We start from the raw sequence: 53,260 nt of genomic DNA on the forward strand, positions 1-53,260 counted from the left end.
CAGCTGCGCCGCCATCACGTAGAGCGCCTGGATCGCCACGATCGGGTCGAGGTCCGGCGTGGCGGCCACCGGCAGCGTGAGGTCGCGCCCACCCACGTCGCCCGGCGCGGCCAGCAGCACGCGCGCGCCGCGGCCGCGCATGTCGTCGGCCAGGGCCAGCAGGCCGGCCTGTGTCGGGCCGCGCGTGGCGAAGATCAGCAGCGGATAGCCTTCCTCGATCAGCGCCATCGGGCCATGCTTGATCTCGGCCCCGGAGAATGCCTCGGCCTGCAGCGCCGAGGTTTCCTTGAACTTCAGCGACGCTTCCAGCGCGACGGGGAAGCTGATGCCGCGGCCCACGACCATGATGTTGCGGGCCGGCGCCAGCACGTCCACCGCCTGCTGCCAGTCGGCCTGCGCGGCCACCCGCAGCGCTTCCGGCAGCGCCGCCAGGCCATCCTTCAGCTCGGGGTCGTTCTGCCAGTTCGCCACCAGCCGCGCGCCGGCCACCAGCGAGGTGATGAAGCTCTTCGTGGCCGCCACGCTCTGCTCCTTGCCGGCGCGCAGCGGCATCGCCCACTCGGCGGCCTGCGCCAGCGGCGAATCGATGTCGTTGACCAGTGCCACCGTGGTGGCGCCGCCGTCGCGGAAGTAGCGGATCGGCTCGACCACGTCCGGGCTCTGGCCCGATTGCGAGACGGCGATCGTCAGCGTGTCGCGCGTGGTCAAAGGCGACTTGTGCAGCGTGATGAGCGACATCGGCAGCGAGGCCACCACGTGGCCCAGGCGCGCCATGATCAGGTAGGCGATGTAGTTCGACGCGTGGTCCGAGCTGCCGCGCGCCACGGTGAGCGCGGTGGAGAACGGCGTGCCGGCGAGCCGGCGGCCCAGTTCCCCATAGCGGTCGGTATCGTGCGCCAGCTGCCCGGCCACGCAGTCGGCCGCGGAAAGGGCTTCCTTAAGCATCATTGAGGTCAACGCATTCTCCTTCGATATAGACGGCTTTCAGTTTCAGGTCGCGGTCGAGTACCACGATGTCGGCCCAGGCGCCGGCAGCCAGGCGGCCGCGCTCTTCCAGGCCCAGGTAATCGGCGGCGTGCGTCGACACGCGGGCCGACGCGTCGGCCAGGTCGAGGCCCAGGCCGACCAGGTTGCGCAGCGCCTGGTCCAGCGTCAGCGTGCTGCCGGCCAGCGTGCCGTCCGGCAGCCGCACGCCGCCCATGCACTTGTGCACGGTATGCCGGCCCAGCATGTATTCGCCGTCCGGCATGCCGGTGGCGGAGGTCGAATCGGTCACGCAGTACAGCCGCGGAATCGCGCGCAGCGCGGTCTTGATGGCGCCCGGATGCACGTGCAGCAGGTCGGGAATCAGCTCGGCGAACTGCGCATGCGCCAGCGCGGCGCCGACCATGCCGGGCTCGCGGTGGTGCAGGGGGCTCATGGCATTGAACAGGTGCGTGAAGCCGGCCGCGCCGTGCTCGAGGGCGGCCACGCCGTCTTCATAGGAACCCAGCGTGTGGCCGATCTGCACGCGCATGCCTTCGTCGGCCAGTTCGCGCACCAGCGCCAGGTGGCCGGCGATTTCCGGCGCCACCGTGATCACGCGCAGCGGCGCCAGCGTTTCCAGCCGCTGGACTTCGGCCAGCGTGGCGGCGCGCGCGAAGTTCGGCTGCGCGCCCAGCTTGCCGGAATTGATGTACGGGCCTTCCAGGTGCGCGCCCAGCACGCGCGCCTCGCCCTTGCCGCGCTGGCGCACCGCCTTGCCGATCGCGGCCAGTGCCAAGTCGATGTCTTCCGGCGGCGCCGTCATCGTCGTGGCCAGGATGCTGGTGGTGCCGTGGCGGGCGTGCATGGCGGCGATCGTGTGCACGGCGTCGCCGCCTTCCATCACGTCGCGGCCAGCGCCGCCGTGCACATGCAGGTCGATGAAGCCGGGCAGGATGTAGTCGTCGCCGTTCAGCGCCGGATCGGCGGCGGCGCCGTCGATGCCGGCCACCCGGTCGGTGAAGGAAATGGTGCCGGCGATCCAGCCGCCGGCGCTCAAGATATTGCCGTTGATACTGTTTGGTTTATTGGCATCGTTCATCGACGCGACTCCGCAACGAATTCGTAATAATCACTGCGGCACCACGAGTGGGTCAGTTCCACCGCGGCGCCGCTTTCCAGGTAGCTCACGCGCGTGATGTGCAGCATGGCCGTGCCAGGCGCGATATCGGCCAGTCGCGCCTGTTCGGCATTGGCGTTGATCGCGCGGATGTGCTGCAGCGCCCGCATCGGCACCGTGCCATGCGCTTCCAGGTAGCCGTACAGCGAATCGGTGACGTGCTGCGGATCGGGAATGAAGGCGGCGGGAATGGTCGACGTCTCGATCGCCATGACCACGTCATCGGCGGTGCGCAGCCGTTTCAGGCGCGCCACGGGCACATTGGGGGAGAGGCCGAGCGACAGCACCTCGAGCGGTGCGGCGATGCCGATCTCGCGCTGCAGCCAGCGCGAACCGGCCGTGAAACCGCGCTGGCGCAATTCTTCCGAGAAGCTCGTCAGGCGCGACAGCGGCTGTTCGAGCTTCGGCGTGATGTAGGTGCCGGAGCCGCGCCGGCGCGTCAGCATGCCGCGGTCGCACAGCAGGTCGATCGCCTTGCGCGCCGTGACCCGTGAAATGCTCAGCGCGTCGGACAGCACGCGCTCGGAGGGCAGCGCCTCGTTGGCGCGCCAGTCGCCGCCGGCGATGCCGTCGGACAGGCGGTTGGCCACCTGCATGTACAGCGGTGTATCGCTGGCGGCGTCGGGATGGAAATCGCGCAGTCGGGCCGGCATGGTTCACTCCTTCGCGGGGGAAATGGCGAGTTGTCGCCGGATCAGTTGCAATGCGCCGGCGGCCGAATCGCCGTTGGCCGGCACGATGCGCGCCAGCAGTTCGCCCGGCAGGAACTCGCGCATCGCTTCGGCCAGGCCGCCGCACAGCGCGATCGGCAGCTTGCCGGCGGTATCGAGCGCGCCGGCGATCAATCCCACCTGGTTGCCCGCTTCGATCATGATCGCGCGCGCCGTGTCGTCCCCGGCCGCGTGTTCCAGCACGATGCGGGCAAGTTGCGCGTAGCGTGTCTGCGTCGCGCTGGCGAGCCACGCCTGGATCGCATCCCTGGCGCCGCCGCAGGCCGCAGCGACGGCATCGGCGAACGGGCTGCTGGCGGCGCGGCCGTCGATCACGTGCTGGACGTGATTCACGGCGCGCATGCCGATCCAGGCGCCGCCCGCTTCGTCGCCGGACGGGAAGCCCCAGCCGCCCACTTCGCGCCGCGAGCCGTCCTCGCACAGGGCTTCGCCGACACTGCCGGTGCCGAGGGCGATGATGGCCCCGGGCCGGCCTTCATGGGCGCCGAGCACCGTGGTGTAGGCATCGGTTTCCAGCGCCACCGCCGCGTAGCCGGGATTGGCGCCGATGAAGTCCGCCGCCCAGCCCTTGTTATGGACGCCGGCCAGCCCGAGCCCGATGGCAATGCGCTCGCGTTCGGGAGTGCCGGTGCCGGCTGCCGCAAAGGCCGCGGCGGCTGCCTGCTCGACCGCGTTCCAGGCATTGGGGATGCCGTGCAGCAGGGCCGACGGGCCGCTGGCCCCTTCGCCCAGTAACGTGCCGTCGGGCAGTGCGAGGCGCACCCGGGTGCCGGTGCCGCCGCCGTCGACGCCGATCAGATAATCGATCATAGGAGGTGGTGTGTGAAGAGTCGGAGGTGACTATAGGGTGGGCTATCCGGCTTGTCAACAGGTATTTAACTGGTATTGTCTTGTTGCGTTATCGCGCCCGTTCCAGCCTCCGATATTTCCATGCAATGCCTTGTTTTTAAACGATAAAACGGTATTTAAGAATGGTATGGTATTTGGTATGTGAGGATACCGGTCCGGCTAATACCAAAAGCAAAAACCCGGCACGCGGCCGGGTTTGCCCGGCGTGGCCGGGAATGGTTCGGGAAGAAGGTCAGCGCGCTTCGTGCGTACCCTCGCGGTCGATCGTCACCAGGCGGTCCGTGCCGTTCCTGCCATGCGTCTCGACCTTGCCGCGCACGTTGATGACGGCATTGCCGGGGCCGCGCACGGAGACCTGGGCCTGGTCGGCCTGCAAGTCCCTGCCATCGATGCTGCCGGAGCCGGAAAGCTGGGCGGACAGCCGCGCGGTGCGGCCCTGCAGGTGAGCGCCGCCGGGACCGGCCAGCGTCAGGCGCACGCTTTTCGCATCCATCGCGGAGCGCAGTTCGCCCGAGCCGCGCAGCTCGGCATCCAGCGAGTCGGTCACGCGTTGCAAGGCGATGTCGCCGGGGCCATTGCCGCGCACCACGGCGCGGCCCACGCTCAGCGCTTCGCCGTCGAAGTCGCCCGAGCCGCTGACCGATGCTTCGAGCGTGCCGGTGGTGCCGCTCAGCTTCATGTTGCCGGGACCGTCCAGTTCCACGCGCAGGCTTTGCGTTTGCAGGCCGCGCGCCTCCAGGTCGCCGGAACCGCGTACCCGCGCTTCCATCTTGCGGATGGTGCCGGCAACGCAGGCGCTGCCCGGGCCCGACAGGTTCGTGCTGGCGCTTTCCACCGCCAGCGAGCACGCATCCAGATCACCCGAGCCGGCCAGGGTGGCGTGGATTTCGCGGCTGCGGCCCCGCAGCGCGACCGACCCTGGGCCCGTCAGCGTGGTGCTGACCTTGTCCGCGGCGATGTCGTCGACGTCCAGGTCGCCCGAGCCGGTCACGTCGGCCGCCAGTTCGCGCGAGATGCCGGCCGCCTCCACGTCGCCGGGGCCGCTCATCTTCAGCCGCAGCGTGGCGGCGCGCAGGCTGCGCAGGTCGATGTCGCCGCTGCCGCTGCCGGCGACGGACAGTTCGCGCACGCTGCCGTTCGCGTGCAGGTCGCCGGGGCCGGTGACAGCCAGCTGCAGCGTGTCGCCGCGCGCGCGGTCGAGCCGCACGTCGCCGCTGCCGCCGCTGCGCAGGCTTTTCAGTTGCGGCGCGCCGATCGTCACCATCACCGGTTCGCTGCGCTTGCCAAAGCTGAAGTGCCAGCCGTTGCGGTTCTTGCGGCGTACCACGAGCGTATCGCGCTCGACGAACGTCTCGATCTGCGCAAGTTCGTCGGCAGGGCCGGACAGGCGCAGCGCGCGCGGCGCTTCGGCATCCACCTGCACGTCGAACGGTCCGGAGAGATCGATCGCGCTGAACGCGCCGATGTTGCGGGTTTCAGTGGCCCGGGCCTGGCTGGGGCTGTCCGCCGCGGCCGCCGTGCCCATAGGTACGTGGACGGCCAGGATGAGGAAAGCAAGCGAAGGGAAATGTCGGATCATGATGTCGGCCTCATTTTTGGAAGCATGACGATATGCCAACGGCAGGCCCGCCGCGAGCGCGACGGGATGGACTGGTGAAAACGCGGTGCCGGCCGCAGAATGGGACGATGGGCGGTTCCGGAAGTTCAGCCGAAATGCTCTTCCCTGCGGCTGATGCGCAGGAAGATCAGCAGCAATCCGACCAGCAGCATCGGCGCCATGCGCGGTTCGGGAATGGTGGGCGGCACATCGACCCGGGCCGGCACGATGGGCGCGGCGGCCATGGTGGCCATGGTGGGCATGGTGGGCGCGGTGGGCACAACGGGCGTGACGGGGGCGCCGGTGATGGCGAACGACGCCGTGACCGGCACGGTATCGGCGTGCTGCACCAGCGGGCGGTCGACCGCCCAGGGCACACCGTCGCGGTACTGTCCGGACAGCGCTTCGCCCGTGAAATACCACGCTTGCGTCACATCTTGCAGGTCCGCCATGTGCCAGGTAGCGAAAACAGTTACGGGTTCGGGCGCCGCGTGGACGGTGGCGGTGCCGAGTGCGGCAACGGCTGAGAAAGCGATCGCACAAAGGATTTTCATTATGGTTCCGTCCAGCTTGAGCCACGCTATTAAAGCACAGCCAGGGACCCGCCGGCGACATTCGTAGCGAAATGATAACGATTCCCTGAAACCATGCGGTGTGAATACCGGGCATTGCGAGGAGGTGTCATAATGCATGTCGGAGGATTTTCGCAAAATGATCAAGTATCTGGGCACCAAAAAAACCGATCAGGGCGGGACGGTCTATGTCTTCCTCATCAATGGCCAGGAAAAGCATGTGAACGAAGGCGCGCTGAAGCAGTACCCGGGTTGCTACGAAGCGCTGCCGGAATCGGCCAAGGCCAGGATCGCCGCCAACCGCAAATGGCTGCAGAGTTTGTAGGCACCAGGGGCGGGGCTGCCGCTGTGCCTGCCCTGAGTCTGGCCCTGGCTTTGCTGGTTGCGCCACCGCTGCAGGCAAAGGTGCCCAGCCATTTCGGCGTGGTCATGGGCAATGGCCTGCTGTGCCGCGACCAGACTTCGAACCGTTACTATTTCGACTACATGGTGCGCTGGTTCGGCCAGCCATACAAGCGCGAGGGTGGCGCCTACTGGTTTCGCACGCCCGAGGCCCGGCTGTGGGGCTTTCCGGTGCGGGAAGTGATCGTCAGCGACGAAACCTTCCCCTATCGCTTCATCGGCGCAGTGGCCGATACCACGCCGGAAAAGCTGGCCGCGGCGATCACGCAGCGCGATGGCCTGCGCTATGCGAAAATCGCGGGCACCGCGACACCGGTGCGGGAAACCTCCACCGGCGGGCGCATTGCCTACGCGGACCGCCGCAGCAAGATCTATTGCGCCAAGTTCAAACCGCTGCCGCCCGCGCTGCGCTGACCGATCATTCATGTACACGCGATTCTTCAACCTGACCCGCAGCCCGTTTTCCATCGCACCCGATCCGCGCTACCTGTACATGAGCGAGCGCCATCGCGAGGCGCTGGCGCATCTGCTGTATGGCGTCGGCAGCGGCGGCGGATTCGTGCTGCTGACGGGCGAGATCGGCGCCGGCAAGACTACCGTGTGCCGCTGTTTCATCGAACAGGTGCCGGCCGATTGCCAGCTGGCCTACATCTTCAACCCGAAGCTGTCGGTCGAGGAACTGCTGCAGTCGGTATGCGACGAATTCCGCATCGTGCTGCCGGCAGGCGCCGCCACCGTCAAGCATTATGTGGATGCGATCAACCGGCATCTGCTGGACAGCCACGCGCGCGGCGCCAACAATGTGCTCGTCATCGACGAGGCGCAGAACCTGTCGGCCGCCGTGCTGGAGCAGTTGCGGCTGCTGACGAACCTCGAGACGAGCGAACGCAAGCTGCTGCAGATCATCCTGATCGGCCAGCCCGAGCTGCGCGCGATGCTGGCGCGGCCGGAACTGGAGCAGCTGGCGCAGCGCGTGATCGCGCGCTATCACCTGGGTTCCCTGAGTGCCGCCGAGACGGGGCAATATATCGCCCACCGGCTGGCGGTGGCGGGGCAGGCCGGGCCATCGCCATTCCCGGCCGATACGATGGCTCTGATCCACGCGCTGACACATGGCGTGCCGCGGCGCATCAACCTGCTGTGCGACCGCGCGCTGCTCGGCGCCTATGTCGAAAACAGGGCGCAGGTCACGCGCACGATCGTGCGCCGCGCCGCGCGGGAGGTGTTCGGCGCGGCCTTGCCACGCCAGCGCCAGCGCTGGCCGCTGGTGGCCGGCGGCGTGCTGGCAGGCGCGGTACTGACCGCCGCCGCCGCATGGCAGCTGGTGCCGCGCCACGCCGCGCCAGCCATGCCGGCGGCCACCCAGGCGCCTGCGCCGGCGGCTGCGCAGGCAGGCACCGTGCGCGATGCAGGCAGCGAGGCGACACTGCGCCGCCTGGCTGCGCTGTGGGGCGTGGCATTGAAGGAAGGCGCCGGCGACGTCTGCACCGAAGCGCCGCGCCACAACCTGCGCTGCCTGGCCACGCGCGGCGGTCTGGACGACCTGCGCCTGCTGGACCGCCCGGCGATGCTGGCGTTGAACGACGATCCGGTCACGCCGACATACGCCTTGCTGGTCGCGCTCGGAGAGAGCGGCGCCACGCTCGATATCGGCGGCCGGCGCCAGGCCGTCACGCGGGCGGCCCTGGATAACCGCTACGACGGTGCCTTCACCACGTTCTGGCGCGCGCCATCGGGCTGGCGCGAACAGGTGGCGGCCGGCGACCGCGGCCCCGAGGTGGACTGGCTGGCGCGGCGGCTGGCCCAGCAGGCCGGGGCCACGCGGCCGGAGGACGGTGCGCCGCTCGATGGGGAAACCCTGCGCCGGCTGCGCGCCTTCCAGGCTGCCCAGCAACTGAAGGCGGACGGCGTGGCCGGCCCGAAAACATTCATCAGGCTGAGCGCGATCAGCGATGCCAGCATACCGAACCCGGAACCCCGGCTGGCCCTGGCGGCCGGGGGAAAGTGACATGTCCTATATTCTCGAAGCGTTGAAGAAGGCACAGGCCGAGCGGCAACTGGGGGAAACACCGGGCATCCATGCGCCGGTGCCCGAGACGCCGGCCCGTACGGGGGCGCCGCTGCGCAAGCCGTTCGTCGCGGTCGTGGCGGCGATGGCGGCCGTCATCGCCGGGCTGGCGGTCGTGGTGTGGCGGCAGGCGGCAACGCCGGTGCAGGCCGTGCCGGTGGCGCAAGCGCAGGTGCGTGCGCCTGCTCCCGCGGTTGCCCCTGCAGTCGCCCCTGCGGTTGCCCCTGAGGCCGGCATCCCGGCACCGGCCATGCCTGCCGCGACGCAGCCGGCGCCCGCGGTGGTCAATCGAAGCGCTCCGGAGCCTGCCGCGCAGGCTGCAAAGGAGCCGCCTTCGGTGCCGGCCATGCAGTCGGTACAAAAAACGCCACCGGCGCCGGCCCCTGTCATGCACGACAAGGCGCCGCCGATGGCCGCCGCCGTACCGAAGTCCGACGAAGCGCCCCGCGAGGAGGCGGTGCAGGCCCTGCGCGACCTGCCCGAGCCGATCCGCCGCGCGATTCCGCCGGTGGCGATGAGCGGCTACATGTATTCGCCGAATCCGGCCGACCGGCTGGTGCTGATCGACAAGGTGTTGCGCCGCGAAGGCGACGAAGTGGCACCCGGCCTGGTACTGGAACGGCTGGAACCGAAGGGGGCCGTGTTCGCGTACCGGGGCTATCGCTACCGCATCCCGTACTGAGGCGATCGAAACCGGGCTGGATGAAGCGAGCACCGTTGCACTGGGGGGCGCACGATTGGTTCCGTCATCGTGCCGTCATCTTGGATTGCCATACTTGCCTTATCGACAACTCCACGGGATGACCCATGAAGCTTTCCATTCTGCATGCATTGCCCCTGCTGGCTGCCGCCGCCCCGGTGCGTGCGGCTTACCTCCCTGACAGTGCCGCCGCCGAACCAGGCGTGCTTGTCGTCGTGCTGGCCTGCGTCGGGCTGCTTTGCCTGATGAGCAAGGGCGGCGGCGACGGCCCGTTCCGGCCCGACCAGTAATAGCCGGCACGCCGGCCGCGCGGATTGGTCGTCCATGCCGGCCGCGCGGATTGCTCCTCCATGCCGGCCGCATGGGGCGCTTCTATATAATGCATCCATTCTTACAGGAGCAGGAATGGAGCATCCACCAGCCGCCGCGGCACCGGTGATCGGCATCGTCGGCCGGTCGGGCAGCGGCAAGACCACCTTGCTGGAATACCTCGTCGGCCGGTTGGCCGAGAGTGGCCGCAAGGTCAACATCATCAAGCACAGCCATCACGACCTCGAGCTGGAACCGCCCGGCAAGGACAGCGCCCGGCTGCGGCGCGCGGGCGCGGCCGAAGTCATGGTAGCGTCGCCCTACCGTTTCGCGATCGTGCGCGAATTGCGCGGCGCACCCGAACCGGGCCTGGACGAACAGCTTGCCCGGCTGGCGCCGGCCGACCTGACGCTGGTGGAAGGCTTCAAGTCCTTCCCGATCGACAAGCTGGAAATCCACCGGGGCATTGGCGACAAGGGGCCGCTGTATCCGGACGACACGCACATCGTCGCCGTGGCATCCACGCTGCCACGGCCAGCCGACCTGGCGCAGCACATCGACTGGCTCGACCTGGACGATCGCGAAGCCGTCCTGGCATGGCTGTTGAAAAGAATGGTGCAGTGACGCAATAAGCCTCGGCCACGGCCTCAAGTTCGTCGCAACTCTTCCGTAAACAAGGGATATGCGGAAAAGTTCAGCCTCACCGCGAGGCGGCACAGTGGAGGAAACATGGACGCGATGAGCATTGCCCGGTTGTCGACGACAATCGCCGAGACCGGTATCAAGCAGGACGTCAGCATGGCGGTATTGAAAAAGGCCATGGATGTGCAGGCTTCGTCCGCGGCTGCGCTGATCGGTGCGCTGCCGGCGGCGCCGAGCGCGCCCAATCTTCCGCCCCACCTGGGCAACCGGATCAATACCACGGCTTGAGCGCGCCCCCGAGCGCGCTGACCCGCTGCTCGTCGTGGGCAGCGGGTTTTTTTATTGCCAAAAAACGGGGTCAGACCCCAGTTTTTGGAAACTTTTCGTTAGAATCGGCGGATTCGACTGATTGGAGACACGATGAACAAGGCAGCAATGATTGCCGCGGCACTGGCGGCCACGTGCGCGGCGGGCGCCGCGCAGGCACAGATGGGCGGTGGGGCGGACAAGGAGAAGTGCTACGGCGTGGCGAAAGCCGGCCAGAACGATTGCGCGTCGTCCGACGGTGCGCACGGCTGCGCCTCGATGGCGCGTACCGACAACGCGCCCACCGAATGGAAGTGGGTGGCCAAGGGCAGCTGCGAAAAACTGGGCGGCAAGACCACGCCGCCAGACCCGGCCAAGTAAGCCGATGGCCGCGCCGGCCGCTCTCGCCGGCCTTGGGCTGCGCACGCCGCACTACCGGGATTTCCTCGAAGGCCAGCCGCGCGCCGGCTGGCTCGAGGTGCATACCGAAAATTACCTGGGCGAAGGCGGGCGTGACATACAGGTACTGCAGCGCCTGCGGCGCGACTACCCCGTCAGCCTGCATGGCGTGGGCCTCGGCCTGGGCTCGGCCCACGGCTGCGATCCTGGCCACCTGGAACGCATCCGCGCGCTGGCCGGGCGCATCGAACCATTCCTTGTTTCCGAACACCTGAGCTGGGGCGCGGTGCCCGGCCGGCACCTGCACGACCTGCTGCCGCTGGCGCTGGACGATGCCACGCTCGATTTGGTGGCGGCCCGCGTGGCGCGCATGCAGGATGTGCTGAAGCGGCAGATCCTCATCGAGAACGTCTCGGCCTACGTGCGGTTCTCCGCCGATACGATGAGCGAGGCGCAGTTCCTGGCCGCGCTGGCGCGCCGCACCGGTTGCGGGCTGCTGCTCGACATCAATAATTTCTACGTCAACCAGTGCAACCACGGCGAGGACGCGCTGGCCGCGCTGGCCGCCATCGCACCGGGGCTGGTCGGCGAGTTTCACCTGGGCGGCCACCTGGTGACACCGGATGTCGTCATCGATCACCATGGCGCGGCGATCGCCGAACCCGTGTGGCGCCTGTACGAGGCGGCGCTGGCCCGTTTCGGTGCCGTACCCACGCTGGTGGAATGGGATGCCGACGTGCCGCCGCTGGAGGTGCTGCTGGCCGAAGCGGACAAGGCTTCGGCGCTGCTGGCGAAGGCCGCGGCACCCTCCGCGGCCGTGCAGTTCCAGCCGCCGCCGGCCCGGGAAGCAGGGACAGCGGCCGATGGCGCACCGCTCCATATCATGCAGCAGCGCTTTGCCGCCGCACTGTTATCAAACGAAGGGGAGGGCGCACTGGCAGGCGCATTGCGGCCGGCGCCGCTCGCGTCCCGGCTGGCGGTCTATCGCGGCAACCTGGCCGGCAGCTGGACCCGCGCGCTGGCGGGAGCGTTTCCCGTCATCGCGCAACTGGTCGGCGACGCGTTCCTGGCCGCCCTGGCGCGCGAGTACGGCACCGGTCACGGAGCGGCGAGCGCCGACCTGAACGAGTTCGGTGCCGGCTTTGGCGCCTTCCTCGACGGTTTCCCGCACGTGGCCGAGCTGCCTTACCTGCCCGACATGGCGCGCCTGGAATGGCTGCTGCACCGGGCATACTACGCGGCCGATGCCGAAGCGCTGGCGCCGGCCGCGCTGGCGCAGTTGTCGCCGGCGGCATTCGAGCAGTCACGGTTCGTGCCGCATCCGGCCGCCGCGGTCTTCGCATCGCGCTGGGCCGTGGTGCCGCTATGGCAAGCTCATCAGCCGAACAGCGCCGTGCCGTTCCCGGATGACATCGCACAGCCTTCGTGGGCACTGGTGCACCGGCCCGGCTGGAAGCCGGACGTGCTGGCGCTGGACGAGGGCGCGTATCGCGTGCTGGCCGCGCTGGAACAGGGCGCGCCGGTTGGCGTGGCGCTCGATGCGGCCCTGGCGGCGGATGCGGATTTCACGCTGGCGCCCCGGTTGGGGCAATGGATGGCGCATGCCGCTTTCGCGGCACTGCGCACGGAGACTGCGGGCTATCAGTGAAACGCGCGGAACAGCCGGGCTTCGCCGGTGTTGTCGTTGTGGCGGATGCTGGCTTCGTGCGTGGCGGCGATCATGCGTTCGAGCTGGGCATCTTCGATACGCTGCAACTCGTCGTTCGCGGTGGCCAGCGCCTGGACCAGTTTTTCGCGCGCCGCCCGGTAAGCGCCGTCACGCGCGCTGTCTGTGCAGTTCAGCAAATCTTCGGCGTTGTCGATCACTTGCCGCAGATCGCCGACGAGGCGATGCTGGATCGATGGCGGCGAGGCATCCGGCTGTGAATCAGGCTGTGATTCCGGCTGGACGCCCGATGGTGGATCGCGCTGCGGGTCGAACTGCGGGTTAGACTGCAGGCTCGGCCGCAAATTGGACTGCGGCGGTTCAGGGTGACGGGTGGGATCGGGATGGTCCATGCGCGCTCCGGATAGGTGGATTTCCTGCCCTAAATCCTGTCCACTATAGCCGCCGGGGTGGCACAGGGTTTGCGACAGATTAAGCCCCGCCGGAACCCGCCTGACTCCGAACGGCGATGCGCACGTCGCCGACAGTGACCACCTGGCCGGTACGGATCTTGGCGGTCTTGCGCAATTCCTGCTTGCCATCCACCCGCACGTCGCCGCTGGCCACGATCTGCTTGCCGGCGCCGCCGCTGTCGCACAAGCCGACAACCTTCAGCAGCTGGTTCAGTTCGATGAATTCCGACGTTAATTCAAAATCTACTTTTTGCATTTTATCCTCATCTTATTAGACCGGCAATTAATTATCGACTTATTAAGTTCGCCGATAAAACAATGTCCGGTCCCTGCAGCCGGGTCAGCCCCTGGCACCCGGCCGTGTCATCGCCAGCGGCACGATCCACGCTTCGAACTGTTCAGCCGTCACGAAGCCAAGCGCCAGTGCCGCTTCCTTCAGCGTGGTGCCTTCGTGCTGCGCTTTCTTGGCGATCTGGGCGGCGCGATCATACCCGATGTGGGGCGCCAGCGCCGTCACCAGCATCAGCGAGCGTTCCATTAGCTCGCCGATCCGGGCACGGTCCGGCTCGATGCCGCGGGCACAGTGTTCGTCGAAACTGCGCATGCCGTCCGCCAGCAGCCGCGCGCTTTGCAGGAAGTTGTGGGCGATCAGCGGCTTGTAGACGTTCAGCTCGAAGTTGCCGGAGGCGCCGCCGATGCCGATCGCCACATCGTTGCCGAGCACTTGCGCGCACAGCATCGTCACGGCTTCGCACTGCGTGGGATTGACCTTGCCCGGCATGATCGAGCTGCCCGGTTCGTTTTCCGGGATCGTGATTTCGCCGAGGCCCGAACGGGGACCGGAAGCCATCCAGCGCACGTCGTTGGCGATCTTGAACAGGCTCGTCGCCAGCGTCTTCAATGCACCGTGCGCCGCCACCAGCGCTTCGTGGCCGGCCAGCGCCGCGAACTTGTTATCGGCGCTCTGGAACGGCAGTTGCAAGCGCTGGGCCAGCTCGGCGGCAATGCGCGTCGCGTACTCCGGATGCGCGTTCAATCCGGTGCCGACGGCGGTACCGCCGGCGGCCAGTTGCAGCACGGCCGGCAGCGCGTGCTCCAGTGCGCGTTCGGCGTAATCGAGCTGCGCCACGTAGCCGGAGAATTCCTGGCCCAGCGTCAGCGGCGTGGCATCCTGGAGGTGGGTGCGGCCGATCTTGACGATGTCGGCGAACGCCTGGGCCTTGCCGGCCAGCGTGGCGCGCAACTGGTGCAGCGCCGGCACCACATCGCGCGCCAGGGCCACTGCGGCCGCCACGTGCATCGCGGTGGGAAAGATGTCGTTCGACGACTGGCCCTTGTTGACGTCGTCGTTCGGATGCAGCTTGCGCTCTTCGCCGCGCACGCCGCCCAGCAGTTCGGAGCCGCGATTGGCCAGTACCTCGTTCATGTTCATGTTCGACTGGGTGCCGGAGCCGGTTTGCCAGACGGACAAGGGGAATTCACCGGCATGCTTGCCTTCCAGCACCTCATCGGCGGCGCGCACGATCGCATCGGCCTTGGCGGCATCGAGCACGCCGAGGTCGACATTGACGCGGGCCGCGGCCCGTTTCACGTTGGCCAGCGCCGCGATCAGCTCGGGCGCCATTTTTTCGGTGGAGATATGGAAATGATGCAGCGAGCGCTGCGTTTGCGCCCCCCACAGCTGGTTTGCCGGCACCTCGATCGGGCCAAAACTGTCGCGTTCGGTTCTGCTGTCCATGGCGTCCTCGGGAAAAGTGATGCATCGAGTGTAACCCAGGGACGAAATTCGGTTTGAGCACTCAAAAAGTGGAAATTTCCGCCGTTAAACACTTACGTTACGGAAATTTTTGCTATCGAGATCCAATATGTCGCTCCTGCTCCGTTCTTCCCGGCTGGCCGTGCTCGCGCTGGCCGCCACCGCCGGTGCCCATGCCGCCGAGCTTGGCGATGCGTCGGTGCGTTCGCACAGTGGCCAGCCGCTGTCGGCCGACATCGAACTGACCGACCTGACAGCGCAGGAGCTTGTCGATCTGCAGGTGCGCCTGGCCCGGCCCGACGTGTTCCAGGGCGCTAACGTGAAGATGAACCCGGCGCTGGCGGGCGCGCAGATTACCGTCGCGCGGCGCGACAGCCGCCGCGTGCTGCAGGTAAGCACCAGCGCGCCGGTACAGGCGGAAATCCTGCATTTGTACTTCCAGTTCGTGTCCGGCGGAAAAGAGCGCGTGCGCAGCGTGACACTGTGGTTGTCGCCCGCGCCCCCATCCGCGCCGGCGGCCGTTGCCGCCGCGCCGATGTCACCCGCAGTACCCGCAGCACCCGCCACCGCGGCGGTTACCGCCGTGACCGCTGCCGAGCGCCCGGCCAGGTCCGCTGCGCGGCTGGTCGCCACCGTTTCGCCCGGCAAGGAAGCCACCGCGGGCGAGCGCCAGCTGCTCGGCGCCGTCGAGCGCGCGTTCGCCTCGCGCGGCGGGAAGATCGAAACGGCCGCACCTGTAAAGTCCGGGCCGGTGCCCGCCGAGCGGGATGTCCGCAAGGAAGCCTTGAAATACGCTTCCACCGCCGACGACTTCAAGCGCCAGGCAAAGCCGGCGAGGGCCGCGGTGGCGGAACGGGAGGTGGAGCCGGAGGTGGAGCCGAAAGCGGACCGCAACGCGGAAGCGCAGAAAAAAGCGCCGCAGCGCTCGTTCCTGCCGTCGAAGGCCGAACTGGCCGAAGCTGCGCGGGCGACCAGGGCCAGCGTGGAGGCCGGTTCGCGGCCAGCAGCGCCGCCGCAGATTGCAAAGGCCGTGGAAGCGCCACCCGCCGGCAACGCCGTCAAGCCTGCCGGCGGGGACGACCCGGCAATGCTGAGCAAACTCGCCGAACTGGAAGGCAAGCTGAAGTCACTGCAGGCCCAGCTGGCAATGACGAACCAGGCCGGCGCCGCACGCGTGACCGTGCCGGTGGCGGGCAATGCGGAGGCCGCGCCCGCGGCGCAGTCCGCGCAGTCCGCCGCGCAGCCTGCCGCCGCAACGGCCAGAACAGCGGATGCCGTGACGATGGCGGCAGCGGCCGCTCACCCGCCACCCGCCGCTGCACCTGTCCCGACACCGGCGCCCGCGCCGGCCTCGCCGCCGCCGGTTGCCGTCGGCACCGCGCCGCCTGTGGAACCGGGTAACGACATGGCGGCTGCCCCGGTCGAAAAACCGCAAGCCGCGCCGGAAGAAAAGAAGGAAGCCGCGCCGCCGCCGCCGGAACCCAAGAAGGAAATCAAGATCTCGCGGCCGAAACTGCTGACGTTCCTGTTCGCGGGCAGCCTGGTGCTGCTGATGATCTTTGGCGTGATCGTGCACTTCGTGCGCAAGGCCAAGTTGAAACGCAGCCCGATCGTGCGGCAGAGCTGGAGCCGCGAAGAGGACGACATCCCGGCGCGCGTCGAGCCGGGAACCACCCCTCCAGCCCAGCAGGAAAGCAAGGCGGCGTGATGTGGCAGCGCGATGCGGCAGCATGATGCGGGCCGGTGCGCTGCTCGACAATTGCCTGTAAAACAGGGTCCGTCCCGGATTCTGGCATTGCCTGAAGCGCAGGGCGACGGGGCGCCGGACTGCCATGCTTCAGGCAACAAAAAAGCGCCCCGCGGGGCGCTTTTCATTCGGGAAGGTGTTCGCCTCAGCCGTTCAGGCGGCCCATCCACGGTTCGGTCACGTCGCGGATCGCGCGGTCGTTGGCCATGATCTGTTTCAGCAGGTCGATCTTGCGCTGGCGAGCGCTGCCTTCCAGTGCCGGCATGCCGCCCAGTGCGCCCACCGATTGCACGGCGCATTGATTCTCGAGACGATCCAGCGTAGTCCAGTCGCTGACCTGGGCCGCCACGACCATTTTGCCGGTCAGGCCGGCAATGTTTTCATACATCGAGAGAACTTCGGTCGAGGTCATGGCGCGCCCACTTATGAATTCGTAATCGTGATCGGAGTACTGCTTGTCAGGATTTACGTCAGGGGCGGACGGAACTTTAGGCTTTTTTGAAAAAAAATCTGAAAATAGTTTTTGGCATTATCGATGAGGCAAGATCGCTACTTCATCATCTCGTCCAGGCCCGCGGTCAGTTCCTCGAGCGGCGGCATCTCATCCATGATGTCGGCGTCCAGGCCGAGAACATCGGCCACTTCCTGCGGGAAGCGTTCAGCCAGGCCAGCGTCTTCCAGTGCGCGGACGCGCCAGGCTGCCAAGTGGACGATGGCCGCCAGCCGGTCGACGTCGCCGCGCTCGAGCGGGGCGGGGAAGGCCGCGATGGCATCGGAGAACACGGCGGGAAATTGCCAGCGCCGGGCCAGCTCGGCACCCACGTCGGCGTACGTGAAACCCAGCGCTTCGCGTTCGACGGCCAGGCGGCGCTCGTCGAGCGGCGGCGCAATGGCATCCAGCGCCAGGGCCTTGTCCGGCATGGCCGAGTGGATCACCAGCTGCCCGATCGCGTGCATCATGCCGATCGTGAACGCCAGCTCGCCATTGTCGCGCGTTTTTTTCGCGATCCATTTGGCGGTCACGGCCGTTCCCATGCTGTGGCGCCAGAAGGCACCCAGGTCGAGCCCGGTAACGGACTTGAAGCCGTTGACGAGTCCGGAGCTGATGACGAGCGTGCGCACCGCCACGAAACCCAGCATCAGCACCGCATCCTCGACGGTACCAATGCTGCGCGACAGGTTGTAATAGGCCGAGTTTGCCAAACGCAGCAGCTTGGCGCTCAGCACCGGATCGAGCGAGACCTTGCGCGCGATGTCCTCGGTCGACGCGGAAGCCTTGTCGAAGCTGGCAACCAGTTCCTGGACGACCCTGGGCGCCGTCGGCAGCGCGGCGGGTTGGTCGAACAATTCCTCGAGTGTCATCGTATGGCCTCCAAATATGTTGCTGTAAGTGAACTATAGCGGATTTTCACTTCGCCGAGCGCTTTCTGCAAGCTACGGTTCCCAGACTTCAGCAGGCTAGCCGCGATTTCCGCAGTCTGTCGCACAATGCTCGCCCCGGAAAGCCTGCATCGCTACAGTGCAGGCTGGCGTACCACGCCAAAAAATTCGTTCACAACAGACAAGACAAGGGACTTTATGCAAGCCTTCCAAGTACTGCGCCGCCCGCCGCGGACGAGCACCCTCGCCGTGGCGCTGTGCGCCGCACTGGCCTTGACGAGCGCCCATGCGCAGCAGGCAGCACTGGCGAATGCCCAGCACGGCGAACAGAAAACCGCCGCGGTGCTGCCCGGCGACGATTTCTATACATTCGCCAACGGCCAGTGGCTGGCCGCCACCGAGATACCCGCCGATCGCAGCGGCTGGAGCGCCGCCCAGGCACTGGTGGAGGAAACCAACCAGCGTATCCTGCAACTGATCGAGGCTGCGGGGCGCCAGGCGGGGGCGGGCGATGCGAAAAAGGTCGCCGCGTATTACGGGGCGCTGATGGACGAAGCCGGCATCGAGGCACGCGGCGCGGCACCGCTGCAGCCGGTTTTGGCGCGGATCGCCGCGATCCGCGACAAGAGCGGGCTCACGCAGGCACTGGGCGCCAGCCTGCGTGCCGACGTCGATCCGCTGAATGCCACCGACTTCGCCACCGAGAACCTGTTCGGCGTGTGGATCGCCCAGGGCTTTACCGACCCGGACAATTACGTGCCCTATCTGCTGCAGGGCGGCCTCGGCATGCCGGATCGCGCGTTCTACCTGGAAGAGAACGAGCGGATGAGCCGTCTGCGCACCGCCTACCAGGCGCACATCGCAGCCATGCTGAAACTGGCAGGCTTCACGGAACCGGAAGCACGCGCCGCCCGCGTGTTCGAACTGGAGCGCAAACTGGCCCAGGTGCACGGCCTGCGTGAAGAGTCTTCGGATGTCCAGAAGGCGAACAATGCATGGACCGACAAGGACTTCGCTGCCAGGTCGCCCGGTCTCGACTGGACGGCATTCTTCCAGGCCGCCGGCCTCGGCAAGCAAAAGAAATTCATCGTGTACCACCCGCAGGCGATCGCGGGCGCCGCCGCGCTGGTGGCGGAAATGCCGCTGCAGACCTGGCAGGACTGGCTGGCGTTCCACACGGTCAACCAGCATGCCGGCGTGTTGCCGAAGGCCTTCGTCGACCAGCGCTTCGAGTTCTACGGCCGCACGCTGAGCGGTACGCCGCAACTGTCGCCGCGCTGGAAACGCAGCCTGGCGGCGCTCAACGAGGCAATGCCGGAAGCGGTGGGCAAGATGTACGTCGACACGTATTTCCCGCCAGCGGCAAAGGCCAGGGTGCAGCAGATGGTGACGAACATCGTCGACGCCTTCCACCAGCGCATCGACCGGCTCGACTGGATGGCGCCGGCCACGAAGCGCGAAGCACATGCCAAGCTGAACGTGCTGTACGTGGGCGTGGGCTATCCGGAAAAATGGACGACATACGGCGGCCTCGAGGTCAAGCCGGACGACGCCTTCGGCAATGCGTATCGTGCCGCCCAGTTCCACTACAAGCTCGAGCTCGCCAAGCTGGGCACGAAAGTCGATCCAAAGGAATGGTCGATGCCGCCCCAGCTCGTCAATGCCGTCAACATGCCGATGCAGAACGCGCTGAACTTCCCGGCCGCGATCCTGCAGCCGCCGTTCTTCGATCCGAACGGCAGCGATGCCGTCAACTACGGCGCCATCGGTTCCGTGATCGGCCACGAGATCAGCCACAGTTTCGACAATATCGGCGCGGAATTCGATTCAAAGGGCCGCTTGCGCGACTGGTGGACCAAGGCCGACCGCGAGCACTTCGCCAAGGTGTCGCAGGCGCTGGTGGCACAGTACTCGGCCTATGAGGCCTTCCCCGACCTGAAGCTCAACGGGCAGTTGACGCTGGCCGAGAACCTGGCCGATCTGGCCGGGCTGGCCGCCGCGCTGGATGCTTACCATGCTTCGCTGGGCGGCAAGGCCGGTCCGGAAGCGGATCGCCAGTTCTTCCTGGGCTACGCGCAGGCGTGGCGCACGAAGCCGCGCGAGGCATCGCTGCGCAACCAGGTCACCACCGACGAGCATGCCCCGGCACAGTGGCGCACCTACACCGTGCGCAACCTGGACGACTGGTACAAGGCATTCGACGTGCAGCCCGGCCAGAAGCTGTACCTGGCGCCGGACGCCCGCGTGCGGGTGTGGTAAGCGCGTCCTGTCGAGTGTGACGCTTAGGCGAAACTTAACCTTGACGGCTGGTAGCTGATTCTTTTTGCAATGTTAGGGAACGTACGGAGGGAAATAATGACTAATCGTATGATTTCCCTAACCACACGCACTACAGCGTGTGTTCAAAGGCAGCGGACCATCGTGGTGCGCAAGCCGCAACGCATAGAGGAGCTCGATCATGAACAGCGATCAAATCAAAGGCAAGGCAAAGGAAGTCGGCGGCAAGATTCAGGAAGAAGCCGGTGAACTGGTCGGCAGCTCGAAACAGCAGGCCAAGGGCCTGAAAAACCAGGCCGAAGGCAAGATCCAGAAGAAAGTGGGCGACGCCCGTGAAGCCGTCGAGGACGCGCTGGACGACGACGTCACCATCAACCGCGGCAACCGCCAGGGCCTGTAAGCACAGGTATCGGCCCAGTGCCGATGAAGAAGCAGCCGCCCTCGGGCGGCTGTTTTGCGTTTTGGACTTACTGAACCGTCTCCGGCTTCAGGTGCTTGCGGAAGAACGCATCGATGCCTACCTGCACATGCTTGCGCTGCTTGCGGTCCGATACGCCGTGCTTGGCGCCCGGGTAGGTCATCAGGTCGAACTGCACGCCGCGGTTGACGAGGGCGTCGATCATCTTCGTGGTGTTGGTGAACAGCACATTGTCGTCGGCCATGCCGTGGATCAGCAGGAGGTTCGATTTCAGCCCGTCGACGTGCGCGAACACGGTGCTGTCGGCATAGCCTTCCTTGTTTTCCGACGGCTTGTCCATGAAGCGTTCGGTGTAGTGCGTGTCGTACAGCGCCCAGTCGGTGACGGGCGCGCCGGACACGCCGGCGGCGATCCTGTCCGAGCCCTGGGACAGCAGGCGCAGTGCCATGAAGCCGCCGTAGCTCCAGCCGTACACGCCGATCCGCTTCGGGTCGACGAAGCTCTGCTTGCCGAGGAAGTCGATGCCGGCCAGCTGGTCTTCCACTTCCACCTTGCCCAGGTTGCGGTAGATCGCGTCCGTGAAGGCGCGCTCGCGGCGACCCGAGCCGCGGTTATCGAGGCGGAACACCACGTAGCCCTGCTGGGCCATGTACATGTCGAACGGATCGCCCCACTTGCGCGACACGTATTGCGGGCCCGGGCCGCCGTAGGTGGACAGGTACACCGGATACTTCTTCGCCGCATCGAAGCGGTAGGGCTTGATCATCGACCAGTACAGCGTCTGGCCGTCGCTGGCCTGCAGCGTGCCGTATTCCACCGGCAGGTGATCGGACTTGTACTGGTAGTACGGGTGCGACGCGTTGACCTCGTTCTTCTCCAGCCACGTCAGGATCGCGCCATCCGGTTTGCGGATCGATACCTGCGGCGGGTTGGCCGGATCGGACCAGGTGTCGACGAACAGCTGGCCATTGCGCGCGAACGTCGTGTCGTGCCAGCCGTCCGCCTGGGTCACGCGCTTTGGCTTGGCGGCATCGCGGCCGTCCAGCGAAACGGCGTAGGTCTGCTTGTCGATGATCGCGTCCTTGTTGGACGAGAAGTACACCTTGCCGGCCTGTTCATCGACGGCCAGCAGGTTGTCGATGCCCCAGTCGCCCTTGGTCAGCGCGTGCCTGACGTTGCCGTCCATGTCGAACAGATACAGGTGGTTGCGGCCGGTGCGGTGCGACGACCAGACGAAACCTTTGCCGCCGGACAGGAAGCGCAGGTCGTCGTTGATGTCGGTCCATGTCTTCGCCGTTTCGGTGACGAGCACCTTCTGCGCCAGCGTGGCGGTATCGACGGTGATCAGCTCCAGCTTCTTCTGGTCGCGCGCCTGGCGCTGGAACAGCAGTTTCTTGCTGTCCGCGGAAAAATCGGCGCGCACCAGGTAGATATCCTTCTCCGCGCCCAGGTCTACTTCCTTCGTGGCACCCGTGGCCGGATCGACGATGCGCAGTTCCACGATCGCGTTCTTGTCGCCGGCGGCCGGGTAGCGCTGCTCGATCACGTCGGTGCGGTCGGCATAGATCTCGAACCGGCGCGCCACCGGCACCTGCGCTTCGTCGTAGCGGCGGTAGGCGATGGCGGAATCGTCCGGCGCCCAGTAGTAGCCGGTGTACTGGTGCATTTCCTCCTGCGCCACGAACTCCGCTTCGCCGTTGTGCAGCGTGCCCTTGCCATCCGTCGTCAGCGCTTTTTCCTGGCCGGTGGCCAGGTCGATGACGTACAGGTTCTGGTCGCGTACGAACGACACGTACTTGCCCTTCGGCGAAATCTTCGCATCGGTCACGTTGCCCGACGCAACCAGGCGTGCCGCATCGGGCTTGGCCACCTCGATCAGGTACAGGTTGCCGGCGATCGGCACCAGCAGCCGCTTGCCGTCCGGCGACCAGCTATAGCTGATGATGCCCTTCAGCGCGGCGGTGCGCTCGCGCTCGCGGCGCGCCTTCTCGGCGTCCGACAGCTTCTCCTCGGCGACCAGCACCTTCGAGTCGACCAGCCGGCGCGTCGACTTGTCCTTCAGGTTGAACTCCCACAGGTCCATCTGGAACTGGTTGTCCGGACGGCCGCGCAGGAACGTCACCCGGGCGCCATCCGGCGATACTTTCAGCGCGCGCACGCCGTTGCCGGCAAGGGCGGGATCGCTGTGCAGGCGGTCGAGGGTAAGGCGGTCGGCGGATGCCGTGCCGGCGGCCAGCAGGGCCAGGATACTGAGAGCGGTGCGCATGAAGGTCCCGAAATGAACGATTTGTTATTGGAGAGAAATCGCAAAACGATACCAGACTCAGCGGCCTCTGGCGAGGCGCGAAAGTTCGGAATCAGCGCGCAAGCGCCGTTTTTCCTTCGGCCGCTGTCCGCCGCTGCCGGCCACCTCCGGCCGTCAGCCTGGCGCCAGCACGCGCTGGCGCGACAGCCGCTGCAGGTAGGCCGTCAGCAGCACCGCGGCGATCGTCAGGCCCAGCACCAGGCCGATCCAGAAGCCGGTGGCGGACATCGGTTCGCCCGGCGCGAAAGGCAGCCACCGCGGCGCCAGCCCCAGCACGCAGCCGACCGGCAGCGCCACGCCCCAGAACGCGATCAGCTGGATCACCATCGGCCCGCGCGTGACCTTGTAGCCGCGGATCGCGCACGATGCCGCCACCTGCGCCGCGTCGGAGAGCTGGAACAGCGCGGCGAACAGCAGCAGGTGCGCGCACATTTCCTGCACCGCCACGTCGGATGTGTAGGCGGCCGCGATCTGGTGGCGGAACAGCGCGATGAACAGCGCCGACAGCACCGCGAAGCCGGTCGACATCCACAGCCCGACGAACGAGGCGAAGCGGGCGCGCTGCGGATTGCCTTCACCCAGTGCCTGGCCGACGCGGGCGATCATGCCGATGCCGAACGACAGCGGCACCATGAAGGTGAGCGACGAAAAATTCAGCGCGATCTGGTGCGCCGACACCGTGACGACGCCGAAGCGCGCCACCAGCAGGCTGACGGCGCCGAACACGCTGACTTCGGCGAAATACGTGACGCCGATCGGCACGCCGAGCTTGAGCATGTTCCACACCTCGGGCCAGTGCGGCCATTCCCATCGGTCGAACGGGTACGAGGCGCGGTAGGCGGGGGCGATCCTGATCCACAGCACGATCGCCAGCAGGTCGAGCCAGACGACGGCGCCGGTGGCCACCGCGCAGCCCAGCGCGCCCATCTTCGGGAAGCCCAGGTTGCCGAATACCAGCAGCCAGTTGACGACGATGTTGACCGCCAGGCCGATCAGCGCGATCACCATCACTGGCTTGGTCTGGTTGATGCTGGCGCTGTAGCCGTACAGCGCGCGGTAGGCGGCGAACGGCAGCAGGCCGATGCTGATGATGTGCACGAACATCGACGCGCGCGCGTTCACTTCCGGTTCGAGCTGCAGGTGGTCGAACAGCAGCGTGGCAAGGTTGGCCGCCAGCGCGGCCACGATGCCGACACCGACCGCCTTCCACAATGCCTGCCGCACCGAGTGCGGAATCCTGTCGAACGCGCCGGCGCCCACCTGGTGCGCCACCACGGTGTTCACCGCCATCATCGTGCCGTTGACGGTGACGAGGATGATCGACCATACCGATGCGCCGAGCGACACGGCGGCCAGTTCGGCGGCGCTGGTGTGGCCCGTCATCGCCACGTCCGCCACCCCCATGCCCACCGTGGCCAGCTGGCCGATCAGGACCGGCCAGGCCAGTTGCCACAGCGCGGCGGCTTCTTTGCGGATATTGGGCAGCGTGAACGAATAGGGCATCGGTACGGTAAGAATAGGGAGGAACTTGCCATTCTACCCACAGATGGGAGAGCCATGCACTGCCCTGGTGCGTGAAGGTGGCGGCAGTGGTTTTGTTGTAACCTGATGCCGGCAGCAGACCACACCTTCAACGCGCGACAGGAGAGCCTATCGTGGAGTACAAGGATTACTACGCCGTGCTCGGCGTGCCGAAGACGGCCGATGCCGCCGGCATCAAGGCGGCCTACCGCAAGCTGGTGCGCAAGTACCATCCGGACGTCAGCAAGGAAGCGGACGCGGATGCCAGGACGAAGGAACTGAACGAAGCCTACGGAGTGCTGGGCGACCCGGAAAAGCGGGCCGCCTACGACGAACTGGGCAAGCCGCAATACCGCCAGGCCGACGGCGGGCAGTTCCGGCCGCCGCCGGACTGGGGGGCCGGCTTCGAGCCGTCCGGCGGGGTGGACAGCGATTTCTTCCAGGACCTGTTTGCCCATGTCGGCCGTGGCCGCGGCTTCCAGACTCGGGGCGACGACAGCCATGCCGTCATCGAGATCGCGCTGCAGGACGCCTACCAGGGCGCCAGCCGCACCATCGGCCTGCGCATGCCGCAGGCGGACGACAACGGCCGCGTTATCACGCGCGATCGCACGCTGGACGTGACGATCCCGAAAGGCGTGACCGAGGGCCAGCAGTTGCGCCTGGCGGGGCAGGGGCAGCCGGGCAGCGGCGGGGCGCCTGCGGGCGACCTGTATCTCGAGATCCGCTTTGCCGACGACCGCCGCTATCGCGTCGAAGGGCGCGATGTATACGAATCCGTGCCGGTGGCGCCGTGGGAGGCGGCGCTGGGCGCGGGGATCGAGGTGGCAACGCCGTCCGGCCGCGTGTCGGTGACGGTGCCGCCGGGTTCCCAGGGCGGGCGCAAACTGCGGCTGAAGGGCAGGGGCATTCCCGGCACGTCCGCCGCGCCGGCCGGCGACCTGTACCTGCTGCTGGAGATCGCGCTGCCGCCGGCCGATACGCCGCAGGCGAAGGCGCTGTACGAACAGATGGCGCGCGAATCCGGTTTCGATCCGCGCCGCGGCATGTGAAGGAGACAGCGATGGCAAGCGAACAACCGATCCGCGCCGTGCCGCTCGACGAGGCGGCGCTGACGCTCGACGAACTGGCGCGCGCCTGCGCCGTGGAGCCTGGCTGGGTGGTGCAGCGCGTGCGCACCGGCATCCTGCTGGGCGGCAGCGACTCCGCGCCGGAAGCCTGGCGCTTCACCAGCATCGACCTGGTGCGCGCGCGCAGCCTGCTGCGCATCGAGCGCGATTTCGACGCGAACGAGGAGGTGGCGGCGCTGGTGGTGGACCTGACGGAAGAGGTGAGGCGGCTGCGGCGCCAGTTGCGCGCCGCGGGCTTGGAGTAGAACGGTGACAGGCCGCCGCGGCGGCCTGTCCGATATCACGAAAGCGCTTCAGGAAAACCGGTGCCGGCACCCAAACCCGGGTGTCAGGCACCACTGCCTCATCGGCGCAGTCTCTACGTCCCGATCAACGCTGGTCCTCGGTGCCGCCCCGCGAGCCGCTGCCGCCGGACTGCTTGTTGCCCAGGTCGTCGATATCGTGACCCGGTTCGCCCGGCGAGCCCTGCATGCCGAGCTGGCGGTCGGCCTGCTCGTTATCGCTGCGGTTGTTCGGACGTGCCTGGTTGCTCCACGTATCCGCCTGGGCGTTGCCGGCCTTGTCCGACTGCTGGCTGTGGCCACGGCTGCCCATGCCCACACGTTCGCCGCCCATCGCATCGGCGGGCAACGTATCGAGGCTGTCGCGGTCGGCCGACTGGCTGCCGCCGCTGCCCAGCGTGGTCTGGCCGATCAGGTTGTCGCCGGACTGCTGGTTACCCTGGCTGGACCCCTGCATCTCGACGTTGTTGCCGCCCAGGCCGCCCCGGCCCGTCTGGCCGCTTTGCGCGCCCACATTGTGCAGATCGCCGCCCCGTTCTCCGCCCATGCCGCCCGAGTGCTGGCCACCATGGCCGCCACCCATGCCGGCGCGCGGCTTGTCGGCGGACTGTTCCATCTGCTGCGACTGGCCATTGCCCGGGCCGCCTTGCCGCTGCTGTTCCTTCATCTGCGACAGGCCGTTCCGGCCGGGGCCGCCCAGGTTGTTGTCGGATTGCTGGTTGCCCGGCCCGCCTTGCAGTTTGTCGGCCATGACGCCCGAACCGCCCGGGCTGCTCGACTGCTGGCCGCCCAGCTGCTCACTGCCGCCGGTGCCACGCTGGGCCGTGCCGGCGCCGGGGGCCGAACCGTCATCGCCATGGCTCTGCCGCGCTCCGGCACCTGCCGTGCGGTCGCTGCCGGCACCATGCCGGTCGGATTGCTGGTTGCCCTGCAAGCCGCTCTCGCCGACTTCGCCCATGCTCGAGCCGCTCTGCCGCGAACCGGACTGGCTACCGCCATCCTGCCGGGGAGCGCGTTGCAGCGCACCGTCGTCGCGGCCCGCGCTGTGCTGCGATGCCTGGCTGCCGCCGTGGGCAACCTGCTGCTGGCTGCGGCCATCGCCCACTTCTCCCGAGGTGGCGCCGGTCTGCTGGGCACCATACTGGTCGCGGTTCGATTCCTGCGGGCTGAGCTGCGTATCCTGCCGGTTGCCGACGCCGCCCTGGCCGTCGGGCGAACCGCCCAGGTAGTCGGACTGGCCCTGTGAGCTCTGCTGGTTCTGGCCGCCCTGGTTGACGCCCTGGCCGCTCTGGCCGCCCTGCGTGCCCGACGGGGTACCGCGGATGCCATCCTGTGCGCCTTCGCCGCCGATCGATTGTTCCGACATGTCCATTCCTCCCGAGCTGCCGGCGGCGCTGCTTTGCTTGCTCGCCTCCGGATTGATGTTTGGTGCCCTGTTGACTTGCGTGGTGTCGTTCGCGGGTTCGCCCGCGGCATGGTTGCCGCTCTGGGTGAAATAGCCCGCATCCTCTGTGTTGGTGAGCTGGTCCTTTTCTCTGCTCATGTCGATCTCCTGTGTTTGAAGTCATGAGCGGGGCGGGCCAATGGCGCGGCCCCGGCAGGAGAACATCGTAGGACGGCAGGCGGCGAGAGGGTGTCAGCGCACATGCCGCACCGGTGTAGGAGTGTTGAAGTCATGCCGGCATCGCCCCCGCCCTGGCGGCATGCGGCGATGCTCCGCGATTCAGTACGCGCCGTGCGGCAGCGTGTAGTCGATGGCCCGGATCTGTTCCTTCAGCCAGCGGCCCGCGGGGCCCAGCTGGTTATCCGTGCGGTGGATCGTGTACAGCGGGTATTGCAGCGCGTCGCCGTCCTGGATGCGCAGGCGTACCAGCCGGCCGCTGGCCAGATCGTCGGCGATCATCGCCTCGGGCATGCTACCCCAGCCGAGGCCGCCGCGCAGCAGCGCGTGCTTCGAGTGCAGGTCGGCCAGGCGCCAGTCGCGCAGGCCCAGCACGCCGAAGTCCTGGCCCGACGTCAGCGGGCTTCGGTCCGTCACCACGAGCTGCAGGTGCTCACGCAGCGCGGCGGTCGGCACCACGCCGTCGACCTTCGCCAGCGGGTGAGCGGGGGAGCAGACCGGCATCATCGTCACGTGGCCGGCCAGTTGCCGGTCGATATGGTCCGGCAGGTGCACCGGCATGCCGCTGATGCCCAGCTGGCAGCGGCCGTCGAGCACCATCTGCGCAACGCCGCCCAGCGCCTCGGTATGCAGGCGCAGCGCCACCGTCGGGTACTCGCGCTGGAACGATTCCAGCAATATGACGAGCACGCACATGGGAAACATCACGTCGACCACCAGGCACAGTTCCGCCTCCAGCCCCGAGCCGAGCGCCTTGGCGCGGGCCCGCATGCCGTCGACCTTGGCCGACACGGCCCGCGCATCGGCCAGCAGTGCCTTGCCGGCTTCGGTCAGCGTGACCTTGCGCTTGCCGCGGTCGATCAACGCGATGTTCAGCTGCTCTTCCAGGTTGGCGATCGTGTAGCTGATCACGGATTGGGTACGGTGCAGCGCCCGCGCGGCGTGGGCGAAGCCGCCGTGGTCGATAACGGCGATGAACACACGCAACTGGTCGAGGGAAGGAAGACCGGGATCTCTCATATCTATAAAATCGATCGTGTCGATTGAATTAAAGTGTATTTCGTCGATATTAAACCCGTTCTATGATGACTGCAATTCACCACTTATCGAGGAGTTCATCATGGCAAACGTTCTGTACATCAACAGCAGCGTGCGGTCTTCCGGTTCCCTGTCGCGCCAGCTGTCGGCCGAGTTCATCGCCAAATGGCAAGCCAACCACCCGTCCGACACCGTGGTCGAGCGCGACCTGGCGGCCAACCCGGTGCCGCACCTGACCGAGGAAATGCTGGGCGCCTTCTTCACGCCGCCGGAAGCACGCAATGCCGAGCAAGCCTTTACCGTCAAGCTGTCGGACAAGCTGGTCGATGAAGTGCTGGCCGCCGACGTGATCGTGATCGGCGCACCGATGTACAACTTCTCGGTGCCGTCCGGCCTGAAGGCCTATATCGACCACATTGCCCGTGCCGGACGCACGTTCAAGTACACCGAGACCGGCCCGGTCGGCCTGGCCGGCGGCAAGAAGGTGTACGTGTTCACCGCCAGCGGCGGCGTCTACAGCGCTGGCCCGGCCGCCGGCTACGACTTCCTGGCCACCTACCTGCGCGCGGTGCTGGGCTTCCTCGGCATCACCGACATCACCTTCATCCAGGCCGAAGGCGTGGCGATGGGCGAGCAGGCACTGGCCGACACGCTGGCGAAAAGCCGGCAGTCGATCGACGAACTGGCCGCCGCATAAGCGTTGTCCTCGCCTGGGGCAGGGCAGGACTGTCCCGGGGTTTGCAGGCGTTTGGTAGGTTTTCATGCCAGCCGGTATGATGGAGTTTGCCGTCCCACGGAGCCCATCAATGAAAGACCGATTGCACCTGCTCGTCATCGATCCCCAGAACGATTTCTGCGACCTGCCACCCGAATCCCTGCCGATCGACGCGGCCACCGGCCGGGCGCGCATGCCGGCGCTGCCGGTGCCCGGCGCCCATGCCGACATGTTGCGGCTGGCGCAACTGATCGAACGGGGCCGAGCCGGCATCTCGGCGATCACTGTCACGCTCGATTCCCATCACCGCTACCACGTGGCGCATCCGACATTCTGGGTGGGCGGCGATGGCGGGCCGGTCTTGCCCTTCACCGAGATTACCGCGGCCGACGTGCGTGCCGCCCGCTTCCTGCCGCGCGATCCGCGCGGACGCGAACGCGTGCTGGCCTACCTCGATGCGCTCGAAGCGGCCGGCCGCTACCGGCTGATGGTATGGCCGGTGCACTGCGAGATCGGCACGTGGGGCCATAACGTGCATGACGCCGTGCGCACCGCCTACAACCGCTGGGAAGACGCGGCACTGGGCGTGGTGGCGAAGATCGCCAAGGGTTCGCACCCGTGGACCGAGCACTATTCTGCGGTCATGGCCGAGGTGCCCGATGCCGGCGAACCCGGTACGCTGGAAAACCGCGCGCTGCTGGCCAGCCTGCGCGATTCCGACCGCGTCTACATCGCCGGCGAGGCCGGCAGCCATTGCGTGAAATCGACCGTCGAGCATGTCGCCGAGCGCTTCGGCGCCGATGCGTCGAAGCTCGTGCTGATCACCGATTGCATGAGCCCCGTGCAGGGCTTCGAAGCGCAGCAGACCGAATTCTTCGAACGCATGCGGGCCGCCGGCGTAGGCTTCGCGCAAGCCTCCGACGTGGTGCAGGAACTGCTCGTGAACGCGGGGCGCTGACATGGACGAGAACCTGAGTGACAACATGAGCGACAACATGGGAAGCAGCGTGACGAACGACTTCAAGCCAGTGGTGCGCAGCCTGCTGGAAACCGACCTGTACAAATTCTCGATGTGGCAGGCGCTGCTGCACTGGCACCCGGGCGCGCAGGCCGAATACGAGTTCAAGTGCCGCAACAAGCCGGCGTATCCTCTGGCGGAACTGAAGGATGAACTCGAGCGCCAGCTCGATCACCTGTGCACGATGACGTTCCGCGAAGAAGAACTCGACTACCTGCGCTCGCTACGCTACATCAAGAGCGACTTCGTCGACTTCCTTACCGTGTTCCGCTTCCAGCGCAAGTTCATCACGGTGGAAACCGTTGGCGAGGAACTGCTGGTGCACGCGCGCGGCCCGCAGGTGCACGTGATGGGCTTCGAGATCTTCGTGCTGTACATCGTCAACGAGCTGTACTTCCGCCGCTTCGACCGCGAGGCCGCGCTGGCCGAAGGGCGCCGCCGCCTGGATGCGAAGATCGCCGCGCTGAAGGCATTCGGCCAGGAGCCGATGCGGCGCAATCCGTTCGAGTTCTCCGACTTCGGCGTCCGCCGCCGCTTCTCGGGCGAATGGCATGACGAAGTGGTGGGCCGCCTTGCGGCGGAGGTGCCGGAGTTCTTCAAGGGTACCTCGAACGTGTACCTGGCGATGCGCTACCGGATCCATCCGATCGGCACGATGGCGCACGAATACATGCAGTCGTTCCAGGCCTTCGGCGTGCGGCTGCGCGATTTCCAGAAGGCCGCGCTGGAAGACTGGGTGCAGGAATTCCGTGGCGACTTGGGCACGGCCCTGACGGACGTGGTGGGCATGGATGCGTTCCTGCGCGACTTCGACCTGTATTTCGCCAAGCTGTTCGATGGGCTGCGCCACGATTCGGGCGACCCGGTGGAGTGGGGCGAGAAGGCCATTGCCCACTATGCCAAGCTGCGCATCGACGCCAACACCAAGCGGCTGGTATTTTCCGATGGCCTGGACCTGGACAAGACCATCTTCCTGTACCGCCATTTCGCCGACCGCATCATGACCGGCTTCGGCATCGGCACGTGGCTGACCAACGACCTGGGCCTGAAGCCGCTGAATATCGTGATGAAGCTGGTGCGGTGCAACGGCCAGTCGGTGGCCAAGCTGTCCGACTCGCCCGGCAAGACGATGAGCAAGGACGAGACCTTCCTTGCCTACCTGCGGCAGGTGTTCGAGCACCCTGCCGCCTGAGCCCGGCCAGCCGATCAGGCTTCCGCGCCTCCGTAGCGCAGCATCAGCGTGGTGGCCTGTTCGCGCTGTTCGCTGTTGTCGACATCGACCGACAGCAGCGCGGCCGGGTGCTGCACCGGATGATCGGTGTTGTCCGCGTCGTCCGGCGTCAGCGATTCCATGATGTTCTCGACGGCCAGCGTGGACGTGTCGGTGCTACGCGTGTCGTGCAGGTTGAGCTGCACGGCCGAGCCGTGGAAGCCTGCATCGAGCAATGCGGCGCGGGCGGCCTCTGCATCCTCGACCGTTTTGAAATTGCGGTGAATGGTGTCTGGCATGGCTGTTCCTGTATCGGTTGTCCTGCCGCCATTGTGCTGCAAAAACAACAATGGCGGCGCCCCGATGGGCATCGCCGCCGCGTGGCCGCCGAACCGCCGCAGCGTGGATGAACGGCCAGGCCGCGACCCGGGTCAGAAACCGTCGACTACTGTTTCCACGTGCTCGACCTTCGGCGGCTCGGCAAAATAGCCGCCCACCAGAGCGCGCCAGGCCTGGAAATTTTCGCTGCCGCGGAAATCCACCGTGTGGTTTTCAAGCGTTGCCCAGCCGACCAGCAGGCGATAGGTATCCGGGCGTTCGATGGTGCGGTCGATGCGCATCGACACGCAGCCCCTGGCCTCCCGGAACAGCGGCACGGCTTCGCGCACGGCGGCTTCGAATGCCGCATGGGTACCCGGCTTGACATTGATTTCGGCGATTTCGTAGATCATGAAAGGTCTCCTGATGAGTAATCCAGGCATTGTGCCGCAACCCGCGGTGGAACGCAGGGTGGTATTGGCTACCGATAGACTGTTGCTGCGCCTGTGGCGCGCCGCGGACACGGCGCCCTTCGTGGCTCTGAATGCCGACCCGGCCGTGACGGAGTTCCTGCCAGGCCCCGTGACGCCGGAACAGGCCGCGCAGTTCTTCGGCACGCAGAACGCGATGCACGCGCAGCACGGCTGCTGCTACTTTGCCGCCGAGCTGAAGGAAACCGGGGAGCTGGCCGGCTTCGTCGGCCTGAAATACCAGGATTTCAGGATGCCGTTCGCGCCCCGCCACGAGGTGGGCTGGCGACTGGCGTCGCGCCATTGGGGACACGGAATGGCGAGCGAAGGCGCGCGCGCCGCGCTGCGCTTCGGCTTCGAGCGGCTGGGTCTCGAGGAGATCGTGTCGTTCACCGTGCCGGACAATGTCCGTTCGCGGCGCGTGATGGAAAGGCTGGGGATGGTGCGCGATCCGCTGGGGGATTTCGCGCACCCGGCGCTACCGGCGGAACATCCATTGTCGCGCCACGTGCTGTACCGCTTGCCGAGGGCCGCGTTCGACGCCTGATGGCAGGCCGCGGCACCGAGCGGGAGCCGGGCCGCTGCCACCGGGGTGTTGGCGGCGCGGCCTCGTTTCAGTATTCCCCCGGCCCTGCATCAGCCCTGCCGATCGTCGCCGCCCGATTGCTGGTTGCCGGCGGAACCCTGCAGGCCGGTGGGATCGCTGGGGCGGCCTTCGCCGGACAGGCTTTGCTCACGATCCTCGTTGCGTTCCTGCTGCCGGTTGCCCGCGCCGGAGCCTGCCTGGCTGCCTGCCGCGGGATTGCGCAACTGATCGGTGCCGCCGCCGGCGAAGCCTTCCTGGTCCGCTTCCGAACCGTCGGACAATAAATCGTCGGTGCGCCCGGCCGACTGCATGCCGCTTTGCCATGGCGTGTTCACGGCCTCGTCGTAGCCTTCCTCGGTTCCGGTGCGGCCGGTGCCGCCGGTGCCCATGGTTGCCGCGCTGCTGGTGCCGTCATGGGTTTTCTGGTCCAGGGTACGGCCGCCGTTTCCTTGATTTTGCATGATGGTCTCCTGATTGATCGAATGCCAACCATCTTAGGACTCGGCAAGGGAGCGGAGAATAGGCGCGCGGGAGGGGCGGGTGTAGGAGGACAGGCAGTGGAACCAGGTGCGGAACGGCGGGGCCGCGGCCCCGCCGTTCAGGTCATCGCTGCAGCGACTGGCGCCTTGCCGCGAACCCCACGGCGGCCAGGCCGAGGCCCAGCATCAGCCAGGTCGATGGTTCCGGTACCGCTGCCAGCGGCGCCGGCCCCGGCATGATATTGCCCGGACCGCCGATGGTGAACGTGTAGGCGCCGAATTCCCCGTCGTTGAAACCCGTGACGACGAAGGTGTACTGCAGGCCAGCCGTCAATTCGGTCTGGAAACCCGACGTATTGGGCGTCAGGATGTCGTCGTTGAAACGGATCAGGTTGTCGTTCGGCGCGCTGGCGTCAAAGCCGCCTTCGTACAGGATGACCATGCTGTCGAAGCGGGCCGCAGCCAGGAATTTGTAGACGCCGTCCGCGTCGACATGGAAGTCGAACGCCTGGTAAGGCACGACAGTGCCGACCCCATTGAAGGCGGCGTCGACGTCCCAGGTTGGCGATCCGGTGGAATCGCCGACGTGGCTGAAGAATTCCGCGCTGGCCGTGCCGGCGAAACCGGTGAACAGCGCGCATGCCGCGAGCGCGGTACGGAACAGTTTTCTGATGTTCATGACGTTTCCTCGAAGATGGTGGACAGGTTCATCGACCGCGCATCAGCGCGTGGCGGCGCGGCGCCGTGCATAGCCGACGGCGGCCAGGCCCATGGCCAGCATCAGCCAGGTCGACGGTTCCGGCACGGCCGCGACACTGCCGGGGCCGGCGATCGTCAGGCTGTACTTGCCGAATTCGCTGTCCTGCAGACCTGTCACTACCACCGTGTAGGTCGCGCCCGGGAACAGTAACGACACGAAGCCCGACGTATCCGGCGAGAAGATATCGTTGCTGTGGGCGATCAGGTTGGTGGTTGGTGCGGCCGCGTCGAAGTCGTTCATGTAGAGGAAGATAGCGCTATCAAACTCCGCCATGGCAAGGAACTGCCAGGTGCCGCCGGCGCTCACCGTAAAGGTCAGCGCATCGTAGGGCACCGCATTGCCCGCATCGAGATAGATCGCGCCGACGTCGAGCGTGGGCAAGCCGGTCGTGTCGCCCCGCTCGATATGGAAATCGGCACGGGCGGTACTCATGAGTCCAGCGAACAGCGCACAGATCGTGAACGCGGTACGGAAGAGCTTTGTGAAATTCATCGCTTGTTCCTTATGGGAGTCAGTGGGAGATGAATGCATGGCGGAGCACCAGGCTCCGCCATCGGGATGGATCAGTGCTGTTGCGATTTGCGGCGAGCGCTGTAGCCCACTGCCGCCAGGCCCAGCCCCATCATCAGCCAGGTCGACGGTTCAGGCACGGCGGAGATCAGGCCAGGGCCGCCGATCTGGGCAGCGAACTGGCCGTATTGCGAATTGTCGTAACCGGTGACGACGAAGTGGTAGGTGGTGCCGGCTTCCAGTTCAGCCGACAGTGCCGACGTGATGATTGAAACGTCGTCGTCATTGCCAGCGTAGAAATTCGCCGAGGTGTCGGCTGGATCGAAGCTGGTTTCAAACAGCAGCGCCACGGTGTCGTAATCGCCCAGAACCTGGAAGGAGTATTCACCCGAGGTATCGACCGTGAAGGAGTACTGCGAGTAAGCAACTGCATCGGCGTCGAGGAATTCCCACGGCGTCAGATCGAGGGTCGGGCCTCCGGTGGTGTTGCCGGTATAGGTGACGATTTCAGCGCTGGCGGTTTGTGCGAGGCCGATGAACAGTGCGCTCGTGGCGACCGTAGCACGCAAGAACTTCGTGGTGTCCATATTGATCTCTTGCTCCAAGTGGAAGGGTTTTCCCGAAGAGTTATCTCAACGAGTGAGATCAGTATTGCATGAGATTTTTGCATGCACGGCAGAGCAATTAAGCTTTTTTTAAGTATTAGCTAATGATATTTTTTTATGGAATTATTAATTACTTAATGGATACTCCTCAAGAGGGAGCCATGTTAAAAGTTGTGAACATAGTGCGCACATGAGGTGTTGGGCAAAAGCGACACTCGCTTTTATCCGCTGAAAATGCGTTGCGCGAATAAAAAGCGGAGCCCTGGCTCCGCTGATGCAGCGATGAATGAGCTTGTTTTCAATGCTGCCGCGTCGTGCGCCGTGCATGGACGAGTGCGCCGAAGCCTATTGCCAGCATGAGCCAGGTTGACGGTTCCGGCACAGCCGAGATCGCACCTTCGCCGCTGATCGTCAGGCTGTAGGCGCCGGCATCCCCGCTGGAGAAACCAGTGACAACAACGAAATATTCGGTCCCGGCCACCAGGTCGGCGGCAAAGCCGGAGGTGCGCAGGCTTGCCAGATCGTCGTTGGCGGCTACACCATTTACCAGCGGATCCGCAGGGTTGAAAGCAGTCTCATACAGCAGCAGGAAAGTATCGAAGCCCACGCCGTGCATGGTGAATGAATATTCTCCGTCCTCGGTCACCGAGATTTCGATGGTGTCATAGATGGCGCCGGCACCATTCGGCGACAGGTCGCTGAAGTCCACGAATGGGCGATCGAAAGAGGGGCCGCCGGTCGTGTCGCCGGTCCAGGTAACGATATCGGCTTGCGCGGGTTGCACGAGGCCGATAAACAACGCGCTGATGGCGATTGCTGCATGGAAGAACCTGGTGATGGTCATGGCGGTTTCCTTCGTTCGAGGAGAGGGGGCTTTCTGGAAGCAAGCACGGCAGACCAGTATTGCACGGTTATCGGGAATTATTTGGCGGATATTTAATTGATAGTCAGCCTTGATTATAGGGATGTTATTTGTGTTGGAATGGGAGGTGGGGGTGGGCAATGCGCGTCGGGGCTGGCCGAGGAATGCAGTGTTGAGACCCGTATAAATGCCTGAACTGCCAGCGTGGCGATGCGCGATTCTGCTGCGAAAGTGCAACTACCTGGCTGGACGAGCTAAGGCAATTGTTTGCGGGATTTGCTTAATGCTGGATTCATGCGCGGCGACAACGTGGCGGGGCGGGTGAGCCTGCCGGGGATGCCGCCGAGCCTGACCGCGACGCTGGCGGCATTTCGCGATCTGAAGTCGAAAAACGCGATGGATGCGGCGCTACCGCATGCCTTGTCTTATGCGGGCTTGCACCCGGGCTTCAGGAGGAGCGAGGATCTCAAGGCGGTGGCTCAGCAATGATTAGCGTGATGAGAGTGGTCAGGGTACCGATTTGACGGGATGTGGTACCAGTACCTCCACGGCCCAGGAGTAGTCATAGGCATCCTTCTCGACTACCGCTACATAGCCTTGTTGAATGAACAGGCGTGCATGCTCTTGAGCTTCCTGTTCGGTCAAACATGTGAATGTATGTGTTGTTGCTTCAGGCTGTTGCAGTGATGAATCGGCGACCTCGGTTATAGGGTCGAGACACGTTCTTATCTCATGGAAGAGGGTACGCAAATGTTGACTCGCCCACAACAGGAAGGATGCCCGCTGTGGCGGGCTGTCTTGTAGAGCGGTGATTTTTGCCGCATTTCCATGCATGTTCTTCTCCTCGATCAGTTCTTGTAGGAATAGTACTACAAGATAATTTCGATGTGCCAATAATAATTAACTTAGAAAAATACAATTCATGAGTGAAGCGGCTGGGTTTCAGGTGTTCGACCGTTTCTGTGCAGACGTCTGCACTGCATTCAAAGTAGGGTGCTAGATGCTGTATAAAAATACAGTTCCGGTCCAGTCCCCCAGTTCCAGCTTCAGGGGATTGGTCAGCGGCATGACTCTGGCGATGCCCGGCGCTGGTATGACAGACAACCAGGCTGCGAACCGTTGCATCGAGGGCTGATCGTGGCTGGATGTGCATTCCGCTCGGCGGAAACAAGCCCGCCGGGCGGTAGCGACATCGCGAAGCGATGTCGGGAATGGGCGAATCGGAGAGCCGTGCGCTTGCAAGCGCACGTCGCTTTGGCGGCGCCGAGCAGTGCTCGGCGAAACCCCGCCAAAGCCCCGCGTCCGTCGGGGACGGACGCGGATTCCAATCCCGGAGTCGGAACCGTCAGAACAAAAGAAAAGGGCCCAAGCAAGCTTGGGCCCTTTTCTTTTGTTCGGTGGTGGAGACGGCGGGAATCGAACCCGCGTTATCGCTAGCATTCATGCGGTTCTAAGCCAGCATGCTGTCATTAAGTCGTCATTGTTGGGTTCGGTCAGCTAGAAGTATCGTGGCTAACAGGTAGCGGGCGGCGTATGGTCAAATTTCTTTTCCGCAATTAATAAAGCCTTCGGGAACCATGTGAGAACTTAAAGTTCTGTTCACTCGACTCTTGCAAGTAACAGTGGCAAACTGTAGTGCTTTCGTCTCATGAGCGCTCCTGCTGCCTAGGCGGACGAGGATCGTAAAGCGCTTCCCATGCGGACAACCTGGCGCACACAATAGAATGAACAATCGATATACAAGCTGCCGTCGACGGAACTATGTGTGCGCTGCTTATGTTGAGGCTGCGGTGCATATCAACAAGGTTCTTGGCTCGGACAGGGCGTACTGGATACTGCTTCGTGAGGGGGTTCCTGCAGAGGTCATCAAAAGAATACTCGAACAAAAGCAGGGACAAGTACGGCGAGCAGATCGTCGTTACGCTGTACGCAGGGAAATGATCTCAAATCCTGCTCTTGTCCCGACTGATCTTCGGACGGACACCATGACATCACAGCGGGTAGAGGTTGCAATCGTATTCCAGTCAATGCTAGGTACGAATGAGGCTGCCGAATATCTGCGCAATGCCAGCGTACCAATCTGGGTAACGGCTCGTGTACTCGGATCGAAGAAGCGTAGGCCATCGCCGGATTTAGTCATTGAGCAGGCTTATCATTCTGACAACGACCAAGCCCAGGAGTGACAGGTAACGTCATCGCGCCCGGCTGCCGATGCCGCTCAACGGCGGCGCCGGCGCAAGGCTGCCGTGACAAGCAGCCCGGCCAGCAGCATCGCTGTCATTCCGGGCTCCGGCACGGCGCTGACCGTGGTCAGTCCACGGATCTCCAGAGTGTATAAACTGCCGGGCTGCAGGAACGCCAATCCGCTCATGCTGCCGGTAGCCGAGTAAGGCGGCACTCCCGGTGCGCCACTGCTGAAGAAGGCGTTCAGTTCGGACGGCTCCAGCGAAAATACATGCACGCCCGAGTTGTCGCTCCGGATCAGGACTTCCCACGCAACGCGGCTCCACGCAGACTCGGGTGATCCGGCCGACACATGCGCGTCGAGATAAACGCTGTAGTCAAAGTCAAGCCGCACCACCCCATCCGAGCCCGGCATCAGGCTGAACGTCATGTACTGAAGGTCGAACACGCGCACATCGGCGTGCGCCCCGCCCAGCGTGGAGAAATCGGCACGTTTGTGCGTATCCGCGCCTGCTGCCACGTTGTCGACCCCGACAAAGTTGCCGGTCGTTAGCTGGTCGCCGCGGGCGAACTGGCCGTTCGGCGTCGGGACCGGGATCGTCGCGAAGTCGTTCTCAGGCATGACGGGGCATGCCCCGCCGACGCACTGGTTGATCAGATCGGTCGATCCCAGCGCACTGCCTGTCGTGCCGCCGAGCGTCGCGTCCGCAACCGCGGAGGGCGACGAGATATACACGGTGTTGAAATCGGTCACCGTGTATGCTGTACCGTCTTCATGCAGCAACCGGAAATTACTGATACTTAGGATGGCGGAAGCGGAGGAGTCCGCGCGCGCGCTGCCCGCACAGCAAACCGTTGCTACGGCAACACCCGCCAACAGGAATTTCCCAATAGCATTCATTGCATGTTCTCCTTGTCGAAGTGGTGGCCGAGCCAGGGATTCATAACGCGTACGGGCGGACCATCAGGAAGATTAGCATGCACTTACATTGCTGAGCCCGCTGCACTGTGTTGAAACTGCCACGCTTTTCGCAGGGGCGAAAGTAGCTTAAGTAACCATGATCGTTATGCTGTCCTGAGTCGATAAGCTGTCATCCTGCCTTCGTTCCCGAACCTCTCGTGTGCCTTGTCGCCGGCGTTCGGATCGGCTTCCGGCATCCAGCGGCCGTACACTCTGGCGATCATCGTCCAGTCGGCATGGCCCATCTGCGCGGCTACCCACATCGGGTGCTCGCCGGCAGACAGCATCATGCTGGCGTACGTGTGGCGCGTTTGATAGGGGAAGCGGTAGCGCACGCCGCCACGTTTCAGTGCCGGCATCCACATGGTCTTCCGGATCGGCTGGTCGCCGGCCCAGCGTTCGCCTGTGCGTGGATTCTGGAAGATCTCTTGACCCTTGAGCCAAGTGTGCTGCTTCTGCGCTTCCAGGGCTTCGAGCGCCGGCGGCAGGAGCTTCACGTCGCGCCGGCCAGCCGCGGTCTTTGGGACTTCGGCTTCACCGGATACTTGCGTCTGTGCCTTCGAAACGCGCACGGTGCCGCGTACCAGGTCGACGTCGGTCCAGTCGAGCGCGACCAGTTCCGACGTGCGCATGCCTGTCCAGAAAGCGAACTGGACGAAGTTGCGGGCTTGGCCATCGAGGTTCAGCAGAATCACCGACTGCTCGTCTGCGGTAAACGGATCGATCTCGTCTTCGGTTTGCAGCGCTTCCTTGTTCCGATATGTCCAGCCTGCGATGGGATTTGATTCGATCAGTTCGTACTCGTCGATCGCATCGGTGAGTGCCGCACGCAAAACGCTCTGAATGTTCGCGAGCGTTTTGTTAGACACGTTTTTGCCCTTCAGCTTGTCCTTGATGACCTTGCGCGTCAGATCGGCCAGTTGCAGCGGACCGAACATCGGGATCAAATCGCCCTCGACGATCTTGCGGTAGCCGTTGAACGAGCTGGCTTTCAGCTGCTTCTGCTTATCCTCCAGCCACTGCCGCAGGAATTGCTCGACCAGGCGCGTGTCGGGAGCCTCCTTGGAGAACTTGCGCGCGTGCTTCGAGGTCGGGAAGGTCTTTGCGTAGTCGAAGCTGCCGTCCGCGATGGCATACAGCACCGCGGCTCGGTGCTGCTCGGCTCGTTTCAGGTTAGCGGTGGTGGGCTTGAGCGGAATCCTTTCACGGCAGCGAGCCCCGTTATACATGAAGGTGATTTCGATACTGCTTGCCGATGCACCTTTAACGCCTCGCCCGTCACGACCCATGCTTCATATCCTTGTACGTCAATCAAATTTCGACCGTCTGGCGCCTTGATCCAGACTTGGCCCTTCGGCCAAATGCCGTCGCGGATCTTCGTCCGGATGGCGTCCTCGGTATAGCCGGTTTCGGCGGCGAACTTGGAAATTGTCAGATACCTGATCATTGCTACTCTTCCTGTAGCCGAGCGGCGTCAGCACGGTCGAGGCGCTCGATCTCGGCAATGATCAAGGCGCCGGCGCGCACCAGGTTGCTTCGGCGATCGCGCGGCTTCCACCAGTCCGTGGTCCATGGCCACTGGTGTGGAATGCCCAGCTGGCAGTGCGCGGCTGGGTCGGCGTAGCACATTGCCGCTTCGGCCAGCTCACCGCCTTCGTGCACGTCGTCGTGCTCCAGCGTCCATCCTTCCTGCTCCCTCTGGCGTCGGCGTTCGGCCAGAACGGCGAGAGCAGCCGGCGTCACGGCGCCAGGTGCATGCATTGCATCCTCGCTGATCTCAAGGCGCGCGTGAATCATCTGCGCTGGCGGCATGAACTTGACCAGGATATTGACGATGCGTTCAGCTCCGGCCAGGTCGTCGGCAAGCAGCACCGCACTGCGCGATGCCTGCTGTAGTTGCGCGGCCAAGTCAACTGCGGTGCTGCGGAAATCGAGTGCCTGCGCGGCGAGGACGGAAGTTGGTGTCATTGCGTTCATGCGAATTCTCCTTCTGGCGCGAGCCAGTAAGTGGGGCGAAATTGGGACGGGGTGCTGGCCAGTGCGACGGCGGCGGCGGCATCGAGTGCGACGGCGCCCCACGTGTTCCCGTCGAAGTGCTGGAACCGGCCCAGCTTGAATGTCGTCTCGATGTGCTGGCCGGCTGTCCGGTGGACACCCGCGGGCGGGTGGGCTTCCGTGCAGAACAGCCAGCGGCCGGATGCGTCGCCGGCGCGGGTCTGTGTCGTTTGCATTGCTATTCCTGTGCTGGTTCGTTCTCGGTTTCGGGCGCGGTGTACGCCAGGGTGTGGGCCAGGGTGATCGTCTTGGCCGGTGCCTTGGTGCGAACGGCAGGGCCGGCCTGGTCGCTGTCGCCGGTGCTGGATGGCGCGCGCAGCTTGAGCGTCAGCGTCTTGCGTACTGCCTCGGTGTTCGCCTTGTCGGCCGGCGATCCCGGACTGGCTTTCGGGAACGGCCAGGCTGCTGCCGGCGCGAGCTTCGCCGGCTCGGGCGGATGCCATTCGTTGTCGCGCCACATGTAGCCGGGCTCGTGGCCAATGACATCCAGCGCCTTGACCAGGTGCGGCGCTTTCTTGATTACCAGGGGCGTTACGTCGTTCAGCTTGCCCGGGTTGGCGGTGACGAATGCGCGCAGCGTGTCGACGTCCTGCAGCACGGCCAGGTCGATGCCGAAAGTGTCTTCGGGCTGCTCGCCGACGCCGGCGGTGTCAACCTGGTCGGCATCGACGCCTTCGTGCTGGGCGATCTTGCGTACAACGGCAAAGCCGTCGTCATCGCCGTCGGTGTTGTGCTGCAGATCCCACGGTGATACGTCGAGATGCTGCGCGATCAGCAAGTCCAAGATGAGCATCTGCACATCCGCCTGCGATGCCTGGTCGATGTAGGCGCACGTCGCCTCGTCGCTGCGGGACTCGAAAGGGTAGAGGTCGGCCAGTTCGCCATGCGGGAGCGAGTGCTCGACCAGCAATTCCTTCGCTACTTCCCGCAGCGATGCAAGCGACAGGGTGCCGTAGGTTCGTTCGCGCACTTTGCGGTACAGCGCGACGCGTTCGGTCGTGAGCTCCTCTGCGCGGCGCTCACGCTCCGCGCGCTCGGCGTCTTCCTTTGCCAGCGCGTTTTTCCGTGCCTGTGCCTGGGGTGTCGCGGCTTTGGCGGCCTGTTCGGCATCCCATGCCTCGCGAGTCAGACAGATGCCGGCCTTCTCTGCCGCCGCCTGCAGCGCTGCGCGGTCGTATTGCTTCTTGATGCTGCCGTTCTCCAGGTCGATGACGGCTACTGGCGGCGGCAGGTGCTTCTCGGTCAGGGCCTGGGCGATCGTGCGGCCATCGCTGATGGATACGCGGTCCAGCCGCCACATGCCGGAGTTGTCGAGGATGACGTTCGGATCGGCCAGTGCTGCCCTCGCTTCGTCGCCGCGCAGCACCGGGATCTTGGCCTTGTTCGCGTGGACGATCACGCGGGCGTCGTGCGCCGCGCGCTTCTCGGCGAAACACTCCGGGTCGGTGCAAATGTTGGCGTCGACGTCGGGATACAGCACGGGTTGGTTGCCGGTCCGCTTTGGGCATGCGCCGCACGTGCCGGCCGCTGCCAGTAACTTGCCATCCTTGATGTCGAACGGCGCGCTGGCCAGCGTCAGCGTGTACCGGCCCTGGATGTGCTGGGCCGCGGCACGCACCGACATCGGTTCGCTCCCGTACTGGGGTTTCAGGATTTCCTTCAGCGCCTGGGCCTGCAGCTTCGGTACCGGAATCCGCGCAATCAGCAGCGCCGTCGACGCGCTGATCTCGTCGTTCAGGAATGGCTCGCGCACATCGAGCGCCAGGGCGCACAGCTTCAGGCGGCCGTAGATGTACGAGCGGCTCTTCTTCAGGCGTTCGGTCAGCTGGTCGGCGTTGTAGCCGTGCGTGAGCATCAGGCGCTCGTAGCCTTCGGCCTCCTCGAGCGGATGCGGATCTTCGCGCTGCAGGTTTTCCAGGATCTGCAGTTCGATCGCGTCGTGGTCCGACATCTTGCGGCTGATCGCGGGGATGTGCGTCAGCCCGGCCATGACCGATGCGCGGAAGCGGCGCTCGCCGGCGATGATCTCGTAGCGCTGCGGCGCCGCGGCGGTCGGCTCGACGGGGCGGAGCAGGATCGGCTGGGCGACGCCCTTGTCGCGGATGCTGTCGGCCAGCTGCTGCAGCTTCTCAGGGTTGAAGCGCTTGCGGTTCGTGGTGGAGATGCGGATGTGGCACAGCGCGAACTTGCCGAACGTGCTGCCGTCTTCCAGCACCAGTTCGTCGACGATGATCGGTGCGTCGGATGCCGGTGGCAACGGGGCTTCGAGGATGGTCAATGCGGTCATTTGGGGCTCTTGGTTTGTGGCTCGTCGCGCAGCAGGGCAAACACGCGGTCGGAGAGTTCGGTGTCAGTAGGGTGCAGGGCTCCGGATAGCGCGGCAACGAAAGCGCGGGCGCGAGCGTCCGCCGTTCCCGTGCTGGACTTCTCTGCACATTCGGCGCTGAGCTGGATAAGGCGCAGCATGTTTGGAGTCCTCATTGCGCGGTTGCTTCGGTATCAATGTTGTTTGTGCAGACGTCTGCACAAGCATTGCCGGTGGTCGGCGTGGCCAGGCGCAGGTCGGCAACCTGCATGAGCCAGGGCATGCCGTCCAGCGTGTGCGGCACGCGAATTGCGGCAAGCCGGCGGCTATTCGTGATGTCGAGCAGGACGCTCTCGACGGTGCCGCGCTGCGGGCCTTCCGGCGTGTCGAAGTCGACGACCGCGCCGCGGCCGATTTGTTGTGCTTGCATGTGAGTCCTTTCAGTCATCGTTGTCGTTGGCCTGGAGCCGCTTCGGGTCGAAGCGGGCCCGGTGCCGCATGTGTTTGAGCGCGCGGGAATACAGGACCCTGCGCAGTGCTGGGTCGGTCTTCACTTGCTCAAGTGTTTTGTTTGTGCCGAGCGATCGGTATGCGATGTCGATCGCTAGATCGTCGGGTGCTGAGTTGTTCATTTCGCTAGCAGCTAAGCCTCAAGCCAGGCGAACGGAGACGCCGCATGCCCCGAAACGTTCGACTGTCGAGATGTGAAGCTCAATGCTCGAATCCGCGACCTCGTCAAACTGGACTTTTTGTGCAGACGTGCGGACAGTGACGTGATAGGTCTTGGGGGAGGTATTAGGCTGTCGGAAATCCGGTTCGTGGGGTGCGCAAGACATGTTTGCCTCCAGTAATGTGCTGAACACAAAATATACACGAACGAATAGATATATCAATACGTGAATGGATAGATAGGGCGAAAAAAAAGCCACAGTGCATGTGGCTTTGTTGCGTGGAAACATCAAAACTAAATGTGGACTGTCTCTCGTCGCACCACGCGGCCCACGATGATGCAGTCGCCCCCTTGGCAGCTCTTCCGGTGGAACTTCCGCTGATCAGGGTTATCCGAGCTCAGCCACCATTGACCAGCGTCGCGGGTGAGTCGTTTTACGACTGCCTCTCCTTCGTAATTGACCGCATACACCCCGCCGTCGACCTGGCGAGTGTCGGCAGTATTCACAATCACAACGTCTCCGGCATAGAGATTAGGTTCCATGCTTTCGCCTTTGATCGGAAGTGCGAACAATTTCGACGGGGAATAGCCGTTTCGATCGGCCCAGTTCTTAGGGATGCTGACCTTTGCGCCGTCGTGAATCTCGGGAACTGTCTGGAATCCGGTTATTCCGGCTTGGAGGCGTAGCTGCACTTTTGGTATCTGATAAAAATCGGGATCGTCTGGCTCAGGAATGGTTACTTCCACAAGCCCTTGGGGAAGTGGCGCACGCTGCCCTGCATCGTCGCCGTCTTTGCCCTCGATGAGCCAGACGAAAGGTACGTTGCAGGCAATAGCGAGCTTGCGAATAGTCTCGGTTTCCGGACCTCTGACTCCGATGCTCTTCAGTATGCGATTTATTGTGGGCTGGGGCACGCCAGAGGCTCGCGATAGAGCGCTCTGCGATTGAAAGCCAGCGGCCTTCATTGCTTGATCAAGTCTGCTTGCGATATCCATGCAGGGACTATACGCACGCGTATAGATAGAAACAACGTTCCATTCATTCGTGTATTGACTCATTTATCCATTCGCGTATAGAGTGGCAACATGGAAAAAACAATTACGGACATGTTGAGCGAGGTTAAGGCGCGGACGGGGTGGAGCGAGCCCCGGATTGCTGCCGAACTCAATACATCGCAGCCGACCGTGAATCGTATTCTGCGTGGGCAAGCAGAGTGTCGCGCAAGTACGTATCGGGCAATTACCGAGCTGTATAGGCAACTCGATAGCGGCTTGATACCTGCCGATCCTGTCGAGATAGTGCCTCGACGACGAGCGACCGATCCCCGCTAACTGAGCCAGCCAGAAGCGCACGGCAGTGCGCAGGGGGCCGCTTTGCGTCCGCAAAGTTGCCCAATGGAAAAGAAAAAGTTCTTACTTTAACAGTTGTTGAAGTATTTCATCTGTGGCAAATCCTTACTACATTTTTTATCAACATTACAAAATGAATATCCTCGACGCCTTTTACCGCACTGTGCACGACGCGATTGGTGGATGCGAAGCGCTCGCGATCCGATTAGGCATGTCGGCGCAGATCCTGCGCAACAAAGCTAACCTTAACAACACGGCAAACCGTGTCCTGCTCGAGGATGTCGACCAGGTCATCGGCATCACCGGCGATGCTCGCGTGCTGCATGCGCTCGCGGCGAACCACGGATACGTGTGCGTGAAAATCGACAGCAATACACCGGCGTCCGATCTGGCCGTGCTTGAACTGGTCGTTCAAGTAATGGCCGGTCACGGCAGCGTCGGCGACGAAGTCTTGCGCACCCTGGCCGATGGCCGAATCGAGCTTCACGAAATCCGTGCCGTCGAGGCTGCCGTGTACCGGGCCAACCAGGGCATGCACCAGCTCGTTGCACGGTTGAAGGAAATGGCGGACCTGCCAGTCACGAAAAATGCGGAGGCCGCATGAGTGCGCGTCACGACACCGCGATCGACGATGCGGTTGATCCGCCGGCCGAGTTGGTACGCGCGCCAACGGTGCCGCCGTTCCGTCCGCTCCAGCGCCGCGTCAACACCATCGTCCCTCGTGACGGCGCCTTCGATTACCGCAATTCGCCGTCCCTGATGGGCGGCCAGCGCGTGCCCTACCGCACGCAAACCTAGGATCGACCCATGCACCACTACCCGCACCACATCGGCGACTTCAACAACGCCACGCGCCACCTGACCCGCATCGAGCGGAGCGTCTACCGCGAAATGATGGACCTGTACTACATGAAGGAGCAGCCGCTGCCGGCCGACGAGGCAGTGCTGTTCCGCAGGTTGATTCTGCGCGACCCCGACGAAATTGCCGCGGCGCGTGTCGTGCTGGATGAATTCTTCACGCTCACCGACGCGGGCTGGGTGAATGGCCGTTGCGACCGTGAGATCGAGATCTTCCACGCGGGGGCGGCGAAGAGCGCGGCCGGTGGCCGGGCGAAGGCGTGGAAGACCGCAGACAAGGCGATCCGTGCGCACGTGCGGGCCAAGGATGCGGTGCAAGCCCGCGGGCTCTTGCTCGATTTCGTGAATCGCCACGGCGCCGACGATGCTACGCGGGACGTCGAGGACATGATCGCCAATCTGGAGCAGGCCATGCGAAGCCAGGGCGAGCTGGACCTCGTTGCGCAGGCCGCCGCTGCTGCGGCGGTGGAGTCCGCGCGTGCGGCGACTGCACGATTGGTCGCGCATCCTGCGGGCGAAATCGTCGAAGGATGCGCGCAAGATGCGGGCAGTGTGCGCGCAGCGTGCGCGCAGGATGCGGGCACCTTGCGCGCACCTGCCAACCAGAACCAGAACCAGAACCAGAACCAGAACCAGAACCAGAACCAAGACAACCCCTCTCATGCGCCAACACTGAGCGAAGAGCCGCGCGTGACCGCAGTCGACCTGAGCATCGCCTGCCGAAAGGAGGGAGTGATGACGAACGCTGCCAATCCCCTGTTGATCGAGCTTGCAAGCCAGGGCGTCAGCGTCGAGACCATGGCCGCCGCGTGCGTGGAGGCGAAGCGCATGGGTTCGAACCACCTGAAGTACGCGGTCAAGGTGATCGAAACGTGGGCCAAGGAGGCAAGTACGGTGCGTGCTGCAGGCGCCTCGCCACTACGGCAGTCGGCACGCCAGATCGCCAACGAACAGACCCACGCATGGGCCGCCAAACTCACCGGAAAGACTCGCCATGAGCAACGTGACACCCCTGAATTCATCGACCTCAACCCCGCTCCAGGTATGGGTTGAGAAGCTGCTCGCTTACATGCTGCTCTGCTACGGCAAGCGGTTCACGGACCAGTGGGGTATGACCGATAGCGACGACCTGGTCAACGCCTGGGCCGATGGTCTTGCCGGCCTGTCGAACGACGACCTGAAGCGGGGCAAGGATTCGCTCAAGAGCCGCGCCTGGCCGCCGACGCTGCCGGAATTCGTGGCGCTGTGCCAGCCGTACCTCGACCCCGTTGTCGCGTACCACGAGGCGTGCATCCAGGGGCCGCGGCGCGAGCGTGGCGAGGAGGAGCAGTGGTCCCATCCGGCGATCTACTGGGCATGGGTCAACATCGGTGCGCATGCGCTGACGCACCAGTCGTACGAGCAGGTGAAGGTGCGATGGGCCGAGGCGTTGCTGCGACACGCGAACGATCCGATGCTGTTGCCGGTGCCGGCGCGGGCAATCGCGCTGCCGGCACCCGGGGCGACGCGGCTGCAGCCGGAGCGCGCGCGATCGCTGCTCGGGCAGCTTCAGGTACGCACGGTTGGGGCTGGCCCAGTCGGCGACGGCCTGCGGTGGGCGAGAGCGGTGCTGGACAAGGCGGCGGCTGGGAAGCCGGTCAGCATCGCGGCGTACGAGATGGCGGAGCAAGCGCTGGGGCTTCGTTGAGGCGGTTGGGTGTGGCGGAACTAGGGAAAAACAACATGAATGCGATGGTCGAAATGAGTGAAGAAGTGATGGGGGCGGTACGGGACGCCGAGGTGCCTGCGTACATTGCCAGCGCAGTGCAGGCAGCGACTGCGAGGGTCCAGTTCGAGGGGCGGATGGCCAACTGGCGTCGCGTGGTGAGCGGCTCGGCCAGCGCGGCGAGCAGCTGCTGCGCGTCGTGGGCGAAGTGGTACGTTGCACTGCGCGTATCGGAGGCGCCGCCGGCGCAGGACGTGCTCGAGGAGAAGGTGAAGCCGCTGCGCGGGGTCGTCACGGCTGATCACCTGGACGGCTGGATGATCGAGGCGGCCTGGCGCATGCTCCCCGATTACAACGACCGGATGGCCATCAAGGCGAAGTACATCTACCAGTTCCCGGAAGATCGCATCCGGCTGCATTTGAAGGGGGTACGCGGCCCGCATGTGAAGCTGGTGGTCGCGCGAGCCGAAAATAATTTGCAATGCCTCTTGCGCGTTTTGGAGCGGGCGGATACGATCCTGTCCTGAAGTACCCAACAACTTGCCTGCCGGGTGTGTCCCGTGCCTACAGCCGAAAAAGGCGCTTCCCATTGGGAGGCGCTTTTTCGTCTGTGGGTAGGTTACAGTCTCTTCATTTCAAGCCATACACCGTATGGTGTCCGCGTCCGGTCCGTTTTCTTGCCGCCGAAAATCATGGCTGAGCAGGATGTAGTAGCGCCGGGCAGAGCATTGTCCGCCAGCCTCTGCCGGAACAGCACCGCGTTATCCTTCGATAGATACCCTACAGTGCCGCCATCGATGTCGACGCGGACGGCATTTCGGTCGTACGGGTTCGAAGACTCTGGTATCAGGTACGCCACGCACGGTACGGCGACTCCGTTGTCATCCTGAGTGCGAACGATCTTCCTGATGTGCCCTTGGTAGTGGGATTCGCCAACTACTTCGATGTCGCGGTACCCGTCGTTTTCCCAGTGGTGCGCAGTGGTCTGCGCTTGCGGTCGGTGATGCTGTGAGCTGTCGCCGGCATCACGTCGAAGTGTGTATGGCCTCGTATGTGGTCGCTGCTGTGGCGGTCGCATGTCGCCATCTCTCGCGTGCGGCCGTCGCTTCGCTGGCCCAGCGTCAGGCCCGTCGCGGTATCCGGAGTAAATCTTCCAGCCGAAGTACGCCACGGCAGCAAGTAGTAGCAGCACCGGAATTAAATCCATCATTCAGCCCCATGAATAGTTGTTGGCCGGACATTATATCCATGTCCGAATAGCAACTCTGACTGGGGCTTTCCGTTTCGGCCGTAGCATATGCACGGCGGCGTTGGGCGAGAACGTTAAGCGCACCGAATCCATAGGAGGCAGTATGCCGCGCGCTGCGCCCCGTCCCTGCAGCTACAAGGGCTGTCGCACTCTCGTGCATGACGGCAGCGGCCGATGCGCCGCGCATCCTCGCGAGATCTGGTCGAAGGTCACGCCAACCAAACGGATCACCGGGCGCCGACTGCAGGCGATGCGCGCTGCGCTGTTTGCCCGCGATCCGCTGTGCGCCGAGTGCCGGCGCCAGGGTCGCGCGGTGCCGGCCACGCAGCGCGATCACATCAAGCCCCTCAGCGAGGGAGGTGCCGACGATGAGACGAACGAGCAGGGACTATGCGAGCTGTGCCATGACGCGAAGTCGCAAGGCGAATCGAAGCGCGGCCGCTGGAAGCGATAGCTAGTCGGGCACCAGCGAGGCCGGCCTCTCCAGCGCGGTGTATGGCCATAGCCGCTTTGGGCCATCAGCCGATAGAACACGATCGATCACGTCCTGCGGTAGATCTTCGCCATGTAGCACGGCTGCGGCCGCGCGGGTTCCTTGTGTGTGCTGGATCGATATCGCTGCCTGGACCATGGCGGCTTGGATGTAGTTGACCCTGCGGCACGTGACCAGGTCGAATTCCTGCATGTTGTCTCCTCCCGAACTGTCCAGTGTAGGACAGGCAAGGAGAAGGACAGGGGAACTTCACTAGTCTTTGATCTGCATCAAATGGGTTTGTCCAAGCCAAATCGCCGCAAGGGTTTGATCCGGGGAGGTGAGCGTGGGGCCCACACCTGTGAATGTCGACGAGAGATCTGGATTAGGTGGGCGCGTATGGACACGCTCGCGTCTATTGCCGAACGGCGATAAGACACGCTCGATCACGTGAACCGGAACCCGCTCATCAGTAAGGAGTTTGTAAGCACGAAGGTCGCTTATATCGAGCCGCAACTGAACTACGGCTTGGACGATCGCTGCTTGGACGAATTTACGTCGGCGACAACTGAGAATGGTGAGCTGATCCATGCAAGTCCTTCGGGCCATGACGCTATCAAGAGGATAGCGCATGACGAAAGAAGTCAGCGCACCTTGTGGCGCCGGCTGAACATGACATAAGGGAGAGCGTGATGACGAGTATGCGAGCAAAAAGAGCCAAGCGGATCCGGCGAGTTCCGTTGGAGTTGACAGGCGCGCTGTTGCGTGCCCCGGGTCGGACAATTGGCGGCGAGCTGAAGAAGGAAGTTCGTCTAATCGGGCATGTCGGGCCAGAACTGAACCTGATTACACCGTCGCAGGCATCCAGCGTCAAGCGGCGCAGCGGGCTGCAGCGATTCGTTGACCACTTCCGGAAGTATCGGCCGTGGTTCGGCATTGTCATGTCGGCGCGGCTGGCCTGGATAGCGTCGCGCTTCGACAGCCGGGACGCTCCCGGCAATTCTGACCCGCGGTCCCGACCTGGTCGCGATTGGCACGATGTTTCAGGGGAGTAACTGTCGGAGGGGTAGGGCGGGTCGAAAGTCGACGATGCGCCACTGGAAACCGTCAGCTTAGGCGTATTTTTTCGCGGAACAAAAACTACCCCCTAGGGGTTTGATAGCATATGACTTTTGTATCTGGAGTTCATATGGATCTCAAGAAGGTGATTGAGTACGGTCGGCTTGCAGTTTCCAGCTGGAAGATAATAACGTTCGCTTTCGTCACCGCGGGCTTCACAGTCGGTGGGGTTTTAGCCTATCTGTCAGAACTGATTGGCGGGTTGGGGTGGTACGCTATTTTTTCTGCAGCTCTAGTGACAGCTGCTCTGGTTGCATTAACATTTTTCTTGGTCAAAGGCGCTCAGGCCCAAGCAGCAAATGCTGCAGCCATGTCAGCATTTGCTGCCAGGGCGAGCGACATCAACCCATTGCTAAACAGTTTTGAAGACAGAGTCATCCGTATCGATCAACTCCATCTGCCAGGGCGCCAGCTTCATCGCAACAAGCTCTTCAAGCGGTGCAAGCTAGTCGGTCCAGGAGTTATTGTCTTATCAGGTGGTAGCTATGAGCATTGCGATTTCATGGACATTGGTGACGTGTTCCCATATCCGGAGAACTCCGTGATAGTAGGCGCGACCGTCTTTGAAAACTGTACTTTCGAGCGTTGCGAGTTCGATAAAATCACGCTCATGATTCCTAAGGGGATGATCGCAGGATTCTCTGCAGTGCCAGGAATCGTATTGGCAGGAAGTCGCACAGGGCCGCCGCCGAACTACAGGCCACACTCTTAGAATAATTTTCCTTAACAAAGGGACTCGAAAACTCGAGTCCCTTTGTTTTTGTTGATAGGGAAGCGCCAGTGTCTGACAGGCTCAATATTAGGCCGCAACTGCCAGTGGTTGGCGCGGCCTCCGTCCGCTCCGGCGCCGACGTTCGTTCGCCCGATCTGCCGCCGGTTCTCGCGTTAACCGAGGAGGAGCGCGAGGTCTACCACTACATTTGCGCCTCACTGCGCAGCGCCGGCATCGAGCATGTGACCGCCGGCATGCCGATCGCGATCATCGTGCGCACATTCGTGGACTGGATCAAGGCCAGCAAGGAGTGCGACGAGAAGGGTCGATCGCAAACGTCGAAGACAGGATGGTCGACACCGACACCCTGGGCGGATGACGAGAAACGCCTCAAGATGGAGTTGGGCCAATGGCTACCAAAAGCATGTCTGACGATTCCGTCGCTGGCCAGGGTCCGCAAGGACACGGGCGTGCAGGGCGCGCAGGACGATCTGTTCGGCGATCTCGTAAACCACGCCATGTCCTCTCCCGCGCGAAGATAGCGGCGCTCACGCCGGCGGCCGACCAGCTACAGGAATGGGACGAGCAGTACGGCCTGCCCGTGCTGCGTGGCGAGATCGTCACCGGGAAGTATGTATACCTGGCCGTGCTGCGGCACTACCAGGATCTGCGCGACGCCGGCAAGCGCGGCTTCGTGTTCGTGCCGGCGCACAGCTGGCACATCATCGAGTACATCGAACGGTTCTTCGTCCACATCAAAGGGCCGCTGGCCGGCAAGCCGATTCTGCTGGACCCGTGGCAAAAGTTCTGGACGGCGGTGCTGTACGGGTGGCGCCGCCAATCCGACGGCATGCGCCGCTTCAGCCGCGCGTACGAAGAGGTGGCGCGGAAGAACGGCAAGTCGACTTGGAAGGGGCCGCAGGGCGCCTACCTGTTCTCGATGGACGGCGAGGTCGGCGCCGAAGTCTACGCGGTGGCCACCACGCGCAACCAGGCGATGACGGTTTTCAAACCCGCGTTCGACAACATTCGGCGCTGGGTGAAGCGCAGCGCCGGCGTGGCCAGGTCGTTCAAGATCTATGCGGGCCTGAACCACGAGAAGGTCGAGCTCGACGACAACAGCGTCTTCCTGCCGCTGCCGGCCAACGCCGAGAATCTGGACGGCCTGAACCCGTCGGCGATCCTGTTCGACGAGCTGCACGCGCAGAAGCATCGCGACGTGTGGGACGTGATGGAGTCGGCGCTCGGTGCCCGGGCTCAGCCGCTGCTGTCGGCGATCACGACGGCCGGCTTCATCTTGGACGGCATCTGCACGGAGCAGCGCAATTACCTGATCTCGATCCTGGAAGGCAAGCGCGTCGACGACGGCTTCTTCGGCTATGTCTACACGCTGGACACCGACGACGATCCATTCGACGAACGCACCTGGATCAAGGCAAACCCGGGCCTGGGCCGGTCGAAGACCTTGGAGTATCTGCGCAGCCAGGCGCGCAAAGCCGCGGCGATGCCGGGCGCAAAGGTCAACTTCCTGACGAAGGACCTGAACATCTGGTGCAACAGTGCCGACGGCTGGTTCGACATGAACGTGTGGGACGCCGGCAAGAAGAAGTTCGACCCGCGCGTGCTGCTGGGCCGGCGCTGCTACGGCGGCCTCGACCTGGCCTCGACGCGTGACCTTACCGCGTACTCGTTGGTGTTCCCGCCGGACGAGCCGGGCGGCGACTGGTACGTGCTCGTCTGGACCTGGTGCCCCGAAGACAAAATCTCGGAGCAAGCG

64 protein-coding genes (2 of these 64 running past the window's edge) are annotated in these 53,260 nt (G+C 64.4%); 29 read left to right on the top strand and 35 right to left on the bottom strand.

All coding sequences use genetic code 11. The features are described from left to right. From ACY34H_RS08335 to ACY34H_RS08360, 6 genes are all read right to left on the bottom strand, one after another. Positions 1–948: the 5' portion of an SIS domain-containing protein gene (locus ACY34H_RS08335; RefSeq protein ID WP_464977028.1), read on the bottom strand. It extends 66 nt beyond the left edge of the window; 948 of the gene's 1,014 nt are visible here — the first part of the coding sequence; the start codon lies at positions 946–948; its stop codon lies off the left edge, out of view. Continuing rightward, positions 938–2,065, bottom strand: a complete 1,128-nt coding sequence (gene nagA / locus ACY34H_RS08340) for an N-acetylglucosamine-6-phosphate deacetylase (protein ID WP_464977029.1) — start codon at positions 2,063–2,065, stop codon at positions 938–940. The genes ACY34H_RS08335 and nagA overlap by 11 nt, the downstream gene beginning before the upstream one ends. Then, positions 2,062–2,796, bottom strand: coding sequence for a GntR family transcriptional regulator (locus ACY34H_RS08345; protein ID WP_464977030.1), 735 nt, complete (start codon positions 2,794–2,796; stop codon positions 2,062–2,064). The genes nagA and ACY34H_RS08345 overlap by 4 nt, the downstream gene beginning before the upstream one ends. Before the next feature lie 3 nt (positions 2,797–2,799). Continuing rightward, positions 2,800–3,684 carry a glucosamine kinase nucleotide-binding domain-containing protein gene (locus ACY34H_RS08350; RefSeq protein ID WP_464977031.1) on the bottom strand — a complete coding sequence of 295 codons (885 nt, stop codon included), beginning with the start codon at positions 3,682–3,684 and terminating at the stop codon, positions 2,800–2,802. A 271-nt stretch (positions 3,685–3,955) separates the two neighbouring features. Then, the gene (locus tag ACY34H_RS08355) at positions 3,956–5,302 is read right to left on the bottom strand and encodes a GIN domain-containing protein (protein ID WP_464977032.1); all 1,347 of its coding nucleotides are present in this window, start codon (positions 5,300–5,302) and stop codon (positions 3,956–3,958) included. A gap of 125 nt (positions 5,303–5,427) precedes the next feature. Further along, on the bottom strand, positions 5,428–5,874 hold the full coding sequence (locus ACY34H_RS08360; protein WP_464977033.1) for a hypothetical protein: 447 nt from the start codon (positions 5,872–5,874) through the stop codon (positions 5,428–5,430). A 136-nt stretch (positions 5,875–6,010) separates the two neighbouring features. Here ACY34H_RS08360 and ACY34H_RS08365 point away from each other — a divergent pair, with 136 nt between their 5' ends. The 9 genes from ACY34H_RS08365 (at position 6,011) to bufB (ending at position 12,366) form a co-directional block, all read left to right on the top strand. Next, a complete protein-coding gene (locus ACY34H_RS08365) occupies positions 6,011–6,217 on the top strand; it encodes a hypothetical protein (RefSeq protein ID WP_464977034.1) in 207 nt (68 codons plus the stop codon). Between the two features lie 23 nt (positions 6,218–6,240). Further along, positions 6,241–6,708: a hypothetical protein gene (locus ACY34H_RS08370; protein WP_464977035.1), complete on the top strand. Its 468-nt coding sequence runs from the start codon at positions 6,241–6,243 to the stop codon at positions 6,706–6,708. 10 nt (positions 6,709–6,718) lie between these two features. After that, on the top strand, positions 6,719–8,302 hold the full coding sequence (locus tag ACY34H_RS08375) for an AAA family ATPase (protein ID WP_464977036.1): 1,584 nt from the start codon (positions 6,719–6,721) through the stop codon (positions 8,300–8,302). Position 8,303: 1 nt separating this feature from the next. Next, positions 8,304–9,044 carry a general secretion pathway protein GspB gene (locus ACY34H_RS08380; protein ID WP_464977037.1) on the top strand — a complete coding sequence of 247 codons (741 nt, stop codon included), beginning with the start codon at positions 8,304–8,306 and terminating at the stop codon, positions 9,042–9,044. 125 nt (positions 9,045–9,169) lie between these two features. Further along, positions 9,170–9,352 carry a hypothetical protein gene (locus tag ACY34H_RS08385; RefSeq protein WP_464977038.1) on the top strand — a complete coding sequence of 61 codons (183 nt, stop codon included), beginning with the start codon at positions 9,170–9,172 and terminating at the stop codon, positions 9,350–9,352. Between the two features lie 115 nt (positions 9,353–9,467). Further along, positions 9,468–9,995 (top strand): molybdopterin-guanine dinucleotide biosynthesis protein B, encoded by a 528-nt coding sequence (gene mobB, locus ACY34H_RS08390; protein WP_464977039.1) that lies wholly within the window; start codon positions 9,468–9,470, stop codon positions 9,993–9,995. A 105-nt stretch (positions 9,996–10,100) separates the two neighbouring features. Then, complete coding sequence (locus ACY34H_RS08395; RefSeq protein ID WP_464977040.1) at positions 10,101–10,301, top strand: YjfB family protein; 201 nt, start codon at positions 10,101–10,103, stop codon at positions 10,299–10,301. Between the two features lie 132 nt (positions 10,302–10,433). Next, positions 10,434–10,700, top strand: coding sequence for a BufA1 family periplasmic bufferin-type metallophore (locus tag ACY34H_RS08400; protein WP_464977041.1), 267 nt, complete (start codon positions 10,434–10,436; stop codon positions 10,698–10,700). 4 nt (positions 10,701–10,704) lie between these two features. Then, on the top strand, positions 10,705–12,366 hold the full coding sequence (gene bufB / locus ACY34H_RS08405; protein WP_464977042.1) for an MNIO family bufferin maturase: 1,662 nt from the start codon (positions 10,705–10,707) through the stop codon (positions 12,364–12,366). Here the strand turns inward: bufB and ACY34H_RS08410 are convergent. From ACY34H_RS08410 to fumC, 3 genes are all read right to left on the bottom strand, one after another. Next, positions 12,360–12,776 carry a hypothetical protein gene (locus tag ACY34H_RS08410; protein ID WP_464977043.1) on the bottom strand — a complete coding sequence of 139 codons (417 nt, stop codon included), beginning with the start codon at positions 12,774–12,776 and terminating at the stop codon, positions 12,360–12,362. The genes bufB and ACY34H_RS08410 overlap by 7 nt on opposite strands. A 79-nt stretch (positions 12,777–12,855) precedes the next feature. Next, positions 12,856–13,092, bottom strand: coding sequence for an RNA-binding S4 domain-containing protein (locus ACY34H_RS08415; RefSeq protein ID WP_464977044.1), 237 nt, complete (start codon positions 13,090–13,092; stop codon positions 12,856–12,858). A gap of 84 nt (positions 13,093–13,176) precedes the next feature. Beyond that, positions 13,177–14,574, bottom strand: a complete 1,398-nt coding sequence (gene fumC, locus ACY34H_RS08420) for a class II fumarate hydratase (RefSeq protein ID WP_464977045.1) — start codon at positions 14,572–14,574, stop codon at positions 13,177–13,179. Between the two features lie 127 nt (positions 14,575–14,701). Between fumC and ACY34H_RS08425 the strand changes: the two genes are divergently transcribed. After that, positions 14,702–16,300 (top strand): type IV pilus assembly protein FimV, encoded by a 1,599-nt coding sequence (locus tag ACY34H_RS08425; protein WP_464977046.1) that lies wholly within the window; start codon positions 14,702–14,704, stop codon positions 16,298–16,300. Between the two features lie 184 nt (positions 16,301–16,484). On the opposite strand, the gene ACY34H_RS08430 is transcribed toward ACY34H_RS08425, so the two are convergent. Next, on the bottom strand, positions 16,485–16,751 hold the full coding sequence (locus ACY34H_RS08430) for a flagellar protein FliT (protein ID WP_464977047.1): 267 nt from the start codon (positions 16,749–16,751) through the stop codon (positions 16,485–16,487). 137 nt (positions 16,752–16,888) lie between these two features. Beyond that, a complete protein-coding gene (locus tag ACY34H_RS08435) occupies positions 16,889–17,701 on the bottom strand; it encodes an HDOD domain-containing protein (RefSeq protein WP_464977048.1) in 813 nt (270 codons plus the stop codon). Between the two features lie 216 nt (positions 17,702–17,917). Here ACY34H_RS08435 and ACY34H_RS08440 point away from each other — a divergent pair, with 216 nt between their 5' ends. Continuing rightward, positions 17,918–19,978, top strand: a complete 2,061-nt coding sequence (locus tag ACY34H_RS08440; RefSeq protein WP_464977049.1) for a M13 family metallopeptidase — start codon at positions 17,918–17,920, stop codon at positions 19,976–19,978. Positions 19,979–20,177: 199 nt separating this feature from the next. Beyond that, positions 20,178–20,396, top strand: coding sequence for a CsbD family protein (locus ACY34H_RS08445; RefSeq protein WP_281610437.1), 219 nt, complete (start codon positions 20,178–20,180; stop codon positions 20,394–20,396). Between the two features lie 67 nt (positions 20,397–20,463). Here ACY34H_RS08445 and ACY34H_RS08450 read toward each other — a convergent pair whose 3' ends face one another. Continuing rightward, positions 20,464–22,680: a S9 family peptidase gene (locus tag ACY34H_RS08450; RefSeq protein ID WP_464977050.1), complete on the bottom strand. Its 2,217-nt coding sequence runs from the start codon at positions 22,678–22,680 to the stop codon at positions 20,464–20,466. 153 nt (positions 22,681–22,833) lie between these two features. Next, complete coding sequence (locus ACY34H_RS08455) at positions 22,834–24,222, bottom strand: MATE family efflux transporter (protein WP_464977051.1); 1,389 nt, start codon at positions 24,220–24,222, stop codon at positions 22,834–22,836. 152 nt (positions 24,223–24,374) lie between these two features. Here ACY34H_RS08455 and ACY34H_RS08460 point away from each other — a divergent pair, with 152 nt between their 5' ends. Together ACY34H_RS08460 and ACY34H_RS08465 are read left to right on the top strand one after the other, a co-directional pair. Then, entirely contained in the window at positions 24,375–25,292 is a 918-nt protein-coding gene (locus tag ACY34H_RS08460) for a DnaJ C-terminal domain-containing protein (RefSeq protein WP_464977052.1), read from the top strand. 11 nt (positions 25,293–25,303) lie between these two features. Further along, positions 25,304–25,615 (top strand): chaperone modulator CbpM, encoded by a 312-nt coding sequence (locus tag ACY34H_RS08465; RefSeq protein ID WP_464977053.1) that lies wholly within the window; start codon positions 25,304–25,306, stop codon positions 25,613–25,615. Between the two features lie 124 nt (positions 25,616–25,739). Here ACY34H_RS08465 and ACY34H_RS08470 read toward each other — a convergent pair whose 3' ends face one another. Together ACY34H_RS08470 and ACY34H_RS08475 are read right to left on the bottom strand one after the other, a co-directional pair. Next, a complete protein-coding gene (locus tag ACY34H_RS08470; RefSeq protein ID WP_464977054.1) occupies positions 25,740–27,194 on the bottom strand; it encodes a hypothetical protein in 1,455 nt (484 codons plus the stop codon). A gap of 180 nt (positions 27,195–27,374) precedes the next feature. Beyond that, the gene (locus ACY34H_RS08475) at positions 27,375–28,292 is read right to left on the bottom strand and encodes a LysR family transcriptional regulator (protein ID WP_464977055.1); all 918 of its coding nucleotides are present in this window, start codon (positions 28,290–28,292) and stop codon (positions 27,375–27,377) included. Between the two features lie 100 nt (positions 28,293–28,392). On the opposite strand from ACY34H_RS08475, the gene ACY34H_RS08480 reads away from it, so the two are divergent. The 3 genes from ACY34H_RS08480 (at position 28,393) to pncB (ending at position 31,235) form a co-directional block, all read left to right on the top strand. Further along, complete coding sequence (locus tag ACY34H_RS08480; RefSeq protein WP_464977056.1) at positions 28,393–29,007, top strand: FMN-dependent NADH-azoreductase; 615 nt, start codon at positions 28,393–28,395, stop codon at positions 29,005–29,007. Positions 29,008–29,116: 109 nt separating this feature from the next. Continuing rightward, complete coding sequence (locus tag ACY34H_RS08485; RefSeq protein ID WP_464977057.1) at positions 29,117–29,983, top strand: cysteine hydrolase family protein; 867 nt, start codon at positions 29,117–29,119, stop codon at positions 29,981–29,983. A gap of 37 nt (positions 29,984–30,020) precedes the next feature. After that, positions 30,021–31,235: a nicotinate phosphoribosyltransferase gene (gene pncB / locus ACY34H_RS08490; protein ID WP_464977280.1), complete on the top strand. Its 1,215-nt coding sequence runs from the start codon at positions 30,021–30,023 to the stop codon at positions 31,233–31,235. Between the two features lie 14 nt (positions 31,236–31,249). Here the strand turns inward: pncB and ACY34H_RS08495 are convergent, their stop codons facing one another. Then, positions 31,250–31,552, bottom strand: coding sequence for a hypothetical protein (locus ACY34H_RS08495; RefSeq protein WP_464977058.1), 303 nt, complete (start codon positions 31,550–31,552; stop codon positions 31,250–31,252). Positions 31,553–31,684: 132 nt separating this feature from the next. Continuing rightward, entirely contained in the window at positions 31,685–31,984 is a 300-nt protein-coding gene (locus ACY34H_RS08500; RefSeq protein WP_464977059.1) for an antibiotic biosynthesis monooxygenase family protein, read from the bottom strand. Between the two features lie 13 nt (positions 31,985–31,997). Between ACY34H_RS08500 and ACY34H_RS08505 the strand changes: the two genes are divergently transcribed. Continuing rightward, complete coding sequence (locus ACY34H_RS08505; RefSeq protein ID WP_464977060.1) at positions 31,998–32,588, top strand: GNAT family N-acetyltransferase; 591 nt, start codon at positions 31,998–32,000, stop codon at positions 32,586–32,588. 89 nt (positions 32,589–32,677) lie between these two features. On the opposite strand, the gene ACY34H_RS08510 is transcribed toward ACY34H_RS08505, so the two are convergent. The 5 genes from ACY34H_RS08510 to ACY34H_RS08530 form a co-directional block, all read right to left on the bottom strand. Further along, positions 32,678–33,088: a hypothetical protein gene (locus ACY34H_RS08510; RefSeq protein ID WP_464977061.1), complete on the bottom strand. Its 411-nt coding sequence runs from the start codon at positions 33,086–33,088 to the stop codon at positions 32,678–32,680. Between the two features lie 142 nt (positions 33,089–33,230). Then, a complete protein-coding gene (locus ACY34H_RS08515) occupies positions 33,231–33,785 on the bottom strand; it encodes a PEP-CTERM sorting domain-containing protein (RefSeq protein WP_464977062.1) in 555 nt (184 codons plus the stop codon). Positions 33,786–33,827: 42 nt separating this feature from the next. Further along, a complete protein-coding gene (locus ACY34H_RS08520) occupies positions 33,828–34,358 on the bottom strand; it encodes a PEP-CTERM sorting domain-containing protein (RefSeq protein ID WP_464977063.1) in 531 nt (176 codons plus the stop codon). Positions 34,359–34,429: 71 nt separating this feature from the next. Then, the gene (locus ACY34H_RS08525; RefSeq protein ID WP_464977064.1) at positions 34,430–34,963 is read right to left on the bottom strand and encodes a PEP-CTERM sorting domain-containing protein; all 534 of its coding nucleotides are present in this window, start codon (positions 34,961–34,963) and stop codon (positions 34,430–34,432) included. A 316-nt stretch (positions 34,964–35,279) separates the two neighbouring features. Beyond that, positions 35,280–35,825 carry a PEP-CTERM sorting domain-containing protein gene (locus ACY34H_RS08530; protein WP_464977065.1) on the bottom strand — a complete coding sequence of 182 codons (546 nt, stop codon included), beginning with the start codon at positions 35,823–35,825 and terminating at the stop codon, positions 35,280–35,282. A gap of 312 nt (positions 35,826–36,137) precedes the next feature. Between ACY34H_RS08530 and ACY34H_RS08535 the strand changes: the two genes are divergently transcribed. Further along, complete coding sequence (locus ACY34H_RS08535) at positions 36,138–36,332, top strand: hypothetical protein (RefSeq protein ID WP_464977066.1); 195 nt, start codon at positions 36,138–36,140, stop codon at positions 36,330–36,332. An 18-nt stretch (positions 36,333–36,350) separates the two neighbouring features. Here ACY34H_RS08535 and ACY34H_RS08540 read toward each other — a convergent pair whose 3' ends face one another. From ACY34H_RS08540 to ACY34H_RS08585, 10 genes are all read right to left on the bottom strand, one after another. Beyond that, positions 36,351–36,677 carry a hypothetical protein gene (locus ACY34H_RS08540; RefSeq protein ID WP_464977067.1) on the bottom strand — a complete coding sequence of 109 codons (327 nt, stop codon included), beginning with the start codon at positions 36,675–36,677 and terminating at the stop codon, positions 36,351–36,353. Between the two features lie 1,384 nt (positions 36,678–38,061). Then, complete coding sequence (locus tag ACY34H_RS08545) at positions 38,062–38,928, bottom strand: EDSAP-1 family PEP-CTERM protein (RefSeq protein ID WP_464977068.1); 867 nt, start codon at positions 38,926–38,928, stop codon at positions 38,062–38,064. Positions 38,929–39,092: 164 nt separating this feature from the next. Continuing rightward, positions 39,093–40,277 (bottom strand): tyrosine-type recombinase/integrase, encoded by a 1,185-nt coding sequence (locus ACY34H_RS08550; protein ID WP_464977069.1) that lies wholly within the window; start codon positions 40,275–40,277, stop codon positions 39,093–39,095. A 160-nt stretch (positions 40,278–40,437) separates the two neighbouring features. Beyond that, positions 40,438–40,965: a hypothetical protein gene (locus ACY34H_RS08555; protein ID WP_464977070.1), complete on the bottom strand. Its 528-nt coding sequence runs from the start codon at positions 40,963–40,965 to the stop codon at positions 40,438–40,440. Then, positions 40,962–41,219 (bottom strand): hypothetical protein, encoded by a 258-nt coding sequence (locus ACY34H_RS08560; protein ID WP_464977071.1) that lies wholly within the window; start codon positions 41,217–41,219, stop codon positions 40,962–40,964. The genes ACY34H_RS08555 and ACY34H_RS08560 overlap by 4 nt, the downstream gene beginning before the upstream one ends. A gap of 2 nt (positions 41,220–41,221) precedes the next feature. Next, positions 41,222–43,330: a ParB/RepB/Spo0J family partition protein gene (locus ACY34H_RS08565; protein ID WP_464977072.1), complete on the bottom strand. Its 2,109-nt coding sequence runs from the start codon at positions 43,328–43,330 to the stop codon at positions 41,222–41,224. Next, positions 43,327–43,509 (bottom strand): hypothetical protein, encoded by a 183-nt coding sequence (locus tag ACY34H_RS08570; RefSeq protein ID WP_464977073.1) that lies wholly within the window; start codon positions 43,507–43,509, stop codon positions 43,327–43,329. Before ACY34H_RS08570 ends, ACY34H_RS08565 begins: the two co-directional genes overlap by 4 nt. An 11-nt stretch (positions 43,510–43,520) precedes the next feature. Beyond that, complete coding sequence (locus ACY34H_RS08575) at positions 43,521–43,778, bottom strand: hypothetical protein (protein WP_464977074.1); 258 nt, start codon at positions 43,776–43,778, stop codon at positions 43,521–43,523. A gap of 10 nt (positions 43,779–43,788) precedes the next feature. Beyond that, on the bottom strand, positions 43,789–43,980 hold the full coding sequence (locus ACY34H_RS08580) for a hypothetical protein (RefSeq protein WP_464977075.1): 192 nt from the start codon (positions 43,978–43,980) through the stop codon (positions 43,789–43,791). 332 nt (positions 43,981–44,312) lie between these two features. Further along, positions 44,313–45,014: an XRE family transcriptional regulator gene (locus ACY34H_RS08585; protein ID WP_464977076.1), complete on the bottom strand. Its 702-nt coding sequence runs from the start codon at positions 45,012–45,014 to the stop codon at positions 44,313–44,315. Positions 45,015–45,125: 111 nt separating this feature from the next. Here ACY34H_RS08585 and ACY34H_RS08590 point away from each other — a divergent pair, with 111 nt between their 5' ends. From ACY34H_RS08590 to ACY34H_RS08615, 6 genes are all read left to right on the top strand, one after another. Continuing rightward, positions 45,126–45,350: a helix-turn-helix domain-containing protein gene (locus ACY34H_RS08590; RefSeq protein WP_464977281.1), complete on the top strand. Its 225-nt coding sequence runs from the start codon at positions 45,126–45,128 to the stop codon at positions 45,348–45,350. Between the two features lie 151 nt (positions 45,351–45,501). Further along, complete coding sequence (locus tag ACY34H_RS08595; RefSeq protein ID WP_464977077.1) at positions 45,502–45,972, top strand: phage regulatory CII family protein; 471 nt, start codon at positions 45,502–45,504, stop codon at positions 45,970–45,972. Beyond that, a complete protein-coding gene (locus ACY34H_RS08600) occupies positions 45,969–46,166 on the top strand; it encodes a hypothetical protein (RefSeq protein WP_464977078.1) in 198 nt (65 codons plus the stop codon). The genes ACY34H_RS08595 and ACY34H_RS08600 overlap by 4 nt, the downstream gene beginning before the upstream one ends. 9 nt (positions 46,167–46,175) lie before the next feature. After that, complete coding sequence (locus ACY34H_RS08605) at positions 46,176–47,279, top strand: YdaU family protein (RefSeq protein WP_464977079.1); 1,104 nt, start codon at positions 46,176–46,178, stop codon at positions 47,277–47,279. After that, entirely contained in the window at positions 47,221–47,913 is a 693-nt protein-coding gene (locus ACY34H_RS08610; protein ID WP_464977080.1) for a hypothetical protein, read from the top strand. The genes ACY34H_RS08605 and ACY34H_RS08610 overlap by 59 nt, the downstream gene beginning before the upstream one ends. A 35-nt stretch (positions 47,914–47,948) precedes the next feature. Next, positions 47,949–48,458 carry a hypothetical protein gene (locus ACY34H_RS08615; RefSeq protein ID WP_464977081.1) on the top strand — a complete coding sequence of 170 codons (510 nt, stop codon included), beginning with the start codon at positions 47,949–47,951 and terminating at the stop codon, positions 48,456–48,458. A 92-nt stretch (positions 48,459–48,550) separates the two neighbouring features. Here the strand turns inward: ACY34H_RS08615 and ACY34H_RS08620 are convergent, their stop codons facing one another. Continuing rightward, positions 48,551–49,141: an HIRAN domain-containing protein gene (locus ACY34H_RS08620; protein WP_464977082.1), complete on the bottom strand. Its 591-nt coding sequence runs from the start codon at positions 49,139–49,141 to the stop codon at positions 48,551–48,553. A 142-nt stretch (positions 49,142–49,283) separates the two neighbouring features. On the opposite strand from ACY34H_RS08620, the gene ACY34H_RS08625 reads away from it, so the two are divergent. Beyond that, on the top strand, positions 49,284–49,634 hold the full coding sequence (locus ACY34H_RS08625; protein WP_464977083.1) for an HNH endonuclease: 351 nt from the start codon (positions 49,284–49,286) through the stop codon (positions 49,632–49,634). Here the strand turns inward: ACY34H_RS08625 and ACY34H_RS08630 are convergent, their stop codons facing one another. Beyond that, positions 49,635–49,865, bottom strand: coding sequence for a hypothetical protein (locus ACY34H_RS08630; RefSeq protein WP_464977084.1), 231 nt, complete (start codon positions 49,863–49,865; stop codon positions 49,635–49,637). 60 nt (positions 49,866–49,925) lie between these two features. Continuing rightward, positions 49,926–50,243 (bottom strand): hypothetical protein, encoded by a 318-nt coding sequence (locus ACY34H_RS08635; RefSeq protein ID WP_464977085.1) that lies wholly within the window; start codon positions 50,241–50,243, stop codon positions 49,926–49,928. A 598-nt stretch (positions 50,244–50,841) separates the two neighbouring features. Between ACY34H_RS08635 and ACY34H_RS08640 the strand changes: the two genes are divergently transcribed. The 3 genes from ACY34H_RS08640 to ACY34H_RS08650 all read left to right on the top strand — a co-directional run. Continuing rightward, a complete protein-coding gene (locus ACY34H_RS08640; RefSeq protein WP_464977086.1) occupies positions 50,842–51,483 on the top strand; it encodes a hypothetical protein in 642 nt (213 codons plus the stop codon). A 68-nt stretch (positions 51,484–51,551) separates the two neighbouring features. Then, positions 51,552–52,025, top strand: coding sequence for a hypothetical protein (locus ACY34H_RS08645; RefSeq protein WP_464977087.1), 474 nt, complete (start codon positions 51,552–51,554; stop codon positions 52,023–52,025). A 59-nt stretch (positions 52,026–52,084) separates the two neighbouring features. Continuing rightward, positions 52,085–53,260: the 5' portion of a terminase large subunit gene (locus ACY34H_RS08650; protein WP_464977088.1), read on the top strand. The gene runs 489 nt beyond the window's last position; only the first 1,176 of its 1,665 coding nucleotides appear in the window; the start codon lies at positions 52,085–52,087; the stop codon falls past the right edge of the window.

The organism is Pseudoduganella sp. jia 9 (assembly GCF_055502615.1).

Coding starts and splice junctions, on each gene's coding strand:
- ACY34H_RS08640 (WP_464977086.1), top strand. CDS start 50,842: ATGGATCTCAAGAAGGTGATTGAGTACGGTCGGCTTGCAGTTTCCAGC.
- ACY34H_RS08480 (WP_464977056.1), top strand. CDS start 28,393: ATGGCAAACGTTCTGTACATCAACAGCAGCGTGCGGTCTTCCGGTTCC.
- ACY34H_RS08590 (WP_464977281.1), top strand. CDS start 45,126: ATGTTGAGCGAGGTTAAGGCGCGGACGGGGTGGAGCGAGCCCCGGATT.
- nagA (WP_464977029.1), bottom strand. CDS start 2,065: ATGAACGATGCCAATAAACCAAACAGTATCAACGGCAATATCTTGAGC.
- ACY34H_RS08570 (WP_464977073.1), bottom strand. CDS start 43,509: ATGCTGCGCCTTATCCAGCTCAGCGCCGAATGTGCAGAGAAGTCCAGC.
- ACY34H_RS08435 (WP_464977048.1), bottom strand. CDS start 17,701: ATGACACTCGAGGAATTGTTCGACCAACCCGCCGCGCTGCCGACGGCG.
- ACY34H_RS08535 (WP_464977066.1), top strand. CDS start 36,138: ATGCGCGGCGACAACGTGGCGGGGCGGGTGAGCCTGCCGGGGATGCCG.
- ACY34H_RS08410 (WP_464977043.1), bottom strand. CDS start 12,776: ATGGACCATCCCGATCCCACCCGTCACCCTGAACCGCCGCAGTCCAAT.
- ACY34H_RS08365 (WP_464977034.1), top strand. CDS start 6,011: ATGTCGGAGGATTTTCGCAAAATGATCAAGTATCTGGGCACCAAAAAA.
- ACY34H_RS08530 (WP_464977065.1), bottom strand. CDS start 35,825: ATGACCATCACCAGGTTCTTCCATGCAGCAATCGCCATCAGCGCGTTG.
- ACY34H_RS08475 (WP_464977055.1), bottom strand. CDS start 28,292: ATGAGAGATCCCGGTCTTCCTTCCCTCGACCAGTTGCGTGTGTTCATC.
- ACY34H_RS08445 (WP_281610437.1), top strand. CDS start 20,178: ATGAACAGCGATCAAATCAAAGGCAAGGCAAAGGAAGTCGGCGGCAAG.
- ACY34H_RS08385 (WP_464977038.1), top strand. CDS start 9,170: ATGAAGCTTTCCATTCTGCATGCATTGCCCCTGCTGGCTGCCGCCGCC.
- ACY34H_RS08400 (WP_464977041.1), top strand. CDS start 10,434: ATGAACAAGGCAGCAATGATTGCCGCGGCACTGGCGGCCACGTGCGCG.
- ACY34H_RS08545 (WP_464977068.1), bottom strand. CDS start 38,928: ATGAATGCTATTGGGAAATTCCTGTTGGCGGGTGTTGCCGTAGCAACG.
- ACY34H_RS08345 (WP_464977030.1), bottom strand. CDS start 2,796: ATGCCGGCCCGACTGCGCGATTTCCATCCCGACGCCGCCAGCGATACA.
- ACY34H_RS08515 (WP_464977062.1), bottom strand. CDS start 33,785: ATGAACATCAGAAAACTGTTCCGTACCGCGCTCGCGGCATGCGCGCTG.
- ACY34H_RS08500 (WP_464977059.1), bottom strand. CDS start 31,984: ATGATCTACGAAATCGCCGAAATCAATGTCAAGCCGGGTACCCATGCG.
- ACY34H_RS08510 (WP_464977061.1), bottom strand. CDS start 33,088: ATGCAAAATCAAGGAAACGGCGGCCGTACCCTGGACCAGAAAACCCAT.
- ACY34H_RS08560 (WP_464977071.1), bottom strand. CDS start 41,219: ATGCAAACGACACAGACCCGCGCCGGCGACGCATCCGGCCGCTGGCTG.
- ACY34H_RS08455 (WP_464977051.1), bottom strand. CDS start 24,222: ATGCCCTATTCGTTCACGCTGCCCAATATCCGCAAAGAAGCCGCCGCG.
- ACY34H_RS08525 (WP_464977064.1), bottom strand. CDS start 34,963: ATGGACACCACGAAGTTCTTGCGTGCTACGGTCGCCACGAGCGCACTG.
- ACY34H_RS08580 (WP_464977075.1), bottom strand. CDS start 43,980: ATGAACAACTCAGCACCCGACGATCTAGCGATCGACATCGCATACCGA.
- ACY34H_RS08605 (WP_464977079.1), top strand. CDS start 46,176: ATGCACCACTACCCGCACCACATCGGCGACTTCAACAACGCCACGCGC.
- ACY34H_RS08350 (WP_464977031.1), bottom strand. CDS start 3,684: ATGATCGATTATCTGATCGGCGTCGACGGCGGCGGCACCGGCACCCGG.
- ACY34H_RS08630 (WP_464977084.1), bottom strand. CDS start 49,865: ATGCAGGAATTCGACCTGGTCACGTGCCGCAGGGTCAACTACATCCAA.
- ACY34H_RS08550 (WP_464977069.1), bottom strand. CDS start 40,277: ATGGGTCGTGACGGGCGAGGCGTTAAAGGTGCATCGGCAAGCAGTATC.
- ACY34H_RS08555 (WP_464977070.1), bottom strand. CDS start 40,965: ATGAACGCAATGACACCAACTTCCGTCCTCGCCGCGCAGGCACTCGAT.
- ACY34H_RS08485 (WP_464977057.1), top strand. CDS start 29,117: ATGAAAGACCGATTGCACCTGCTCGTCATCGATCCCCAGAACGATTTC.
- ACY34H_RS08565 (WP_464977072.1), bottom strand. CDS start 43,330: ATGACCGCATTGACCATCCTCGAAGCCCCGTTGCCACCGGCATCCGAC.
- ACY34H_RS08360 (WP_464977033.1), bottom strand. CDS start 5,874: ATGAAAATCCTTTGTGCGATCGCTTTCTCAGCCGTTGCCGCACTCGGC.
- ACY34H_RS08615 (WP_464977081.1), top strand. CDS start 47,949: ATGAATGCGATGGTCGAAATGAGTGAAGAAGTGATGGGGGCGGTACGG.
- pncB (WP_464977280.1), top strand. CDS start 30,021: ATGGGAAGCAGCGTGACGAACGACTTCAAGCCAGTGGTGCGCAGCCTG.
- ACY34H_RS08600 (WP_464977078.1), top strand. CDS start 45,969: ATGAGTGCGCGTCACGACACCGCGATCGACGATGCGGTTGATCCGCCG.
- ACY34H_RS08355 (WP_464977032.1), bottom strand. CDS start 5,302: ATGATCCGACATTTCCCTTCGCTTGCTTTCCTCATCCTGGCCGTCCAC.
- bufB (WP_464977042.1), top strand. CDS start 10,705: ATGGCCGCGCCGGCCGCTCTCGCCGGCCTTGGGCTGCGCACGCCGCAC.
- ACY34H_RS08495 (WP_464977058.1), bottom strand. CDS start 31,552: ATGCCAGACACCATTCACCGCAATTTCAAAACGGTCGAGGATGCAGAG.
- ACY34H_RS08505 (WP_464977060.1), top strand. CDS start 31,998: ATGAGTAATCCAGGCATTGTGCCGCAACCCGCGGTGGAACGCAGGGTG.
- ACY34H_RS08595 (WP_464977077.1), top strand. CDS start 45,502: ATGAATATCCTCGACGCCTTTTACCGCACTGTGCACGACGCGATTGGT.
- ACY34H_RS08380 (WP_464977037.1), top strand. CDS start 8,304: ATGTCCTATATTCTCGAAGCGTTGAAGAAGGCACAGGCCGAGCGGCAA.
- ACY34H_RS08585 (WP_464977076.1), bottom strand. CDS start 45,014: ATGGATATCGCAAGCAGACTTGATCAAGCAATGAAGGCCGCTGGCTTT.
- ACY34H_RS08375 (WP_464977036.1), top strand. CDS start 6,719: ATGTACACGCGATTCTTCAACCTGACCCGCAGCCCGTTTTCCATCGCA.
- ACY34H_RS08540 (WP_464977067.1), bottom strand. CDS start 36,677: ATGCATGGAAATGCGGCAAAAATCACCGCTCTACAAGACAGCCCGCCA.
- ACY34H_RS08440 (WP_464977049.1), top strand. CDS start 17,918: ATGCAAGCCTTCCAAGTACTGCGCCGCCCGCCGCGGACGAGCACCCTC.
- ACY34H_RS08620 (WP_464977082.1), bottom strand. CDS start 49,141: ATGATGGATTTAATTCCGGTGCTGCTACTACTTGCTGCCGTGGCGTAC.
- ACY34H_RS08635 (WP_464977085.1), bottom strand. CDS start 50,243: ATGGATCAGCTCACCATTCTCAGTTGTCGCCGACGTAAATTCGTCCAA.
- mobB (WP_464977039.1), top strand. CDS start 9,468: ATGGAGCATCCACCAGCCGCCGCGGCACCGGTGATCGGCATCGTCGGC.
- ACY34H_RS08425 (WP_464977046.1), top strand. CDS start 14,702: ATGTCGCTCCTGCTCCGTTCTTCCCGGCTGGCCGTGCTCGCGCTGGCC.
- ACY34H_RS08575 (WP_464977074.1), bottom strand. CDS start 43,778: ATGCAAGCACAACAAATCGGCCGCGGCGCGGTCGTCGACTTCGACACG.
- ACY34H_RS08520 (WP_464977063.1), bottom strand. CDS start 34,358: ATGAATTTCACAAAGCTCTTCCGTACCGCGTTCACGATCTGTGCGCTG.
- fumC (WP_464977045.1), bottom strand. CDS start 14,574: ATGGACAGCAGAACCGAACGCGACAGTTTTGGCCCGATCGAGGTGCCG.
- ACY34H_RS08470 (WP_464977054.1), bottom strand. CDS start 27,194: ATGAGCAGAGAAAAGGACCAGCTCACCAACACAGAGGATGCGGGCTAT.
- ACY34H_RS08625 (WP_464977083.1), top strand. CDS start 49,284: ATGCCGCGCGCTGCGCCCCGTCCCTGCAGCTACAAGGGCTGTCGCACT.
- ACY34H_RS08465 (WP_464977053.1), top strand. CDS start 25,304: ATGGCAAGCGAACAACCGATCCGCGCCGTGCCGCTCGACGAGGCGGCG.
- ACY34H_RS08450 (WP_464977050.1), bottom strand. CDS start 22,680: ATGCGCACCGCTCTCAGTATCCTGGCCCTGCTGGCCGCCGGCACGGCA.
- ACY34H_RS08610 (WP_464977080.1), top strand. CDS start 47,221: ATGAGCAACGTGACACCCCTGAATTCATCGACCTCAACCCCGCTCCAG.
- ACY34H_RS08430 (WP_464977047.1), bottom strand. CDS start 16,751: ATGACCTCGACCGAAGTTCTCTCGATGTATGAAAACATTGCCGGCCTG.
- ACY34H_RS08395 (WP_464977040.1), top strand. CDS start 10,101: ATGGACGCGATGAGCATTGCCCGGTTGTCGACGACAATCGCCGAGACC.
- ACY34H_RS08415 (WP_464977044.1), bottom strand. CDS start 13,092: ATGCAAAAAGTAGATTTTGAATTAACGTCGGAATTCATCGAACTGAAC.